General features: G+C 72.4%; 51 protein-coding genes, 1 tRNA gene, 1 other RNA gene, 1 pseudogene and 1 riboswitch (2 of these 55 running past the window's edge). Of the genes and pseudogenes, 28 read left to right on the top strand and 26 right to left on the bottom strand.

The genetic code is table 11. The annotated features are described in order from the left end of the window. Positions 1-878, top strand: the 3' portion of a protein-coding gene (gene tgt / locus AAG742_RS01625) for a tRNA guanosine(34) transglycosylase Tgt (RefSeq protein ID WP_248118041.1). The gene continues 487 nt to the left of window position 1, outside the view; only the last 878 of its 1,365 coding nucleotides appear in the window; the start codon falls outside the window, past its left edge; the stop codon is at positions 876-878. A gap of 249 nt (positions 879-1,127) precedes the next feature. Continuing rightward, on the top strand, positions 1,128-2,069 hold the full coding sequence (locus AAG742_RS01620; RefSeq protein WP_343282216.1) for a hypothetical protein: 942 nt from the start codon (positions 1,128-1,130) through the stop codon (positions 2,067-2,069). A gap of 98 nt (positions 2,070-2,167) precedes the next feature. Here AAG742_RS01620 and AAG742_RS01615 read toward each other — a convergent pair whose 3' ends face one another. After that, positions 2,168-3,382, bottom strand: coding sequence for an acyl-CoA dehydrogenase family protein (locus AAG742_RS01615; protein WP_298713620.1), 1,215 nt, complete (start codon positions 3,380-3,382; stop codon positions 2,168-2,170). 126 nt (positions 3,383-3,508) lie between these two features. On the opposite strand from AAG742_RS01615, the gene AAG742_RS01610 reads away from it, so the two are divergent. Next, a complete protein-coding gene (locus AAG742_RS01610) occupies positions 3,509-4,114 on the top strand; it encodes a helix-turn-helix domain-containing protein (RefSeq protein ID WP_343282215.1) in 606 nt (201 codons plus the stop codon). A 10-nt stretch (positions 4,115-4,124) separates the two neighbouring features. On the opposite strand, the gene AAG742_RS01605 is transcribed toward AAG742_RS01610, so the two are convergent. The 3 genes from AAG742_RS01605 to AAG742_RS01595 all read right to left on the bottom strand — a co-directional run bounded on the left by AAG742_RS01605 (position 4,125) and on the right by AAG742_RS01595 (position 5,805). Continuing rightward, on the bottom strand, positions 4,125-4,760 hold the full coding sequence (locus AAG742_RS01605) for an N-acetyltransferase (RefSeq protein ID WP_343282214.1): 636 nt from the start codon (positions 4,758-4,760) through the stop codon (positions 4,125-4,127). A 98-nt stretch (positions 4,761-4,858) separates the two neighbouring features. Beyond that, a complete protein-coding gene (locus AAG742_RS01600; protein WP_010079505.1) occupies positions 4,859-5,182 on the bottom strand; it encodes a putative quinol monooxygenase in 324 nt (107 codons plus the stop codon). Beyond that, positions 5,179-5,805, bottom strand: a complete 627-nt coding sequence (locus AAG742_RS01595) for a DUF4126 domain-containing protein (protein WP_298713629.1) — start codon at positions 5,803-5,805, stop codon at positions 5,179-5,181. Before AAG742_RS01595 ends, AAG742_RS01600 begins: the two co-directional genes overlap by 4 nt. 131 nt (positions 5,806-5,936) lie before the next feature. On the opposite strand from AAG742_RS01595, the gene AAG742_RS01590 reads away from it, so the two are divergent. The 4 genes from AAG742_RS01590 (at position 5,937) to AAG742_RS01575 (ending at position 9,491) form a co-directional block, all read left to right on the top strand. Further along, entirely contained in the window at positions 5,937-6,827 is an 891-nt protein-coding gene (locus AAG742_RS01590) for a hydroxymethylpyrimidine/phosphomethylpyrimidine kinase (RefSeq protein WP_248116604.1), read from the top strand. A gap of 234 nt (positions 6,828-7,061) precedes the next feature. Further along, on the top strand, positions 7,062-7,790 hold the full coding sequence (locus AAG742_RS01585; protein ID WP_343282213.1) for a peptidase dimerization domain-containing protein: 729 nt from the start codon (positions 7,062-7,064) through the stop codon (positions 7,788-7,790). A 90-nt stretch (positions 7,791-7,880) separates the two neighbouring features. Next, entirely contained in the window at positions 7,881-8,921 is a 1,041-nt protein-coding gene (locus AAG742_RS01580) for a hypothetical protein (RefSeq protein ID WP_343282212.1), read from the top strand. A gap of 78 nt (positions 8,922-8,999) precedes the next feature. Then, a complete protein-coding gene (locus AAG742_RS01575) occupies positions 9,000-9,491 on the top strand; it encodes a hypothetical protein (RefSeq protein WP_248116598.1) in 492 nt (163 codons plus the stop codon). Here the strand turns inward: AAG742_RS01575 and AAG742_RS01570 are convergent, their stop codons facing one another. The 3 genes from AAG742_RS01570 to gcvP form a co-directional block, all read right to left on the bottom strand. Continuing rightward, complete coding sequence (locus AAG742_RS01570; protein ID WP_248116596.1) at positions 9,492-10,337, bottom strand: nuclease; 846 nt, start codon at positions 10,335-10,337, stop codon at positions 9,492-9,494. Between the two features lie 160 nt (positions 10,338-10,497). Next, a complete protein-coding gene (gene gcvT, locus AAG742_RS01565; protein WP_298713637.1) occupies positions 10,498-11,664 on the bottom strand; it encodes a glycine cleavage system aminomethyltransferase GcvT in 1,167 nt (388 codons plus the stop codon). 14 nt (positions 11,665-11,678) lie between these two features. Next, positions 11,679-14,669, bottom strand: coding sequence for an aminomethyl-transferring glycine dehydrogenase (gene gcvP, locus AAG742_RS01560; protein WP_343282211.1), 2,991 nt, complete (start codon positions 14,667-14,669; stop codon positions 11,679-11,681). Between the two features lie 161 nt (positions 14,670-14,830). After that, a riboswitch (glycine riboswitch) is annotated at positions 14,831-14,951 on the bottom strand. 207 nt (positions 14,952-15,158) lie between these two features. Between gcvP and AAG742_RS01555 the strand changes: the two genes are divergently transcribed. The 3 genes from AAG742_RS01555 (at position 15,159) to AAG742_RS01545 (ending at position 19,185) form a co-directional block, all read left to right on the top strand. Next, the gene (locus AAG742_RS01555; RefSeq protein WP_343282210.1) at positions 15,159-17,099 is read left to right on the top strand and encodes a metallophosphoesterase; all 1,941 of its coding nucleotides are present in this window, start codon (positions 15,159-15,161) and stop codon (positions 17,097-17,099) included. 123 nt (positions 17,100-17,222) lie between these two features. Continuing rightward, complete coding sequence (locus tag AAG742_RS01550) at positions 17,223-18,311, top strand: putative sulfate exporter family transporter (RefSeq protein WP_343282209.1); 1,089 nt, start codon at positions 17,223-17,225, stop codon at positions 18,309-18,311. Between the two features lie 106 nt (positions 18,312-18,417). Beyond that, entirely contained in the window at positions 18,418-19,185 is a 768-nt protein-coding gene (locus AAG742_RS01545) for a YoaK family protein (RefSeq protein WP_343282208.1), read from the top strand. Here the strand turns inward: AAG742_RS01545 and AAG742_RS01540 are convergent. Beyond that, positions 19,133-20,314, bottom strand: coding sequence for an acyl-CoA dehydrogenase family protein (locus AAG742_RS01540; RefSeq protein ID WP_343282207.1), 1,182 nt, complete (start codon positions 20,312-20,314; stop codon positions 19,133-19,135). The two genes, AAG742_RS01545 and AAG742_RS01540, sit on opposite strands and share 53 nt — an antisense overlap. A 175-nt stretch (positions 20,315-20,489) precedes the next feature. On the opposite strand from AAG742_RS01540, the gene AAG742_RS01535 reads away from it, so the two are divergent. The 3 genes from AAG742_RS01535 to AAG742_RS01525 are packed head-to-tail and all read left to right on the top strand — an operon-like array spanning position 20,490 to position 23,283. Continuing rightward, a complete protein-coding gene (locus tag AAG742_RS01535; protein ID WP_343282206.1) occupies positions 20,490-22,286 on the top strand; it encodes an AMP-binding protein in 1,797 nt (598 codons plus the stop codon). A gap of 14 nt (positions 22,287-22,300) precedes the next feature. Continuing rightward, positions 22,301-22,852 (top strand): MarR family transcriptional regulator, encoded by a 552-nt coding sequence (locus AAG742_RS01530; RefSeq protein ID WP_343282205.1) that lies wholly within the window; start codon positions 22,301-22,303, stop codon positions 22,850-22,852. Next, positions 22,849-23,283 (top strand): GNAT family N-acetyltransferase, encoded by a 435-nt coding sequence (locus AAG742_RS01525; protein ID WP_343282204.1) that lies wholly within the window; start codon positions 22,849-22,851, stop codon positions 23,281-23,283. The genes AAG742_RS01530 and AAG742_RS01525 overlap by 4 nt, the downstream gene beginning before the upstream one ends. Positions 23,284-23,332: 49 nt before the next feature. On the opposite strand, the gene AAG742_RS01520 is transcribed toward AAG742_RS01525, so the two are convergent. Next, entirely contained in the window at positions 23,333-24,106 is a 774-nt protein-coding gene (locus AAG742_RS01520; RefSeq protein WP_343282203.1) for an SDR family NAD(P)-dependent oxidoreductase, read from the bottom strand. Positions 24,107-24,288: 182 nt separating this feature from the next. Between AAG742_RS01520 and AAG742_RS01515 the strand changes: the two genes are divergently transcribed. From AAG742_RS01515 to AAG742_RS01500, 4 genes are read left to right on the top strand one after another with little or no spacing between them, the layout of a single operon-like run. After that, positions 24,289-25,803: a CoA-acylating methylmalonate-semialdehyde dehydrogenase gene (locus tag AAG742_RS01515; protein ID WP_343282202.1), complete on the top strand. Its 1,515-nt coding sequence runs from the start codon at positions 24,289-24,291 to the stop codon at positions 25,801-25,803. 39 nt (positions 25,804-25,842) lie between these two features. Beyond that, positions 25,843-26,760: a 3-hydroxyisobutyrate dehydrogenase gene (gene mmsB, locus AAG742_RS01510; protein WP_298713673.1), complete on the top strand. Its 918-nt coding sequence runs from the start codon at positions 25,843-25,845 to the stop codon at positions 26,758-26,760. Continuing rightward, a complete protein-coding gene (locus AAG742_RS01505; RefSeq protein WP_298713676.1) occupies positions 26,757-27,554 on the top strand; it encodes an enoyl-CoA hydratase-related protein in 798 nt (265 codons plus the stop codon). The genes mmsB and AAG742_RS01505 overlap by 4 nt, the downstream gene beginning before the upstream one ends. After that, positions 27,551-28,738: an enoyl-CoA hydratase/isomerase family protein gene (locus AAG742_RS01500; protein WP_298713679.1), complete on the top strand. Its 1,188-nt coding sequence runs from the start codon at positions 27,551-27,553 to the stop codon at positions 28,736-28,738. The genes AAG742_RS01505 and AAG742_RS01500 overlap by 4 nt, the downstream gene beginning before the upstream one ends. 87 nt (positions 28,739-28,825) lie before the next feature. On the opposite strand, the pseudogene AAG742_RS01495 reads toward AAG742_RS01500, so the two are convergent. Then, positions 28,826-29,044 (bottom strand): annotated as a pseudogene (locus AAG742_RS01495) (acyl-CoA dehydrogenase family protein); the annotation flags it as partial. 80 nt (positions 29,045-29,124) lie between these two features. Here AAG742_RS01495 and AAG742_RS01490 point away from each other — a divergent pair. Continuing rightward, positions 29,125-30,072 carry an acyl-CoA thioesterase domain-containing protein gene (locus tag AAG742_RS01490; protein ID WP_298713684.1) on the top strand — a complete coding sequence of 316 codons (948 nt, stop codon included), beginning with the start codon at positions 29,125-29,127 and terminating at the stop codon, positions 30,070-30,072. Between the two features lie 61 nt (positions 30,073-30,133). Here AAG742_RS01490 and AAG742_RS01485 read toward each other — a convergent pair whose 3' ends face one another. Further along, positions 30,134-31,525, bottom strand: a complete 1,392-nt coding sequence (locus AAG742_RS01485) for an MFS transporter (RefSeq protein WP_298713687.1) — start codon at positions 31,523-31,525, stop codon at positions 30,134-30,136. A 62-nt stretch (positions 31,526-31,587) separates the two neighbouring features. On the opposite strand from AAG742_RS01485, the gene AAG742_RS01480 reads away from it, so the two are divergent. Next, positions 31,588-32,482 (top strand): IS5 family transposase gene (locus AAG742_RS01480; RefSeq protein ID WP_271437915.1). Its coding sequence is split into 2 segments (ribosomal slippage): positions 31,588-31,944 and positions 31,946-32,482, totalling 894 coding nucleotides; the frame shifts between segments, so codons are not numbered across the junction. Here AAG742_RS01480 and AAG742_RS01475 read toward each other — a convergent pair. The 7 genes from AAG742_RS01475 to AAG742_RS01445 all read right to left on the bottom strand — a co-directional run bounded on the left by AAG742_RS01475 (position 32,479) and on the right by AAG742_RS01445 (position 37,436). Beyond that, positions 32,479-33,381 (bottom strand): cytochrome c oxidase assembly protein, encoded by a 903-nt coding sequence (locus tag AAG742_RS01475; protein ID WP_036317477.1) that lies wholly within the window; start codon positions 33,379-33,381, stop codon positions 32,479-32,481. The genes AAG742_RS01480 and AAG742_RS01475 overlap by 4 nt on opposite strands. A 211-nt stretch (positions 33,382-33,592) precedes the next feature. Next, positions 33,593-33,823, bottom strand: a complete 231-nt coding sequence (locus AAG742_RS01470; RefSeq protein WP_127913478.1) for a hypothetical protein — start codon at positions 33,821-33,823, stop codon at positions 33,593-33,595. Between the two features lie 55 nt (positions 33,824-33,878). After that, positions 33,879-34,463 carry a vitamin K epoxide reductase family protein gene (locus AAG742_RS01465; protein WP_227449262.1) on the bottom strand — a complete coding sequence of 195 codons (585 nt, stop codon included), beginning with the start codon at positions 34,461-34,463 and terminating at the stop codon, positions 33,879-33,881. 107 nt (positions 34,464-34,570) lie between these two features. Next, complete coding sequence (locus AAG742_RS01460; RefSeq protein WP_298714775.1) at positions 34,571-35,323, bottom strand: thioredoxin domain-containing protein; 753 nt, start codon at positions 35,321-35,323, stop codon at positions 34,571-34,573. Between the two features lie 80 nt (positions 35,324-35,403). Beyond that, positions 35,404-36,321 (bottom strand): cation diffusion facilitator family transporter, encoded by a 918-nt coding sequence (locus AAG742_RS01455; protein WP_036317488.1) that lies wholly within the window; start codon positions 36,319-36,321, stop codon positions 35,404-35,406. Between the two features lie 39 nt (positions 36,322-36,360). Beyond that, positions 36,361-37,107, bottom strand: coding sequence for a cation transporter (locus AAG742_RS01450; RefSeq protein ID WP_069942017.1), 747 nt, complete (start codon positions 37,105-37,107; stop codon positions 36,361-36,363). Beyond that, positions 37,104-37,436, bottom strand: coding sequence for a metalloregulator ArsR/SmtB family transcription factor (locus tag AAG742_RS01445; protein WP_020628509.1), 333 nt, complete (start codon positions 37,434-37,436; stop codon positions 37,104-37,106). Before AAG742_RS01445 ends, AAG742_RS01450 begins: the two co-directional genes overlap by 4 nt. A 142-nt stretch (positions 37,437-37,578) precedes the next feature. Between AAG742_RS01445 and AAG742_RS01440 the strand changes: the two genes are divergently transcribed. Then, positions 37,579-38,473 (top strand): IS5 family transposase gene (locus AAG742_RS01440; protein WP_343282201.1). Its coding sequence is split into 2 segments (ribosomal slippage): positions 37,579-37,935 and positions 37,937-38,473, totalling 894 coding nucleotides; the frame shifts between segments, so codons are not numbered across the junction. A gap of 10 nt (positions 38,474-38,483) precedes the next feature. Here the strand turns inward: AAG742_RS01440 and AAG742_RS01435 are convergent. The 4 genes from AAG742_RS01435 to AAG742_RS01420 all read right to left on the bottom strand — a co-directional run bounded on the left by AAG742_RS01435 (position 38,484) and on the right by AAG742_RS01420 (position 43,295). Then, positions 38,484-39,458 (bottom strand): IS481 family transposase, encoded by a 975-nt coding sequence (locus tag AAG742_RS01435; protein WP_271438116.1) that lies wholly within the window; start codon positions 39,456-39,458, stop codon positions 38,484-38,486. Positions 39,459-39,683: 225 nt separating this feature from the next. Further along, positions 39,684-41,426 carry a cytochrome b/b6 domain-containing protein gene (locus AAG742_RS01430; protein WP_298710433.1) on the bottom strand — a complete coding sequence of 581 codons (1,743 nt, stop codon included), beginning with the start codon at positions 41,424-41,426 and terminating at the stop codon, positions 39,684-39,686. Between the two features lie 52 nt (positions 41,427-41,478). Beyond that, positions 41,479-42,489 (bottom strand): electron transfer flavoprotein subunit alpha/FixB family protein, encoded by a 1,011-nt coding sequence (locus AAG742_RS01425; RefSeq protein WP_298710435.1) that lies wholly within the window; start codon positions 42,487-42,489, stop codon positions 41,479-41,481. Between the two features lie 23 nt (positions 42,490-42,512). Then, entirely contained in the window at positions 42,513-43,295 is a 783-nt protein-coding gene (locus tag AAG742_RS01420; RefSeq protein WP_248116555.1) for an electron transfer flavoprotein subunit beta/FixA family protein, read from the bottom strand. A gap of 124 nt (positions 43,296-43,419) precedes the next feature. Here AAG742_RS01420 and AAG742_RS01415 point away from each other — a divergent pair, with 124 nt between their 5' ends. The 3 genes from AAG742_RS01415 (at position 43,420) to AAG742_RS01405 (ending at position 47,127) form a co-directional block, all read left to right on the top strand. Next, positions 43,420-44,343 (top strand): NUDIX hydrolase, encoded by a 924-nt coding sequence (locus AAG742_RS01415; RefSeq protein ID WP_298710437.1) that lies wholly within the window; start codon positions 43,420-43,422, stop codon positions 44,341-44,343. A 144-nt stretch (positions 44,344-44,487) separates the two neighbouring features. Beyond that, entirely contained in the window at positions 44,488-45,909 is a 1,422-nt protein-coding gene (locus tag AAG742_RS01410; protein ID WP_298710439.1) for an L-serine ammonia-lyase, read from the top strand. 81 nt (positions 45,910-45,990) lie between these two features. Further along, positions 45,991-47,127 (top strand): YihY/virulence factor BrkB family protein, encoded by a 1,137-nt coding sequence (locus AAG742_RS01405; protein WP_248116549.1) that lies wholly within the window; start codon positions 45,991-45,993, stop codon positions 47,125-47,127. 110 nt (positions 47,128-47,237) lie between these two features. Here the strand turns inward: AAG742_RS01405 and AAG742_RS01400 are convergent, their stop codons facing one another. Beyond that, on the bottom strand, positions 47,238-48,701 hold the full coding sequence (locus tag AAG742_RS01400) for a thermonuclease family protein (protein WP_298710441.1): 1,464 nt from the start codon (positions 48,699-48,701) through the stop codon (positions 47,238-47,240). Between the two features lie 135 nt (positions 48,702-48,836). Then, the gene (locus tag AAG742_RS01395; RefSeq protein WP_298710443.1) at positions 48,837-49,754 is read right to left on the bottom strand and encodes a tryptophan-rich sensory protein; all 918 of its coding nucleotides are present in this window, start codon (positions 49,752-49,754) and stop codon (positions 48,837-48,839) included. Between the two features lie 144 nt (positions 49,755-49,898). Between AAG742_RS01395 and AAG742_RS01390 the strand changes: the two genes are divergently transcribed. The 3 genes from AAG742_RS01390 (at position 49,899) to poxB (ending at position 53,822) form a co-directional block, all read left to right on the top strand. Next, a complete protein-coding gene (locus tag AAG742_RS01390; RefSeq protein WP_298710445.1) occupies positions 49,899-50,795 on the top strand; it encodes a haloacid dehalogenase in 897 nt (298 codons plus the stop codon). An 86-nt stretch (positions 50,796-50,881) separates the two neighbouring features. After that, positions 50,882-51,952: a 2-oxoglutarate and iron-dependent oxygenase domain-containing protein gene (locus tag AAG742_RS01385; protein ID WP_298710447.1), complete on the top strand. Its 1,071-nt coding sequence runs from the start codon at positions 50,882-50,884 to the stop codon at positions 51,950-51,952. A 154-nt stretch (positions 51,953-52,106) separates the two neighbouring features. After that, positions 52,107-53,822 (top strand): ubiquinone-dependent pyruvate dehydrogenase, encoded by a 1,716-nt coding sequence (poxB, locus tag AAG742_RS01380; protein WP_298710449.1) that lies wholly within the window; start codon positions 52,107-52,109, stop codon positions 53,820-53,822. A 178-nt stretch (positions 53,823-54,000) separates the two neighbouring features. Here the strand turns inward: poxB and AAG742_RS01375 are convergent, their stop codons facing one another. Next, entirely contained in the window at positions 54,001-55,608 is a 1,608-nt protein-coding gene (locus AAG742_RS01375) for an alanine/glycine:cation symporter family protein (RefSeq protein WP_298710451.1), read from the bottom strand. A 263-nt stretch (positions 55,609-55,871) separates the two neighbouring features. Beyond that, positions 55,872-55,956: transfer RNA gene (locus AAG742_RS01370), tRNA-Ser, on the bottom strand. Positions 55,957-56,073: 117 nt separating this feature from the next. On the opposite strand from AAG742_RS01370, the gene ffs reads away from it, so the two are divergent. Both ffs and gluQRS read left to right on the top strand, forming a co-directional pair. After that, an RNA gene (gene ffs / locus AAG742_RS01365) (signal recognition particle sRNA small type) lies at positions 56,074-56,170 on the top strand. A gap of 16 nt (positions 56,171-56,186) precedes the next feature. After that, positions 56,187-56,507, top strand: the 5' end (the start) of a protein-coding gene (gene gluQRS / locus AAG742_RS01360; RefSeq protein WP_298710453.1) for a tRNA glutamyl-Q(34) synthetase GluQRS. It continues 702 nt past the right edge of the window; only the first 321 of its 1,023 coding nucleotides appear in the window; it begins with the start codon at positions 56,187-56,189; its stop codon lies beyond the right edge, outside the window.

Raw genomic sequence — 56,507 nt, 5'->3', positions numbered from 1 at the left:
GCAAGGAGCGCCTGGCCAACGTGGACGACGACGGCGTGTGGTTCACGTCCCACCTCACCGGCGACAAGCACCGGTTCACGCCCGAGGTGTCACTGCAGATCCAGCACAACCTCGGGGCGGACATCATGTTCGCCTTCGACGAGTTGACCACCCTGCACAACTCCCGCGGTTACCAGGAGGAGGCCCTCGAGCGGACCCGCCGGTGGGCCCAGCGCTGCCTTGACGAGCACGCCCGCCTCACCGGGGTCCGTGCCGACCGGCCGTACCAGGCGCTGTTCGGCGTGATCCAGGGCGCGCAATACGAGGACCTGCGCCGCAAGGCCTGCCGGGACCTCTCCGCGATGCGCACGGAGTTCCCCGCGGCCGGGGAGCTGGACGCCGCGTCGAACGGCTTCGACGGCTACGGCGTGGGCGGGGCGCTCGAGAAGGAGAACCTCGGGACCATCGTCGGCTGGTGCGCGCAGGAGCTGCCCGAGGACAAGCCGCGACACCTGCTCGGGATCTCCGAGCCGGACGACCTCTTCACGGCCGTGGAGAACGGCGCGGACACGTTCGACTGCGTCTCCCCCACCCGCGTGGCCCGCACCGGCGCGTTCTACACGCGCGACGGCCGGTTCAACCTGCCGGGCGCGAAGTACAAGCGGGACTTCGGGCCGCTCGACGCCGAGTGCGACTGCTACGTGTGCGCGAACTACTCGCGGGCCTACATCCGCCACCTCATGAAGGCCAAGGAGATGGTGGCGCACACACTCGTCTCGATCCACAACGAGCGGTTCACGGTCTCCCTCGTGGACCGCATCCGCGCGGCCATGCAGGACGGGACGCTGCCCGATCTCAAGGCCGAGACCCTCGGCCGGTACTACGCCCCGAAGGGCTGAGGGGTGCCGGGTGCGCCGGCACGCTGCGACGGCGCGAGCCAGCACGCTGCGGCGGGCGCGAGCCAGACGTTTCTGCTGTTCTGAGGGGGCTGTCACGACCGATTCGTCTGGCTCGGCGACGCTCGGACGCGTGGGGGACGTGAGCCAGACGATTCAGCGGCTCCTGCACAGAGCCGCCGACCCGGCTCGCCCTCCACGGCCCTCGCCGTCGCGGCGCCGGGTCCGCCCATGGAAGGGGAGGCTGGCGGCATGGTCGCCCCTCCTCCACACGACGACGCCACCCTCAGCCCCGTCTTCCCGGTCGCCGCGGGGCTGCAGGCCGGTCTGACGGCCTCGCACCTGCGCGGCCCCCGGTTCGACGCCCCGCACCACGGGCTGCGGCACACCGCCGCGGGTCAGCCCTCACTGGCCGACGTCGTCCGCGCCCTCCAGCGGACGAACCCCGGCACCGCGGCCACCCACGCCACCGCCGCTCGCCTCTGGGGGATGTGGCTGCCGCGGCAGTGGGAGCGCGGCCCCATCCATCTGGCGCGCACGCGGGCCGAGGGCGGGGCGCCGCGCCGCAGCGGCGTCGTCGGGCATGAGCTGCACCCGCAGGACCCCGTGCTGGTGCGCTCGGGGGTGTGGATCACGACGCCGGCCGCCACCTGGGCGGCGCTGGCGCAGCTGGGCCTGCCGTTGGACGACGTCGTCGCCGCCGGGGACAGCCTGCTGCAACGGGCCGACGGCCCGGCGGGCCGGCGTCGTCCCGGCGAGCATCCACGGTGCACCGTGCGTGATCTGGAGGCGGAGGTGCTGCGGGTGCGCGGCAGGCGAGGGACGCGGACCCTGCGAGCGGCCCTGCCGCTGCTCAGGGACGGCGCGGATTCGAGGGCCGAGACGCTCCTGCGACTGGCGCTGACCGACGCGGGTGTGCCGGAGCCGGAGGTGAATCCGCTGCTGATGCTGAGCGACGGGTCCACCGTCCGGCCGGACCTGGTGTGGCGGGAGGCTCGCGTCTGCGTGCAGTACGAGGGCGATCATCACCGGACGGACCCGCAGCAGTGGCGCCGTGACATCGAGCGCGACCGCCGGATGCAGGCCGAGGGGTGGATCGTGCTGCGCGTGGCCGCCAGCGTCTTCACTCGGCGCGGCCTCGACGCCCTGCTGCGAGACCTCGCCGCCCACCTGCGGCTCCCTCTGCCTGCGTGAGCCAGACGAATCGGCCGCCGAGCCAGACGAATCAGCGGCAGGGGGACGTGCGTACCAGCAGGAATCTCTGGCTCACGCCGCCCCCCGCTCGCTTCATCTCACACGAACGCGCCGACCCCCGTGATCTCGCGGCCGATGATCAGCCCCTGCACGGTCTCGGTGCCCTCGTAGGTGTGGATCGCCTCGATGTCCGCGAAGTGGCGGGCCACCTCGTTCTGGATGAGGATGCCGTTGCCACCGAGCAGGTCGCGCGCGTTCGCGGCGATGGACCGCGCGGCGCGCGTCGCCGAGTACTTGGCCAGGGACGCCATCGGCCCGGTGAGCCGGCCCTCATCTTCGAGCCGGGTCGCGCGCAGCACGAGCAGCTGCACCTGGGTGAGCTGGGAGAGCATCTCGGCCAGGCGGGTCTGCACGCTCTGGGCGGCCGCCAGCGGCCGGCCGAACTGGACGCGCTGCCCCGCGTAGTGCACCGCCGCCTCGTAGCAGCCCACGGCCTTCCCGAGGGCGGACCACGCGACGCCCACGCGCGTGGCGAAGAGGACGCGGGAGGTGTCCTTGAAGGAGCGGGCCTCGGGCAGGACGTCGGCGTCGGGCACGAACACGCCGTCGAGGGTGATGTGGGCCTGGTCGATGGCCCGCAGCGCGACCTTGCCCTTGATGACCTCGGCCGTGTAGCCCTCGGACTCCTGGCGCACGATGAACCCGCGGACCTTCTCGTCCTCGGCGCTGCGCGCCCACACGACGGTCACGCCGCCGGCGGCCCCGTTGCCGATCCACTTCTTGTGCCCGTGCAGCCGCCAGCCGCCGTCGACGCGCTCGGCGCGGGTCTCCAGCGAGACGGAGTCGGAGCCGTGGGTCGGCTCCGTGAGCGCGAAGGCGCCGTAGAGCTCGCCGCGCGCCATGGCCGGCAGGTGCTCGGCACGCTGCTCCTCGCTGCCGCACAGCTGGATCGAGCGCATGGCCAGACCGCCCTGCACGCCCGTCATCGTGGCGATCGAGCCGTCCAGCCGCGAGAGCTCCATCATGGCCAGGCCCGCGGCCACGCGGGACACGTCGGGCAGCCCGGCGACGGGCACGCCGTCGCGCAGCAGGTCGGCCTGCCCCAGGCGGGCCACGAGGTCCAGCGGGTACTCGTGGCGGTCCCATGCATCCCGGATCCGGGGCAGCACGTCCGGCTCGAGCGCGAAGGCGCGGGCCCGACGCCACACGTCCTTCTCGGCGTCGGAGACGTCCGCGAGCGCCAGGTAGAAGTCGGTGTCCAGCGGCGTGGCGACGTCGTACTCGGGCTCGACGGTGGGCAGGGTCTCGGTCATGGTGGCCTCCCGGGCGGGGTCGGAGAGATGGGTGTGTCTGTCATCACCCTACACCGACTGACACGCCATCTCACAGAATCAGACGCAGTCTCACCCCGTCTCCTCGTCCGTGGCACCATGGCCCGCATGACGACGCCCGCCGAGGACACCCTCACCGCCCTGATCCACCTGCTGGACCGCGAGGGCTACGACGCCGTCACGGCCGACCAGCTCGCCCGCCAGGCCGGCATGAGCCGGGCCAGCTTCTTCCGCCACCTCGGCGGGAAGGAGGAGGTGGTCTTCGCCGACCACGCGGCGCTGCTCGCCCGCCTGGACGACTTCCTGCGCGGCACCTCCCTCGGCGTGCGGGAGGCCCTCGAGGAGGCGGTCCTCCAGGTCTTCCGGCACCACACCGACGATCCGGACCGCGCCCGGGCGCGCTCTCGCCTGCTCCGCGGCTCCCAGGCGCTGCGCACGCGCGAGCTGCTCACCTCGCACCGCTACACGGAGCTGTTCTCCGGCTGGCTCGCCTCGGCCCTGCCGGACACGCACGCGCGCGGCGGGGTCGCCGTCGGGCTGGCGGCGGCCGTGGTGGCCGTCCACAACCGCGCCCTGCGGGCGTGGCTCCACGCCCCGGCCGACGACGCCGAGGCCGGCCTGCGCACGGACCTCGCGGAGGTCATCGCGCGGCTCACGGCCGAGCCGGCCGAGGCCGAACGGACGCTCGCCGCCGTGCGCCGGCTCCTGGGCTGAGACCGGGCTCTCAGCGGCCGGCGACCTGCGCGTTCTCCGCCCCGAACGCGGGCGGGTAGCGGAACTCGCCGGCCGGCACCTCGGCCCCGTCCTGGAGCGTGAGGACCTGCAGCGCCTCGGGCTGCCGGGCGAAGGCCGCGCGCACGCCGTGCTCGGAGGCCCGGTGGAAGCCGAACTTCGCGTAGTACTCGGGCCAGCCGTAGACCACCACGACCTCCTCGCCGTCGGCCTGCGCCTTCTGCAGCAGGGCGTTGACGAGCGCGGTGCCGGCGCCCTCGCCCTGATGCTCGGGCAGGATGCCGTGCGGGGCGAGGGCGAGCACCTCGGCGTCGTCGATGTGGGCCCGGACCAGGGTGCCGTAGCCCATCGGGTCCGACTGCAGGTCCGTGCCGGGGATCGCGGCGGTCATGGCCACGAGGGAGTACTGGGGCAGCCAGCCCTCCGCGCCGCCGGCGAGCTCCTCGACGAGGTCGGCCTCGGCCGTGGACGCGAAGGCGAGCTCGGCGATCTGGCGGACGGCGCGGCGGTCCGCCGGATCGTCGTGATCGGCCTCACGGGTGGACCAGCGGTGGCCGAGATCCTGGCCGGCAGGGACGTGGGCGGCGCGGTGGCCGGGGGTCTGGGTGCTGTTCTGCTCGGCGCTCATGCGCTCACCGTAGCCAGGGTGTGACCCCGGATACAGAGACGGCGCCCTGCGTCACGCTCGTGACGCGGGCGCCATCGCCTCCTCCGGCCGGGGCGGGCTCAGTCGATCTGCAGCTCGCCCATCGGGCCGAAGCCCTCCGCACCGACCTGCTCGGAGATGATCTGGGGCGTGCTCGCCAGCAGCGGACGCATCGCGTCCAGGCCCTCCTGGAAGTGCGGGGACGCGACGTGGGCCTGCGCACCCTCGTCCGTGAACCCCTCGAGCAGGAAGTACTCGTTGGGGCCGCCCTCCACCGGGCGGTACCACTCGAAGAACAGGTTGCCGGGCTCGGAACGCACGTCCGCGGTGTACTTCGCGACGGCGTCCATCCACTCGTCGGCACGCTCGGGCTGGACGGTGAACTTCAGGTTGATGAGGATCATGCGGTCCATTCTGACCCGCCCGGGGCGGCAGCGGCACGGCCTCGCGTCCGCCGAGCGCGGAACCGCCGGGCCAGCAGCCACAGGCCCACGACGACGGCGACCACCAGCACGGCGACCAGCACCGGCAGGAACAGGGCCGTGAGGGTGAGGGCCGCCGCGGAGACGTCCTCCGCCGTCGAGAGGACGGGGGCCGCCGTGCCCACGGTGACCGTGTTGGCGCCCACGCGCGTGCCGGCCTTGGCCAGGTGCACCGCGAGCGCGATGCCCGCGCCGATGATCACCGGCACCCAGCCGGACCCGGCGAAGAGGGTGCCGGGGTCGTGGACCGCCGTCGTCTCGGCGCCGACGCCGGAGGCGAACACGATGCCGCCGGCCGCGGGACGCACGACCGTCTGGACGACGTCGTTGACCGCGTCCACCCCGGGGATCTTGTCCGCGACGAGCTCGAGCGCGAGCAGGACGCCGAGGATCCAGAGGGAGGCGTCGGCGGACAGCCACGTCCAGCCCGCGGGCAGGTCGACGAGCCCCGTGAACCGGTCCAGCAGACCCAGGGCGAACAGGGGGATGTAGGCGTTGAGCCCGGCCGAGGTGGCCAGGCCCGTGCCGGTGAGGAACTCGAGCACGTCCGTCCCCTTCCTTCGCGGGTCGCTCGGGGCGCCCGGGCGGACGCTCCGGGTCCGAGGACCCTCGCTCCCCCGTGAACACCGCCGGCCGTCGGGCGCTTCCCGTCCGGGGTCGGTCCTACCATGGGCGCATGCCCCAGACCGCGCACTCCCCCCAGCACTCCGCGTCCGCCCCCGCCCTCGCCCTGGCCATCGCCGGATCGGAGGCCACCGGCGGCGCCGGTGCGCAGGCCGACCTGAAGACGTTCCAGGAGCTCGGAGTCTTCGGCGTCGTCAGCCTGACGTGCATCGTCTCCTTCGACCCGCAGGACGAGTGGAGCCACCGCTTCTTCCCCGTGCCCACCGCGGTGCTCGCGGATCAGCTGGAGGCGGTGCAGGCGGACTACGCCGGCCGTCTGCGCACCGTGAAGCTCGGCATGATGGGCTCCCCGGAGACCGTCCGCACCACCGCCGAGGCGCTGAAGCGCCAGGAGTGGGACCACGTCCTGCTGGACCCGGTGCTGATCTGCAAGGGCCAGGAGCCGGGCCACGCGCTAGACACGGACCGGGCCCTGAGGGACGAGCTGCTCCCGCTGGCCACCTTCACCACCCCGAACCACTTCGAGACCGAGCAGCTCTCCGGCATGACCGTGCGCACCGTGGAGGACCTGACCGCCGCCGCCGAGCGAATCCACGAGATCTCCGGCGCGGCCGTGCTCGCCAAGGGCGGCATGCACATCGCGGGCCCGGACGCCGTGGACGTGTTCGTGGACGGGGACACCGTGGAGGTGCTCGTCCACCCGAAGATCGGGGAGGCCGGCGTCTCCGGCGCCGGCTGCTCGCTGGCCGCCGCCGTCACCGCCGAGCTCGCCAAGGGCGCCACCCCCCTCGAGGCCGCCCGTCGCGCGAAGGAGTTCGTGGCCGCGGGCATCGCCCAGGCCGTGGAGGGGGCCACCCCGTTCGCCGCGCTGTGGCAGGGCGGCCTGCGGAGGGCGCACGACCCCGTGCGCCCGACTGTGGCACCGGGCGGCGGGCGCGCGTGAGCGGGCGGTCGCACGCGTGAGCGTGGGCGCATCCCCCACCCCGCTCGCAGGTCTGGACCTGGCGGTCGCGACGGCCCTGCAGGTGGACCCCCGCGCCAGCTGGCGACGGATCGCCACGGTGCTCGGCGCCCCGGAGCGCACGGTGGCCCGCCACGGGGCGGCGCTGCTGGAGTCCGGAACGGTGCAGGTGGCCGGGACGCCGGCGCGCTGCTCGAGGACGGACTGTGGGACCGGGTGCCCCGCCCCGCCGCCGTGCTGGGCCAGCACGTCATGCCGGCGCGGGCGGGCACCGTCCGCTACGTCACCGGCGACGCGATGTCCCTCGCCGACTCCTTCCGCGTGACCTTCCGCCGCCGGGGGGCGCACGGGTCCATGCCGGAGCGCTCGATCGGCCCCATCCTCCTGGCCGCCCACGCGGTGACGCGGCTGCAGGGGGTCGTCTCCCGCGAGGTGGCCCCGTCCGATCGCGCGGTCGTCACGGTGGGGACCTTCCACGCCGGGCTCAAGGAGAACGTCATCCCGGACACCGCGGAGATCGCGCTGAACGTGCGCACGCCCACGCCCGAGGTCCGCGCGAAGGTCTCCGCGGCGATCCACCGGATCCTCACGGCCGAGGCGCTGGCCTCCGGCGCCCCCGAACCCGAGATCGTCCGGTACAACTCGTTCCCCCGCACCCACAACGACGTCGAGCTCACCCCGTCCGTGATGGACGCGCTGCGCGCGGAGCTGGGGGCCGAGGCCGTCACCGAGATGCCGCCGCTGATGGGCTCGGAGGACGTCGGGGCCCTCGCCGACGCGCTCGGCGTCCCGCTGGTCTACTGGTTCCTGGGCGGATTCGAGGGCGACGAGCTCGAGGACAACCCCGCCAACCACACCCCGCAGTTCGCCCCCGTGCTGGAGCCGACCCTGACCACGGGCGTCCACGCCGCCCTCGCCGGGATCCTACACGTGCTCGGCCGCTGAGCCGGGCGGGCGGGACCGGTGCCGCCGCGGGCGCGACGACGGAGCCGCCAACCCGGGACACCCCGCGGGGTCATGGCACAGACTGGGGTCATGGACACTCATCGCCCCGCCTCGTCCGGCGCCCCCGTCCCCCCGGCCGACGACCTCGGCCTGACCGCCCCTGCCGACGTCATGGCCACCCGCACCACCCCGGCCCCGCCGGTCGTGGTGGAGACCCGCGTCCCCGCCCAGGAACGCGTCGAGCGCACCGTGGACGTGCGCACCACCACGCCCGAGCCCCCGGTCGTGCGCACCGTGGTGACCGGCACCGACGCCCCGACCCGCCGCGTGGAAGAGTCCTCGGAGTCCTCTCGCCTCCCCTGGCTGCTCGGCGGCGGCGCCATCGCCACCGGCGCCCTCGCCACGGCGGTCACCGCGGCCATGCGTCACGCCCGCACCCCGGAGCCCACCCCCATGGAGCGCCTCCTGCGACCCGAGGCCTACGGCCCCGCCCTCGCGGCCCTCGCGGCCACGGTCGCCGCCGCCGTCGGGCTCACCCGCTCCGCGCGCTCCCGCCGCCGTGAGGACGAGGCCGAGGGCGTGTACTCCTACGCCCCCCTCGTGGCCACCGCGGAGACGGACCGTCGCACCGCCGTGGAGGACGCCTACGTGCCCCTCGCCACGGACGTCACGGACGAGGCCGACGACGCGGTGGAGACCGCGCCCGTGCCGGTGGAGGCGCGCGTTTTGGTGGAGACGCTGCTGGACCCCACGCTCTTCGAGGGCCGTGACCTGCCCGGCGCGGCCGCCCTGCGCGCCCAGCTGCCGCACATGCGCACCGTCGCCGACGCTGTCCGCATCCCCGCCGACGGCGACGCCGAGGGCATCGACTGGCTCCCCCTCGTGGTGGAGGCGGAGGAGGACGTGGAGCGCGCCGTGCCCCACGACTTCACCTGGCCCGTGCGCGGCCACTTCACCCATGAGGGCCAGCCGTTCGAGCTCACCCTCCTGGTGATCGACGGTGAGCTGGGCGCCCTGACCGTCTCCCCCGATGAGGAGTCCGGCCGCCTCGTGTGGGACGAGATCCCCACGGTGCAGACCTGGCCGGGCGTGCACCAGCTGTCCTTCGAGGTGGACGGCGAGCGCCGCTGACACCCTGGACGACCGGCGTCGGGCGGCTCCCCACTAGAGTGGGGAGCCGCCCGACGTCGTCCAACCACGGAGTGCCCCATGACCACCCCCGCCCCGGTCAAGTCCACCGCTCGCGCCCGCCGCGCGGCCCAGCGCGCCGCCGCGGGCCCGCGTCCGCGCCTGCGGATGGGCCTCAACGGGTTCCTCGTGGCCTGGCTCGCGCCGAACCTGGTGATGGCGGCGATCGTGGCGGCGCTCTCCCTCATCCCGGGGCTCCAGGAGTTCGGCAGCCTCACGCCGCTGCTGAGCGTGGTCGGGATCGCGGGCCTCGTGGTGGGCCTGCCGCTGTGCCTGCTCGTCAACGTGGCCTTCCGCCACGTCACCAACCAGTGGGTCCACGTGCTGGCCTACGCCCTCGTGGGCATGCTCTACGGGCTCGTGGTGCTCACGCAGGGCGCCGGGGGCGTGCTGCCGATGCTCATCCCGGTGATCGGGTTCCCGGCCGGCGTGCTCATGGGCCTGGGCCGCATGGCCGCCCGGCCGCTCGTGGACGTCGTGACGCCGGGCGCCGAGGATCCCGCCGCGGCGTGATCAGCCCTGCGCGACGAGCTCGTTGCGCTTCGCGTTGAGGTCCCGCAGCACCTGCAGGCCCTCGGAGACGACGGCGTCCGCCTTCTTCTGGAGGTCCTCCTTGGCCGGGGCCCACGCGAGGTCCGTGAAGGTGCCACGCGAAGCGTCGAGCTCGGCGATGTCCTGGCGCACGAGCCGCACCTCGTCCAGCGTGTCGGCGTACTCCACGGAGCGCTGGTCGATCGCGTCCACGGTGGCCTCGGCGCTCGTCGGCGCGTGCTCGAGGGCGTAGGAGGACTCGTAGAGCTCGTGGTTGAGCGTGCAGTTCTCCTCGACGTCGTAGAGCCCCGACCCCCGGCCGTTCGCGCTCTTCCGCGCCGTCTCGTTGGCCTGGGCGATCTCCTCCCGGAGACCACGGCCCACGCCCTCGCCGGTGGGGGCCGCCATGCCCGCCTCCGCCATGTCCACGTTCACGGTGGAGCCGGCGAGCGTGAACACCGCCGACTCGGTGCCCTCGGGCGCCCCGTGACGGCTCGTCTTGACGGTGGCCACGGCGCCCTGCGGCAGGCGGTCGCGCAGCCACGCGTACGACTCCTCGCCCAGGCAGAACTCGGTGCCGACGCGCAGGCCGTCCGGATTGCGCGGGGCCGCGGTCACACCGGCCATGACCAGGGTCTTCTGCTCCCCGCCCGCGTTCACCACCACGGTGTTGCCGTCCACCACGGAGACGATGTCCACGCGGGAGCGCTCGTCCACGATGCCCTTGAGCACGGAGAGCACCCCGAGGAGCAGGAGCAGGCCCGCCACCCCGAGGAAGATGAGCAAGCCCTTCTTGGGCACCCGGGCTTGAGCGGCGACGTGAGTCATGCGGACTTCCTGCAGGTGGGCGATGGAGGGTGGGGGACGACGACCGCCCCGCGGGCGGGGCCGTCGGGCCCGGAGGCCGAGTCTAGCGAAGCGCCCCGGACCTGCCGTGCGGCGGGTCCGGGGCGCTGCGGCGCCGGGTGCGCGCGAGGGCGCCCCGCGGTCAGCGCTCGCGTCGGTAGAACGGCAGCGGCACCACGGTGAAGGGCTCGCCCTTGCCGCGCAGGTCCACCTGGAGGGAGGTGCCCTCGGCGGCGTGCTCGCGGGCCACGCGGGCCATCGCGATCGGGAAGCCGAGCGTGGGGCTCGGGGCGCCCGAGGTGACCTCGCCGACCCGGTTGCCCTCGGCGTCGAGGACGGGATAGCCGTGGCGGGCGGCCCGGCGGCCCTCGCCGCGCAGGCCCACGAGGACCTCCTGGACGTCGTCGGCGCCCACGAGGGCGGCCTTGCCCACGAAGTCCGCCTCCTTGGCCGCCGGCACCGCGAAGCTCACACCGGAGGCGTGGGGCTGGTGCGCGGTGTCCAGCTCGTTGCCGTACAGCGGCATGCCGGCTTCGAGGCGCAACGAGTCGCGGGAGGCGAGGCCGCACGGGGTGAGCTCGACGTCGGCGGCCTCGGCCGCCTGCAGCATCGCGTTCCACACGGCGGAGCCGCGGTCGCCCGCCTCCTGGCGGGAGTCCGCGGGCACGAACAGCTCGAAGCCGTCCTCGCCCGTGTACCCCGTGCGGGCCACGAGCACGGTGACCTCGCCGGCGTCGGTGGGGAGGCTCAGCGTGAGGTGGCCGTAGTACTTCAGGCCCGCCAGCTGCTCGGCCTGCGCGGGCATGGCGTGGGCCAGGATCGCCTCGGCGCGCGGGCCCTGCACCGCCACGAGGGCCGTGGAGGCGGACTCGTCCTCGACCGTCGCGTCCCACCCGGAGGCGCGCTGGTTCAGGGCCGTGTGCACCGCGGCGATGTTGCCGGCGTTGGGGACCACGAGGAAGTCGGGCTCGGAGCCCTCGGCGCCGTCGTCCCTGCGGTAGACGATCAGGTCGTCCAGGATCGTGCCGGCGTCCGTGAGGCAGAGCGCGTACTTGGCGCGGCCCGGCTTCAGCACGGAGAGCGTGCTGGAGAGGGCGTGGTCCAGCATGGCGCCGGCCTCGCGGCCGCTCACGCGGACCTCGCCCATGTGGGAGAGGTCGAACAGGCCCGCCGAGCCGCGGACGGCCTTGTGCTCGGCCAGCTCGGACCCGTACTTCAGGGGCATGTTCCAGCCGCCGAAGTCGGTGAAGGAGGCCCCGGCGGCCTCGTGGACCGGATGGAGCGGGGAGTTGCGCAGGGAGTCGGTCATGTCAGGTTCCTCTCTCAGTGGCCCAGGGACGCGGTGGCGGTGGAGACGGGGGCGTCCGGGGTGCCGGTCGCGGCGGCCGAGTCGGCGGCGGCCTCCTCGAAGGCCTCCGGCGGCGGGCACGAGCAGATCAGGTTGCGGTCGCCGTACGCGCCGTCGATGCGGCCCACCGGCGGGAAGTACTTGTCCATGCGCAGGCTCGGCACGGGGAACGCGGCCTTCTCCGGGGAGTAGGCGCGGTCCCACGACGAGGTGATGAGCGTGGTGGCCGTGTGCGGGGCACGGCGCAGCACCGAGTCCTCGACCGTCTCCGGCGTGGTCTCGAGCATCTCGGCGTGGATGGCCGTCATGGCCTCGATGAAGCGCTCGATCTCGCCGAGGTCCTCCGACTCCGTGGGCTCCACCATCAGGGTGCCGGCCACCGGGAAGGCGAGGGTCGGCGCGTGGAAGCCGTAGTCGATGAGGCGCTTGCACACGTCCTCCGCGGTCACGCCGGTCTTGGCCGTGAGCTCGCGCAGGTCGAGGATGCACTCGTGCGCCACGAGCCCGTCGTTGCCCGTGTACAGCGTGGGGTAGAGGTCCGCCAGGCGGCGCGAGATGTAGTTCGCCCCCAGCAGCGCATGCTCGGTGGCGTCCTTCAGCCCCTCGGCCCCCATGAGGTGGATGTACGCCCAGGAGATGGGAAGCACGCCGGCGGAGCCGTGCGGCGCCGCCGTCATCAGCACGTCGCGGCTCGGGAGGTAGGGCTTGAGGTGCTCGCCCACCGCCACGGGCCCGACGCCGGGGCCGCCGCCGCCGTGCGGGATGCAGAAGGTCTTGTGCAGGTTCAGGTGGGAGACGTCGCCGCCGAACTCGCCCGGCTGGGCGAGGCCCACGAGCGCGTTGAGGTTGGCGCCGTCGATGTACACCTGGCCGCCGGCCGCGTGCACCGTCGCGCACACGTCCTTCACGTCCGCGTCGTACACGCCGTGCGTGGAGGGGTAGGTGATCATGATGGCGGCGATCCGGCCCTCGTTCGCCGCGATCTTGGCGTCGAGGTCGGCGGCGTCGATCGTGCCGTCCTGCGCGGTGGCCACCACGACCACCTTCAGTCCGGCGAGCACCGCGGAGGCCGCGTTGGTGCCGTGCGCCGAGGCGGGGATGAGGCAGACGTCGCGCTCGCCCTCGCCGTTGGCCAGGTGGAACTGGCGGATGGCCCACAGGCCCGCGAACTCGCCCTGCGAGCCGGCGTTCGGCGACACCGAGACGCCCGCGTAGCCGGTGATCTCGGCGAGCTTGTCCTCGAGGTCCTCGATGAGGAAGCGCCAGCCCTCGGTCTGGTGGTCCGGGGCGTACGGGTGGATCGAGCAGAACTCGGGCCAGGAGATGGCCTCCATCTCCGCGGTGGCGTTGAGCTTCATCGTGCACGAGCCCAGCGGGATCATGGTGCGGTCCAGCGCCAGGTCGTAGCCGGAGAGGCGGCGCAGGTAGCGCAGCATCTGCGTCTCGGAGTGGTGGCTGTTGAACACCGGGTGCGTCAGGAACGCGGAGGTGCGGCGCAGCTCCCGCGGGATGGCCGGGGTGGCCACGGCGCCGTCGTGCGCGCCGGCGGGCAGCGTCCCCGCGTCGAGGCCGAAGGCGGTGAGCACGGCGGCCAGGTCCGCGTCCACGGTGGTCTCGTCCGCGGCGATGCGCAGGGTGTCCGCGTCCACGAGGCGCAGGTTCACGCCGTTCTCCTCGGCGGCGCGCAGGATCTCCTCGGCGCGGCCGGGCACGTGCACCGTGAGGGTGTCGAAGAAGGCCTCGTGGGCGACCTCGACGCCGCCGGAGCGCAGCGCCTCCGCGAGGCGCACGGCCTGGCGGTGGGCGTGGCGGGCGATCGCGGCGATGCCCTGGGGGCCGTGGTAGACGGCGTACATGGAGGCGACGATGGCCAGCAGCGCCTGCGCGGTGCAGATGTTGGAGGTGGCCTTCTCGCGGCGGATGTGCTGCTCGCGGGTCTGCAGGGCCAGGCGGTAGGCGGGCTTGCCGGCGTCGTCGTGCGAGACGCCCACGAGGCGGCCCGGCATGGAGCGCTGCAGGCCGTCCTTGACCGCCATGTAGGCGGCGTGGGGGCCGCCGAAGAACAGCGGGACGCCGAAGCGCTGCGTGGAGCCGACCGCGATGTCCGCGCCCTGCTCGCCGGGAGGCGTGATGAGGGCGAGGGAGAGGATGTCCGCGGCCACGGTGACGAGGGCGCCGGCCTCCTTGGCCTGCGCGATCACGGCGGCGTGGTCGTGGAGGCGGCCGGAGTCGCCGGGCTGCTGCAGCACGACGCCGCACAGGCCCTTCTCCTCGACCTCGGCGCGGACGTCCTCGGGGATGCCGGCGGAGAGGTCCGCGACGCGCACGTCGATGCCCACGGCCTCGGCGCGCATCCGCACGACGGAGAGCGTCTGCGGGAAGAGGTCCGCGTCGAGGAGGGTGACGCCGTCGCCCTTCTTGCGGTTGGCGCGGTGCATCAGCAGCACGGCCTCAGCGGCCGCGGAGGCCTCGTCCAGCAGGGACGCGTTGGCGATCGGCAGGGCGGTGAGGTCCTGCACCATCGTCTGGTAGTTCAGGAGCGACTCGAGGCGGCCCTGGGAGATCTCCGGCTGGTACGGCGTGTAGGCCGTGTACCAGGCCGGGTTCTCGAGGACCTTGCGCAGGATCACGCCCGGGGTCACGGTGTCCGAGAAGCCCTGGCCGATCATCTGGGTCTTCATGACGTTGCGGCCGGCGATCTCGCGCAGGCGCTCCAGCACCGCCGCCTCGGTGAGGGGGGCGGGCAGGTCCAGCGGCCTGGGCTGGCGGATGCCGGCGGGCACGGCGGCGTCCACGAGGGCGTCCAGCGAGTCGTAGCCCAGCGTCTCGAGCATGTGGCGGGCGTCCTCGTCACGGGCGCCGATGTGCCGGGCGACGAACGGGGCGGACGCGCCGTCGCGCGGCTCGAGGCCGTCCGTGGCGGGCGTGTCCGCCGTCGTCTGGGCTGCGGTCTGGGGGCTGGTCACGAGCTACCTCCGGGGGATCCTGCCGGTCACGGCGTGGTCTGCTCCTCCCCGCTCTGTCATGGACCTGAGAGTTTCCGCCGGCCTGAGGGGCCGGCTTGCACCGTCGGTGGCCCCTGCACGGCCGCGGGTGCGGGCGCGACAAGGACGCTTTCCAGAGCGCCTGACCCCTCGCGGTACGGGTGCCTGAGAGATTCCCGGGGAGGACTTGCTCCTTCGGCGGCCGACCGGCGCCCCGGGCCCGGCAGGGCACGGGGCGCGTCGACGCTCTCCCGCGGGGGGCATGCGGCGTGGCTCGAGTATCCCACACGGTGTCGCGCGGGACACAGCGGCCGGGTGGACGGTCGCCCGGCCGGACGGGGGCAGGACGACGGCGGGCGACCCGAGTTCACCCGCCCGACGCCGGCCGTCCACCTGACGCTGAGCCGCCCGCCGACTCCGGGGCGCAGGATCGGAGCCGTACCCTCGCCACCCACCCTCCCGGAGGCCACCGTGAACGCCCTGAACCCGACCTTCTCCCGCCGCACCGGCCTGCGCACCCTGGCCGCCGCCGTCGTCGCGGGCACCGTGTCCACCGCCGCCCCCGCCGCCCTGGCGAAGACCGCCGCCGGCGCCTCGGCCGCCCCCGCCGGGGGCGACGGCTTCCGCGTCCTGCCCTACCTCATGGAGCCCACCGCCACCTCGATGGACCTCGTGTGGTTCTCCGAGCGCGGCGTGGCCGGCACCGTCGTCGTCTCCGGCCCGGGCCTGGGCAACAACCACGGCAAGGGCCGCACCCGCCCGGCGGGCACGCGTGTCTCCGCCCCCGAGCACCAGCCCCTGCTCGACTACACCGAGGCGGAGCTGGCCCAGAGCATCGAGGGCCTCGCCCAGGGCTCGTGGCTGCTGGGCGCGCAGAACTGGAAGCACCGCGTCTCCCTCACCGGCCTGGAGCCCGGCAAGGAGTACACCTACACCGTCACCCAGGGCGGGCAGCGCCACACCGCCACGTTCCGCACGGCCGACGCCGGCAACGGCTGGCACGACCTGCGCGTGATCGCCTTCTCGGACACCGAGACCGAGCCCTTCGGGCGCGTCGAGAACCGCGAGTGGGAGCTCAACCAGGTCACCCCCTACACCGAGAGCTCGCTGCCCCGCCCGGGCGAGGGCTCGCTGTGGCACCACACCTTCGGCTCCACGACGCGCTACGGCCAGTTCACGCTGAAATACCCCCTGACCCAGGACGTCGCGCTCACCGAGAACGTCCGCCACATCGAGGCCGCGGACCCGGACCTGCTGCTCGTGGCCGGCGACCTCGGCCAGGGCGGCGGCTACCAGCCGGGCTGGGACGAGTTCTTCCGCCACTTCGCGGGCGAGCTCTCGGACATCGCCTCGCACGTCCCGCTCATCACCTCGCTGGGCAACTGGGAGACCTTCGCCTCGATCAACGGCGGCTACGGCACCCCCGAGGACCGCTCCCCCGTGGTCCGCTCGCGCAACAAGTACCACGCCTACTTCGAGCGCACCGGCGCCGGCACGGACCAGGAGAACCCGCAGTACCGCGGCTCCTACTACCGCACCGACCACGGGCCGCTGACGATCATCACGCTGGACTCCACGAACGGCGTGCCGGACGAGTCCGTGGGCGCGGGCCTGCTCTCCGGCGAGACGTTCTCGGGCGACGACCGCAACCTCACGGGCGAGCGCATGCCGACCGACACGCAGGGCTCGTTCACCCAGGCCGCCTACGAGGAGGCCTTCACGGAGGTCTTCCCCGGCACCACCGCCGCGGACGCCGACCTCCCCGTGTTCAACCCCGGCCACGACCAGTGGGCCTGGGCGGAGCGCCAGCTCGCCGACGCGCGGGCGAAGGGGCAGATCATCATGGTCGAGTTCCACCACGCGCCCTACTCCGTGGGCGTGCACGGCACCCCGCCGAACCACGAGTTCCCGGACGACCAGTCCGGCGTCGCGATGCGCGTGTACACGCCGCTGCTGGAGAAGTACGGCGTCGCCGTCGTCATCTCCGGGCACGACGAGATGTTCCAGCGCTCGTGGGTGGACGCGGACGGCGACGGCCGCGGCTTCCACGCCTACGACGTGGGCGTGGCCGCGGACGGCCTGCGCGGCGAGCAGTACGCCAAGAACGCGGCGGGCGAGTACGTCCCGGTGCGCTTCAACACCCACATGGAGTGGACCGCCAACACGCACGAGCCCGAGACCTGGGCCGACGTGGACGGCGTGCGCCAGCTCGTGGGCGGCGGCATGCACTACGGCCACCTGCAGATCGACCTGAGGCGCCGCGGCCAGGAGGCCGAGATGACGCTGACGCCGATGTACGTGTTCCCGATCCTGGACGCCCAGTACCGGCTGGTGCGCACGGAGCGCCGCGCGTACGACGACGTCCAGGTGGTCCGCTTCGACCGCAGCGGCGTGCCGAAGCCGCGCCGCTGACGGACACCGGTCCCCTTCGCCGACCCTGAGGTCCGTGCCGCGACGTCGAGGGCGTTGCGGCACGGACCTCAGGGTGGGCGCACCGGCGCAGCCGTGTCGCGCGGCCTCCCCTAGGGTGGCCCCGTGCGCGCATCACCCTCCTCCACCACCAGGTCCGCCCCGCAGCCGACGGCCGGCCCCGCCCGCGCCGCCTGGCTGCCCGGCCTCGCGGTCTGCACGGTGCTCGGCGTCGTCTGTGTCCTGATCGCGACGACGGCGCGCCCCTGGATGCCCGCGCTCAGCCCGCTGCTGCTCGCCATCCTCGTGGGCCTGGCGTGGCGGAACCTCGCCCCCGTGCCGGCGACCCTCGCCCCGGGCATCGCGGTCGCGGCGAAGCCGGTGCTGCGCGCGGGCATCGTCCTGCTCGGGCTGCAGCTGGTGCTCGCCGACGTGCTCGCGCTGGGCCCGGGCGTGATCGCGCTGGTGGTGGCCGCCGTCGGCCTCACGTTCGCGGCGACCGTGGCGCTGGGGCGCGCTCTGGGGCTGCCGTGGGACCTGACGGCCCTCGTGGCCTCGGGGTTCTCGATCTGCGGCGCGGCGGCCGTCGCCGGCGCGGACTCCGTGGTGCGCGCGCGCCGCGAGATGGCGGCCACGGCGATCGGCCTCGTGGTGCTGTTCGGGACGCTCATGATCCCGCTGATGCCGCTGCTCACCGGTGCGCTCGGGCTCGACGAGCGGGCGGCCGGGCTGTGGATCGGCGCGTCCACGCACGAGGTCGCCCAGGTGGTGGCGGCCGGCGGGCTCGTCGGCCCGACGGCACTCTCCGTGGCGGTCACCGTGAAGCTCGCGCGCGTCGTCCTGCTCGCGCCGGTCATGACGGGCCTGGCCTGGTGGGAGCGGCGCCGTCCGGCCGGGTCGGCCACGGGCGAGGACGCCGCCGTCCCGGGCGCAGATCCGGCCGCGAGCGTCACCCGGCCACCGCTCGTGCCGTGGTTCGTGCTCGGGTTCCTGGCCGCCGTCGCAATCCGGGCGACCGGCGTGCTGCCCGCCGGAGTCCTGGACGCCGTCGCCGTGCTGCAGCAGGTGCTGCTGGCCGCCGCCATGGTGGCGCTGGGCCTGAACGTGCACCTGCGCTCGATCGCCGCCGTGGGCCCGAGGCCGCTCGTGCTCGGCGCGGGGAGCACCGCCGTCGCGGTCGCCGTGGGCGGAGCGGGCGCGGCCCTGCTGGCGTGACGGCGCCCGCTTCCGTGTGCGCAACGGGAGCTCGGGAGCAGGCCGCGTCGACGACCGGCGGCGCAACCCGCCCGCGTCCTCTGCGAGAGCGACCTAGGGTGACGACGTGCTCAACCTGTGCAGCACGGAGCGCACCGTGCGCCGCAACCTCCACCTCGCCTGCGTCCTCACGGTGGTGGCGGGGATCCTCAACTCCGTCGGGTTCGTCGCCGTGGCCCGGTACACCTCGCACATGACCGGCATCGTCGCCTCGATGGCGGACGCGATCGCCCTGGGCCTGCCGGACCTGGTGGCCGTGGGAGCACTCGCGCTGACGGCCTTCGTGCTGGGGGCGGTGGCCTGCGCGCTCGTCTTCAACTGGGGGCGGGTCCGGGGACTGCGCTCGCGCTACGCCAACATCCTGCTGCTCGAGGGCATGGGGATGCTGCTGTTCGGGCTGCTCGCCGAGCGCCTGCAGGACGCCCACCGGTCCGTGGTCGTGGTGGGTGTCCTCTGCTTCACCATGGGCCTCCAGAACGCGCTCATCACACGGATCGGCGAGTGGCCCGTGCGCACCACCCACATCACGGGCATGGTCACGGACATCGGCGTCGAGATCGGGAAGGCCCTCTACCGCAGTCCCGCGGACGCCGCGGACCCGGTCGTCGGGGAGCCGCGGCGCATCGCCGCCCTGGCCGGACTCGTGGCCCTGTTCTTCCTGGGAGGCATGGCGGGCGCCCTGGGGTACCTCTGGCTCGGCTTCGAGGTGGTGGTGCCCGTGGCCGCGGTGCTCCTGCTGATCGCCCACCGGCCCCTCGTCCGGGACCTGAGGGAGGCGTGGCTCAGACGAAGGCCGAGACGCCCGTCAGGGCGCGGCCCACGATCAGCGCGTTGATGCCGTAGGAGCCCTCGTAGCTGTAGATGGCCTCGATGTCGCCCATCATCCGGGAGACCTCGTACTCGCTGAGCAGGCCGTTGCCGCCGAAGGCGTCCCGGGCGAGGGCCGCGGAGGAGCGCGCCAGGCGCGTGGACGTGGCCTTGCCCATGGCCGCGTGCATCATGTCCATCGTCCCGGCCTCGTTGAGCCGGTGCACCTGCATCATCATCCCGGAGGCCGCCGCCAGGTTGCCGGCCACCTCGGCGATCTGGGACTGGATCATCTGGAACTTGGCGAGCGGGCGGCCGAACTGCCGGCGCTCCAGCGCATACGCCCGCAGCACGTCGAGCAGGCCCATCTGCACGCCCACCCCCTGCCAGCCCACCCACATGCGCGAGTCCCGCAGGAGGTCGCGCGTGGCGTCGAAGGTGGCCGCGCCGGGCAGCTGAGCGTCCAGCGGCAGGCGCACGTCCAGCGTGATGTCCGCGTTCTGCATGATGCGCAGGCCCATCTTCCCGGCGATCTTCGTGGCCTCGTAGCCGGGGGTGTCCGTGGGGACCACGAAGCCCTTGATCTCGCCGTCGGCCGTGTCACGCGCCCACACGAGCGCCACCTGCGCGATGGTCCCCGCGCCGATCCAGCGCTTGGCGCCGCGGATGACCCACTCGTCCCCCTCCCGCGTCGCGGTCGTCTCCAGCCCGCCCGCGATGTCCGAGCCGTGCTCCGGCTCGGTCAGGCAGAAGGCGCCGATCGCCTCGAACCGCTCGAGCGGCCCCTGCCAGCGGGCCTTCTGCTCGTCCGAGCCCAGCTGCACGATCATCCCGAGGTTCAGCTCGTTGTGGATGCCCACGAGGGCGGACAGGGAGAGGTCCACGCGCGCGATCTCCGCGTGCACGAGGTGCTGGAAGAGCGCCGACGAGCCGTCCGTGAGCAGCCGGCCGAGGCCGAGCTCCGCCAGCCCCGGGAGCAGGTCGAAGGGGAACTCCTCGGCATCCCAGTACGGGGCCAGGCGCGGGCGGACCTGCGTCTGCAGGTGCTCCTCGATCGCCTCCAGCCGCGCGCGCTCGGCCTCGTCGAGGCCGTCCCGCAGACGGAGCAGGTCCACGTGCGGCAGGGCGGAGGGCGAGGGGGTGGCGGGGCTGGTCAACGGTGTCTCCTTCGGGCGCGGCGGACGCACGAGCCGGCGGCCGCCGACGTCTTCGCGTCAGTCCGACTGTAGGACTTCCGACTATCCATGTCTGTGAGTAGTGTTGCAGATCACAACGGACATCGGCCACGGGCGGCCCGCGCCCCTGCCGCCCGCCCCGACGAGGAGGACTCCCTTGACCACCCCGGACACCACTCCCCAGGCCCCCGCAACCACAGACCAGAGCGAGGTCACCTCGGCGTTCCGCGCCGCCCGCGACCTCCTCGTCGAGTGCCAGACCGACTACGACCGGGCCCGCGCCGAGTTCGCGTGGCCCCGCTTCGAGCACTTCAACTTCGGATTCGACTGGTTCGACCAGCTGGCGAAGGACCCCGCCCGCGCGGACGTGCCCGCCCTGATCATCGCGGAGGACGACGGGCGCAGCACCGAGCGGACCTTCGCGGAGCTCTCCGCCGCCTCGAACCGCGTGGCCACCTGGCTCACCGAGCAGGGCCTGCGCCGTGGCGAGCGCCTGATCCTCATGCTGAACAACCAGGTGGAGCTGTGGGAGTTCATGCTCGCGTGCATCAAGCTGCGCGTCGTCATGATCCCCACCACCACGCAGATGACGTCGGCCGACCTCGAGGACCGCGTCGAGCGCGCCGAGGCCTCGTGGGCCGTGGCCGGCGCCGAGGACCTCGCCAAGTTCGCGGGGGTGGGCGAGGGCCTGCGCCTCGTGCACGTCCCCGGCGTCTTCGCCGAGGGTGCGGACCGCACGGCCCCTCGAGTCGCCGGCCACACGGTGCTCTCCTACGACGACGCCGCCGCCTCCTCCTCGGAGCTGACCCCGGACGAGCCGACACCGGCCGAGGAGACGCTGCTGTTCTACTTCACGTCCGGCACCACCTCGAAGCCCAAGCTCGTGGAGCACACCCACACCTCCTACCCCGTGGGCCACCTGACCACGGTGTACTGGATCGGCCTCGAGCCCGGCGACGTGCACCTGAACGTGGCCTCGCCGGGGTGGGCCAAGCACGCGTGGTCCAACTTCTTCGCCCCGTGGATCGCGGAGGCCACGATCTTCGTGCACAACGCCCGCAAGTTCGACCCCGCCTCCCTCATGGAGAACATGGCCCGCTACGGGGTCACGAGCTTCTGCGCCCCGCCCACCGTGTGGCGCATGCTGATCAAGGCGGACATGACCCAGCTGGCCACCCCGCCGACGAAGGCGATCTCCGCCGGCGAGCCCCTGAACGCCGAGGTCATCGACCAGGTCCAGAAGGCCTGGGGCGCCACGATCCGCGACGGGTTCGGGATGACCGAGACCACCCTCCAGGTGGCCAACACGCCGGGGCAGAAGGTCGTCATCGGTTCCATGGGCCGCCCCCTGCCCGGCATGGACGTGGTCCTCATCGACCCGCTGACCGGCGCGGAGGCCGCGGAGGGCGAGATCTGCCTCCGCCTGGACCCGCGCCCCGTGGGCCTGCTGAAGTCCTACTACGGCAACCAGGAGAAGACCGACGACGTCTTCCGCGACGGCGTCTTCCACACCGGCGACATCGCCTCCCGCGACGAGAACGGCGTGCTGACCTATGTGGGCCGCGCCGACGACGTGTTCAAGTCCTCCGACTACAAGGTCTCCCCGTTCGAGCTCGAGTCCGTGCTCGTGCAGCACGCGGCCGTCATGGAGGCGGCCATCGTGCCGACCCCGGACGAGGTGCGCCTGGCCGTGCCCAAGGCGTTCGTGACCCTCGCCCCCGGCCACGAGCCCACGGCGGAGACGGCCCGGGCGATCCTGCAGTACACGCTCACGCAGCTGCCCCCGTACAAGCGGATCCGCCGCATCGAGTTCCTCGAGCTGCCCAAGACCATCTCGGGCAAGATCCGCCGCGTGGAGCTGCGCAAGGCGGAGGTCTCCCGGTCCGAGACCGGCGAGGCCCCCGAGGGCTACGGCGCCGAGTACCGCGAGGAGGACCTGGACCTGCAGCGCTGACTAGGCTGGAATCCATGACTGTCAACAGCACGCCCCTGACCAAGGACCCCATCGCGGAGGCCGCCCTGAACTGGGAGCGCCACGGATGGGGCGAGGTCGCGGCCCCGATGGCGGCGGTCACCTCGATCATGCGCGCCCAGCAGATCCTCCTGGCGCGCACGCAGACGGTGCTCAAGCCGTTCGGCCTGACGTTCGCCCGCTACGAGCTGCTCGCCCTCCTGAACTTCTCCCGGGAGAAGCGGCTGCTCATGTCCAAGGCGAGCGCGCTCCTGCAGGTGCACCCCACGTCCGTGACCAACGCGGTGGACCGCCTCGAGGCCGCGGGCCTCGTGGAGCGCCGGCCGCACGAGTCCGACCGTCGGGCGCTCGTGCTGGTGCTCACGGACGAGGGCACGAGGGTGGCCGCGGAGGCCACGGAGGCGCTCAACGCGGAGGTGTTCGGGCAGACGGGCTTCGAGGACGGCGACGTCGCGCAGCTCAACGAGATCCTCGCCCGCTTCCGCGCACAGGCGGGGGACTTCGAGGCCGGGGACGGCGCGGAGAGCCCGGCCGGGCGGGACCGATGAGCGGGACGCCCGCGGACATCCGCTGCTCCGCCGGCAGGATCCCCGGCGCGAAGGACGTGCGGGCGCTCTACGACTCCGTCGGCTGGTCCGCCTACACCGACGACCTCGACTCCCTGATGCGCGGGCTCGCCGGCTCGGCGCACGTGGTGACGGCGTGGAGGGACGAGCGCCTCGTGGGCCTGGCCCGCGTGATCTCGGACGGCCACACCATCGCGTACCTGCAGGACGTGCTGGTCGATCCGGAGCACCAGCGCCGCGGGATCGCCTCCGAGCTGGTCGGCAGGGCGTTCGCGCCGTTCGCGTCCGTCCGTCAGCACATCCTCATGACGGACGCCGAGGAGAGGCAGCGCGCCTTCTACGAGTCCCTGGGGTTCCGGGAGATCCGAGACGTCCCGCACGGCGGCATGCGCGGCTTCGTCCGCTTCTCGTGAACGGGCCCGCCCCGTTGTCCGCCCGGGCAGCCAAGCCCCGCCGGACGGCTCAGCGGGGCTCGAGGCGCACGGCGCCGTCGAGGCGGATGACCTCGCCGTTGAGGAACGGGTTGGTCACGATCTGCTCCACGAGCAGGGCGTAGTCGTCCGGGCGGCCCAGGCGGGCGGGATGCGGGGTCTTCGTGGCGAGCGCCTCGCGCGCGGCCTCGGGCAGGCCGGCCATCATCGGAGTCTCCATCAGGCCCGGCGCGATCGTCACCACGCGGATCGCGCTCTGGGCGAGCTCGCGCGCGGCAGGGAGGGTCATCGAGACCACGGCGCCCTTCGACGCGGCGTAGGCGATCTGCCCGATCTGGCCGTCGTAGGCGGCCACGGAGGCGGTGTTGACGATCACGCCGCGGTCCTCGCCCCACAGCTCCTGCCCCTGCATCGCCTGCGCGGCACGGGCCATGAAGTTCACGGTGCCCACGGTGTTGATCGCGAGGACGCGCGCCAGCGTCTCGGCCGGCAGCGGGCCCTCGCGGCCCACGAGCTTGCCGGGGGTGGCCACGCCGGCGCAGTTGACCAGGACGCGCAGGGGCGCGAGCTCGGCGGCCGCGGCGACGGCGGCCTCCGCCGCCGCCTCCTGGGTGACGTCGCCGGGGACGAACCGCGCCCGCTCGCCCAGGGAGGCCACGGCGTCGGCGCGGAGGGTCTCCCCCTCACGGTCCGGCAGGTCCACCACCACGACGGCGGCGCCCGCCTTCGCGAGCCGGCGCGCCGTGGCGTGGCCGAGGCCGGAGGCGCCTCCCGTGACGATGGCGCTGGCGTTCTTCAGGTCCATGAGGGCTCCTCACCTCGGGCCGGGGATTACTCCCGGCGTTCGATAGTTGCATGTCCTACGTTCTCGCCATAGATTAGCGGCAACGTCATCCAGATCACACCGCACGGCCCCGCGGCAGCGCCAGCTCCGGGCTCCCGGGACCGACCTCCACCGCCTCGACCATCGCTTCAGGAGCCGCCACCATGTCCCTCGAGACCTCCACCCCCGTGATCCCCCACTTCGTGCACGGACGCCGCACCGACGGCGAGTCCGGCCGCTTCGGCGACGTGTACCACCCGGCCCTCGGGCAGGTGGCCGGACGCGTGCCGCTGGCCACGAAGGAGGAGGTGGAGGCCGCCGTCGCCTCCGCGGAGCAGGGGTTCCAGGCCTGGTCCCGCCTCAACCCGCAGCGCCGCGCCCGCATCCTGCTGCGCTGGGTGGACCTGATCAACGCGCACGCGGACGAGCTGGCCCAGACCCTGGCCCAGGAGCACGGCAAGACCGTCCCGGACGCCCGCGGCGACATCCAGCGCGGCGTCGAGGTGGTCGAGTTCGCCGCCGGCGCGCCGCACCTGCTCAAGGGCGAGTTCTCCTCCGAGGTCGGCCGCGGCGTGGACGTGCACTCCATCCGCCAGCCCCTCGGCGTGGTCGTGGGCATCACCCCCTTCAACTTCCCCGCGATGATCCCCCTGTGGAAGGCCGGCATCGCGCTGGCCGCGGGCAACGCGTTCATCCTCAAGCCCTCCGAGCGCGACCCCTCCGTGCCGGTGCGCCTGGCCGAGCTGGCCCTCGAGGCCGGCATGCCCGAGGGCACCCTCAACGTGGTGCACGGGGACAAGCTCGCGGTGGACACCCTCATCGAGGAGCCGCGCGTGAAGGCCGTGGGCTTCGTGGGCTCCACCCCGATCGCCCAGTCCATCTACGAGCACGCCGCCCGCATGGGCAAGCGCGCCCAGTGCTTCGGCGGGGCCAAGAACCATGCCGTGATCATGCCGGACGCGGACCTCGAGATGGCCGCGGACGCCCTGATCGGCGCCGCGTTCGGCTCCGCCGGCGAGCGCTGCATGGCCCTGTCCGTGGCCGTCCCCGTCGGGGAGGAGACCGCCGACCGCCTCGTGGCCCTGCTCCGCGAGCGCATGGAGGGCCTGAGGGTCGGTCCGTCGCTGGAGGAGTCCTCGGACTTCGGGCCCGTCGTCTCGAAGGACGCGCAGCGCCGCATCGAGGAGTGCATCGCCTCGGGTGTCGAGGAGGGCGCCGAGCTGGTCGAGGACGGCCGCGGCGTCGTCGTCGAGGGCCACGAGGACGGCTTCTACGTGGGCGCCACCCTGTTCGACCGCGTGAGCCCGGACATGCGGATCTACCGCGAGGAGATCTTCGGCCCCGTGCTCTGCGTGGTCCGCGCGAAGGACTACGAGGACGCCCTCGCCCTGCCGAACGAGCACGAGTACGGCAACGGCGTGGCCATCTTCACCCGCGACGGAGACACGGCCCGCGACTTCACCACCCGCGTGGAGGTCGGCATGGTCGGCGTGAACGTGCCGATCCCCGTGCCGATCGCGTACTACACGTTCGGCGGCTGGAAGGCGTCCGGCTTCGGCGACCTCAACCAGCACGGCACGGACGGGCTGAAGTTCTACACCAAGACCAAGACGATCACCACGCGCTGGCCCTCGGGCAACCGCGAGGGCGCCAGCTTCGTGATGCCCGCCGGGTCCTGACCCGCCCCTCACGCACCCACCCCGACCCGGAGGATCCCCATGACCACCGTCCTGTTCCTCGGCCTCGGCCACATGGGCGGCCCCATGGCCGCCAACCTCGCCGCCGCGGGCCACCGCGTGCTCGGCTTCGACCTCGTCCCCGCAGCGCTCGAGAAGGCCCGCGCGGCCGGCGTCGAGACCGTCTCGGACACCGCCGCGGCGGCCGCCGAGGCCGACGTCGTGCTCACCATGCTGCCCCACGGGCGCCTCGTGCTGGACGTGTACCGGGGCCGGGGCGACGCGCCGGGGCTGCTCGGCGCCGCCCGCCCGGGCACCGTGTTCCTGGACTGCTCCACGATCGACGTGGCGGAGGCCCGCGAGGCCGCCGAGGCGGCCGTGGCCGCGGGCATGCGGGCCGCCGACGCGCCCGTCTCGGGCGGCCAGGTGGGCGCCGAGGCCGGGACGCTCGCGTTCATGGTCGGCGCCGACGACGACGTGTACGCCGAGGTGCTGCCGCTGCTCGAGGTGATGGGCGGGCGGATCGTGCACTGCGGCGGGTCCGGGCTGGGCCAGGCGGCGAAGATCTGCAACAACATGGTCCTGGGCGTCACGCAGATCGCCGTGGCCGAGGCCTTCGTGCTCGGCGAGCGCCTCGGCCTGGACCACCAGGCCCTCTACGACGTGATGAGCCAGGCCTCCGGGCAGTGCTGGGCGCTCACCACCAACTGCCCCGTGCCCGGCCCGGTGCCGGGCTCCCCCGCGAACCGCGACTACCGGCCGGGCTTCGCCGGCGCCCTCATGTCCAAGGACCTCGGCCTCGCCCTGCAGGCCCTGGACCAGCAGGGCGTGGCGGCGGACATGGGCCGCCTCGCGCAGGCCAAGTACGCCGAGTACGCGGCCGGGGATGGAGCCGGGCGCGACTTCTCCGGCATCATCGAGGACATCCGGGCAGCACACACCGAGGAGAATCAGGCATGACCGAGCAGACCACCCCCGACGGCGCCGCGTCGCCGATCGTCGTCGAGCGCGAGGGCCGCGTGGCGCATGTGCGCCTCAACCGGCCGAAGGCGCTCAACGCGTTGGACGAGGCCACCATGAAGGCCGTCGTCGCGGCCGTGCAGGAGGCCGACGTCGACCCCGCGGTGGGCGCGATCGTCCTCTCCGGATCGCCCAAGGCCTTCGCGGCCGGCGCGGACATCAAGGAGATGGCCGCCAAGGACTTCTCGGAGATGTACGCGGCCGACTGGTTCGCCGGGTGGGAGGGCCTGACCCGGGCGCGCACGCCGATCGTCGCGGCCGTGACCGGCTACGCGCTCGGCGGCGGCTGCGAGCTCGCGATGATGGCGGACGTGCTGATCGCCGGCGAGGGCGCGAAGTTCGGCCAGCCGGAGATCAATCTCGGCGTCATCCCCGGCATGGGCGGCTCGCAGCGCCTGACCCGCGCCGTCGGGAAGGCCAAGGCGATGGACATGATCCTCACCGGCCGCATGGTCGGGGCGGAGGAGGCGGAACGGATCGGCCTCGTCAGCCGCGTGGTGGCCGACGACGCGGTCGTCGCCGAGGCCCTCGAGGTCGCCGCGACCATCGCGTCCAAGTCCAAGCCCACCGCGCAGATGGCCAAGGAGGCCGTCAACGCGGCCTTCGAGACCACGCTCGCCCAGGGCATCGCGTTCGAGCGTCGCGTGTTTCACGCCGGCTTCTCCACCGCGGACCAGAAGGAGGGCATGGACGCGTTCGTGTCCAAGCGCGAGGCGGGGTGGCAGCACCGATGAGCGACGCGCAGACCACCGCGACGACGGCCCCCGCGGCCGCACGGGAGGGCGCGGCGGGCGATGTGCTCCTCGAGGTCCGCGACGGCCTCGGCCGCATCACGCTGAACCGTCCGCGCGCCCTGAACGCGCTGACGCAGGACATGGTCCAGACGATCGACGCAGCCCTGACCGACTGGGCCGCGGACCCCGCCGTGCGCGGCGTGCTGATCCGCGGTGCCGGCGAGAAGGGGCTGTGCGCCGGCGGCGACGTCGTCTCCCTGCGCGCCTCCCTCCTGGCCGGGCGGTTCGCGGAGGCCGAGCAGTTCTTCCGCGACGAGTACGCGATGAACGAGCGCATCGCCACCTACCCCAAGCCGTACGTGGCCTTCATGGACGGCATCGTCCTGGGCGGCGGCATGGGCGTGTCCGTGCACGGCTCCCACCGCGTGGCCACCGAGCGCACCCGCGCCGGCATGCCCGAGACGGCGATCGGGTTCACCCCCGACGTCGGCGGCTCGTTCCACCTGGCCCGCTCCCCCTTCCAGGCCGGCCGGCACCTGGCCGCGACCTCGGCGCACGCCTCCGGGTCCGACGCGGTGGCCCTGGGCCTGGCGGACGTCTTCGTGGAGTCCGCCCGGCTGGACGAGCTCGAGCAGGCGCTCGCCGGGGCACTCGGTGCCCTCGCCCCGGCCGAGGGCGCGGGCACGCGCGATGAGGCCGCCTTCGCCGCCGCCGATGAGGTGCTCGCTCGCTTCGCCGTGGCCGAGGGCGAGCGGCCCGCCTCCGCCCTCGTGGCCGGCCGCGAGTGGATCGAGGACGCCTACGGCCGGGAGACGGCCGCCGAGGTCCTCGCCACCCTGGACGAGCGCGCCGCCGCGGGCGGGGAGCACGCCGAGGCCGCGGGGAAGGCCGCCGAGGCCATCCGCACCAAGTCGCCGACCGCCGTCGCCGTGGCCCATGAGGCCCAGCGCCGGTTGGCCGCGCGCGGGGCGGACCTGACCGTGGCCGACGCGCTGCGCCAGGAGTTCACGATCGGCACCCACCTGATGCGCGAGCCGGACATGGCCGAGGGCATCCGCGCGCTGCTCGTGGACAAGGACAAGGAACCGACGTGGAGTCCGGCCCGGCTCGAGGACGTCTCGGCCGAGGACGTGGCCAGGCACTTCGAGCCCGTGTCCGGGGTGGACCCGCTGCAGCTCGGCTGAGCCCGCCCCGACGGACGGCGCCCCGTGGTCACGTGTGGTGACCGCGGGGCGCCGTGCTGTGGGGGGCGACCGGGCGGGCCCCCGGTCTCAGCCGATCAGGCCGCGGCCCACGATCAGGCGCATGATCTCGTTCGAGCCCTCGAGGATCCGGTGCACACGCAGGTCCCGGACGAGCTTCTCCACGCCGTACTCGTGCAGGTAGCCGTAGCCGCCGTGCAGCTGCAGGGCGGTGTCGGCGGCCTCGTAGCCGGACTCGGTGGCCACGAGCTTGGCCATGGCGCACAGGCGCACGGTGTCCGGGTCATGGTGTGACTGTCGTCACCACGATAATAGGACATCCAATGATCTGCCGTGTCACCGCCGGGCCGTGGGCTAGCGTTCTGCCCGTGCAGACCACCACCAGCCCCACCGCGGACTCGCCCACCGGCCCCCGCTCCCACGCCTCCGGACGCGCGGAGCAGCTGTTCGGCATCCGTCGTCATGCCATGATGAGCGCGCGGGACGGCGCCCTCAACCCGGCAGCGTTCGAGGTCGGACCCTGGTGCCTCGACCTGGACGGGCGGCCCACTGGCGCGGCGGCCACCGTGATCATGGACAACGCCACCGCGGTGGCCGTGCACCACGCGGCCCGGGACATCGAGGCCGTGGTCACCACCGAGCTGCAGGTCAACGTGCTCGGCCCGCTGCCCGCCTTCGACGCCGCGGCCGTCACGGCCGGGGACGACGACGGCCCGCTGCTGGAGTGCTGGACCCGCCCGCTGAGCTGGGATGCGGGGGGTGGCGTGGCCCGGGCCTGGCTCGAGGACGCCGACGGACGGCGCGTGGTCGAGGCGACCGGCTGGTTCCAGTCGGTGCCCGCCGGAGCACCGGAGCGGATGGCCGAGTTCGTTGCGGCCGGACGGCTGCCCCGCGGAGCCGAGACCCGCGTGCCCTTGCCGGTGCTGCTGGCCGCCCGCCCGGCGTCGTTGGCTCCGGCCGAGCGGGACGTGCGCCCCGGGGTCGCCGCCGCGGCGACCCCGGGCGCCCGCTTCGCCCCCAAGCCCGAACTGGCCAACCCCTCCGGTGCGGTGCACGGCGGGGCCATGACCCTGCGGGCGGTCACGGCCGCGCAGGCGGCCATGCCGGACCGCGAGCGCTACGACGTCCAGGGCGTGCGCGTGGTGTTCGTCCGCCCGGGCCACGGCGAGATGGTCGCCCTCACGCGGGTGCGGCACGCCGGCCGGTCGTTGCGCCTCGTGGACGTGGACCTCGTGCCGGTCGGCGCCGACGGCGGCCCCGTGGCGGACAAGCCGATGGTCCAGGTGCAGGTCACCTTCCGCGCGGCCCGGGGCTGACGCCCCGCACGCCCGAGCGCTTTCGAACGTGAGATAGGGCCTATCTCACGTTCGAAAGCGCTCATTCCCCCGAAGTCACGTTCGAAAGTACCGGGCGCACGGGGGCGCCCACCGCGTCCAGCGAGCCGGTCACCGGTACGTCCTCGTGGCCGAGCAGGTCGGCCGGGCGCAGCATCGCCACGCCGAGCAGGGACACGGCCGCGGTGGCGAGGAAGAAGTACATCGGGGAGGCGACGTCTCCGGTCTGCTTGATCAGCCAGGTGGCGATGAACGGGGCCGAGCCGCCGAAGAGGGCCACCGGCACGTTGTATCCCAGGGCGACGCCGGTGGAGCGGACGTGGGCCGGCATGAGCTCGGTCATGGTGGCGTACGGGATGCCGCAGTACAGGCCGGTGGTGACGCCGAGGGCCAGCAGCGAGGGGACGAGGGGCAGGGAGCCCTCTGTGCCGGGCGCGGTGAGGAAGAACCAGACCACGGCGCCGGAGACCAGCAGGGCGCCGATCGCGAGCATGGGGCGGCGGTCGCCCATGCGGTCCGAGATCGCGCCGCCGACCGGCATGAACGCCGCGGCGGTGACGCCCGTCAGCAGGACCAGCCAGAAGATGGCGCCCGGCTCGACCTCCAGGATGGTCTTCATGTAGGTGGTCAGGTAGGTCAGCACGAGGTAGAACGTGGAACCCAGCAGTGTGATGACCGCGCCCATGAGGAAGAGCTGCCGCTGGTGACGCAGGGTCTCGCGCAGCGGGGCCTTCGAGGTGCGGCCCTCGGTGTGCAGGCGCTGGAACTCAGGGCTGTCCTCGAGCTTCATGCGGATGAACACCGCCACCGCGCCCAGCACGCCGGCCAGCAGGAACGGCAGGCGCCAGCCCCACGCGGCCATGGCCTCGGTGCCGATGATCGCGCCCAGGCCGTTGGCGACGACGCCGCCCAGCAGCAGGCCCACGGCGGCGGTGACCATGAGGAAGGAGGTCGCGAAGCCGCGCCGGCCCTTGACGGCGTACTCGGCCACGAACGCCGAGATGGTGGACACCTCGCCGCCGGCGGAGAAGCCCTGGACCAGGCGCATGAGCAGGGCCGGGGCCGCGACGCCGATGGTCGCGTAGGTGGGCAGCATGCCGATCACGGCCGTGGCGCTGCACATCAGCCCGAGCACGAGCATGAGGGTCTTGCGGCGGCCGATCCGGTCCGCGAGGGGCCCGAAGAACAGGCCGCCGAGCGGACGGACGAAGAAGCTGAGCGCGAAGACGGCGAAGGCGGCCAGGATGCCGACCGTTGGGTCCTCACTCTTGAAGAAGTTGGCGGCCACGTAGACGGCGAGGAAGCCGTAGACGCCGTAGTCGTACCACTCGATGAGGTGGCCAGCGATGGCGCCGACGAACGCTCGGCGGCGCTGGACGGGGGTGACGGGGGCTTCGGCGACGGGGGCCGCGGGCGGGGCGAGAGACTCGGCCATGGGGACGCTCCTAGGGCGTGTCTGAGAATGGATCCAGGGGGCCAGCTGACACCCTGGAAGGCATGTCCCGCTTCCAGATGCTCTCCGATGCCCAATGGGAGTTGATCGCCCCGATGCTCCCGACCCGGACCGGCCGCGCCGGCAGGCCGTTCGCCGACGCCCGCACCATGGTGGAGGCGATCATCTACCGATACAGGTGCGGAATCGCTTGGAGGGATCTGCCCGAGGTCTACGGGCCCTGGCAGACCGTGTGGACCTGGCATCGGCGCTTGGCTGAAGAAGGCACCTGGGACACGGTGCTGGCCACGCTGACCGCCGCCGCTGACGCCGAAGGCCTGATCGATTGGTCGGTCTCGGTGGACTCCACGATCGCCCGCGCGCATCAGCACGCGACGAACATCACCCGCCACACAGGGGGATGGATCGAACTACAAGAATCCGCGTGAGGAGCCGGCCGATCACGGCATCGGGCGCTCCCGTGGCGGGCTGAGCACGAAGATCCATCAGCTCGTCGATGGGACCGGGCTGCCGCTGGTCAGCCTGATCACCCCCGGCCAAGCCGGGGACTCCCCGATGCTGCTGCCGCTGCTGGGGCGGCTGCGCGTGGCACGGCCGGTAGGGCGGCCCCGGACCCGCCCCGAGGCGGTGCTGGGCGACAAGGCGTACTCCTCCCGGGCGATCCGCACCCACCTGCGTGCCCGCCGGATCAAAGCCGTGATCCCCGAGCCGGCGGATCAGCAGGGCCACCGCAGGCGCCGCGGCTCGGCCGGTGGCCGTCCCGTGGGCCTGGACTCGCAGGCTTACAAGGGCCGGAACGTGATCGAGCGCCAGTACGCGCACCTGAAGCAATGGCGGGGCCTGGCGACCCGGTACGACAAGTACGCGATCGTCTACCGGGCCGCCGTGGTGTTGAACGCTGTGCTCGCGTGGTCCAAACGATTGTCAGACATGCCCTAGCTCTCGTTCCGTCTTCGGGAGAGGCTGGCGAGGTACTCGTTGTAAGAGTCGAGTTCGGCGTCCTCGGCTTTCTGTCGCTGTCTCGAGGTGCGCACGTCGCGGGCTCGCCAGCGGGACAGGCAGACGATGAGCACTACGAACATCGGCAGCTCCGCGTAGGTCCATACCAGCGTGCCGGCGATCGCCTGGTCGATGACGGGGTCATGGCTGCCTGTGGGGGTGGCGTATGCGCTGAACAGCGGTGTGGCGGTACGGAGCAGGATCAGGCCGAAAATGGCGTGGATCTGGATCTCGACGGCGATATCGACGAATCGTGCGGCGAAGGAGGGTTGGCGCGGTAGCGGATCGGAGGACCATAGCGGTGTTGCCGAGACGATGCCGAGGACGAGGATGACGAAGAGCAAGGCGTCCTGGCCGAAGGGGATGCGCATGATGACGCTGATCGCGTCGGTCAGGTAGAGGACCGGGTACAGCAGTATCGCAATGACGATGGCGACCACAGGGTGCAGTGCGGCGCTCCAGAATCGTGAGCGCAGTCCCCCGTGCGCGGCACGGAGCACGAGACGCCCGAGGCCGGTGTGCGGTGTGCTGCGCAGGAGCAGCAGCCCGGGTGACCCTGCGATGAGGAGCGGCGGAACGACGGTCAGCAGGGTGATCTGCTGGAACACCAGCGCTGTGATGGATTCCGTCGCGAGACGGTTCACACCGAACATCGTGATAGCGAAGATCAGGGCGCACCCGATCAGGAACGATGCTGTGCGGGCGATCGCCCAACGGCGCCTGTTTCGCCACATCCAGATCGCTCCTCGCAGATACAGTGCCGCGAACAGCAGAGCGGCGATGCCGACGGGTGAGCCGGTGAGGGGTTCGAACGTGACCCACTGGTCGATCGGCGGCATAGCGAATTTCCCTTCATCGAGGCGATCAAACGTCGGCGACTTCGGCCGCGGTGGTGGTGCCGGAGCGGGGTCAGATGAGGCCGGAGTAGGAGTGGGGCCTTGGCCCTTGATCGTGGACACGGTGTCGGTTCGGTTATGCCGCTTCCGCAAGCGGCACCGGCTCCCAGGGCAACCAGGTACAAGGGAATCTGCCACCGCTCCAGCCAGCCGATCATGTACTTCCTTTCCGGGCGAGGACCTTGCCTCCATCCTCACGGAGCTGCCCGGTTGTCGCGACGTGGCGGTAGAGGGCCTGTTGGACAAGGAACCTACTGCCTGCCCTTCTCGGTTTCCCAACCTGTGTCCGGCTTTGCCGACAGCTCGGCTCCTCACGCCTCAGGTAGTGCCCGAGCGCCAGCCCTGCTTGGCGGGCGCCGATCACTAGCACGTCGGTCTCGGCCATGGTGTGGTTTCTCCTCGTTGCGGGCGCGTGGGCGGGCCGTAGTGCGGCTGGTGTGTCAGTAACCGGTGAGGGCCGGGAAGAAGGTCCAGAACACCGAGGCGGCCACGGCCACATAGGCGATGGCCACCAGGGTTCCGGCCCAGCCGGCGGAGAACCGCACCACCGCGGCGTGCGCGGGGATCACGCCGTGGGCGAGGTTGCGCACGGTGAGCAGGATGAACAGCGGGATCATCGCCGCCCACACGATCATGCAGTACAGGCACAGGATGTGGATCTCGAACAACGCCTGGGACCACAGCCAGATGGTGAACACCGTGCCGGCGGTGACCCCGGCCTGCAGGCCGGCCCAGTACCAGCGCCCGGGGCTCGCCCCGGAGAGGGTCACCATGGCGGTGGTGATGACCACGGCGAACGCCACGATGCCGATCAACGGGTTGGGGAAGCCGAACAGCTCGGACTGCCAGGTCCCCATCACCTTCCCGCAAGACACCCAGGGGTTGATGTCACAGCTGGTGATGTACCCGGCATCCTCGTACAGCTCCAGGCGTTCGAGCACCAGGATCGCCGAGGCCACCCAGCCGACCACCCCGGTGATCAACAGCACCAGGCCGAACGGACGGTGCCGGGCGACAGTCGGTATCCCCGCTACGTCGGAGGCCTGCCCGGTACCGGCAGGGCGGTCGGTGGTGGTCGTGGGGATCGTCACGGGTGAATTGGTGTCGGTGTCGGGGACACTCATGGGCCCGGTCAGTCCGTCGTGGCGGCGGCGTCGACCTCGGCGCGGAACTGCTCGAGGGTGTTCAGAGTGAGCATCTGTCCGTCCAGGAAGAAGGTCGGGGTGCCCTGCACGCCCAGCGCGGTCCCGTCGGCCACGTCGGCCTCGATGCGGTCGCGGGTGGCCGGGTCAGCCACCGCGGCATCGTAGGCGGCCATGTCCAGGCCGAGATCCTCGGCGTAACCGCGGAACACCGGGCTCCGGTCCTCAGTGGTATGGCTCCACTGCTCCTGGGTGTCGAACATCTGCTGATACATCGCCTCGTACTGTCCCTGCTGGCCGGCGGCTTCCACGGCTACGGCGGCGGTCATCGAGTTGGGATGTCCGGGCAGCGGGAAGTAGCGGTGCACAAAGGTCACCGTGTCGGCGTACTCGGCGCGCAGTTCTTCCACGACCGGGTAGGCGGCCTTGCAGCCCTCGCACTCGAAGTCCAGGAACTCCACCAGCACGGCCTGCTCGTTCGGGGCCTTGGACAGTACCCGGCTGTCTGGGCGCATCACCGGCGTGGCCTCCGAGGGGGCGCTCTGCCCGGTCTCGGAGGAGGCAGTTTGCCCGGAGCCCTGGGGGGCGGCGTCGCGGGGGCCGCTGGCGGCCACCACTCCGACGATCAGCCCGGCCAGCACCACAGCGGCCAGTACGACCCAGACGATGGTCTTGGCCTTGCGGGATGTGGTGCCCGGTGTTGACGGATCAGAGGGGGTCGGATTGCGGGTCGGTGTGCTCACGAAGGGATCCGTTTCGGTCGGTGGCGACGGCACCGTGCCGTCGGGGTGGGAATGAGCTGGGGCTGGGATGCAGGGGTGGGTCAGGGGTGGAGGGTCTCAGTGTGGGGGTGGGTGGCCGGTTCGATTTGGAAGGTGGAGTGTTCGATGGGTACTTGGAAATCCTGGGCCACGCACCGTTGCAGGTCGGTCAGCACAGTGCCCAGGTGCGCGGCGGTCAGGCAGCCGTTGTGCACGGTGACGTGCGCGGAGAGCACGGGGGTGTCGGAGTCGATGCGTGAAGCGTGCAGGTCATGGACCTCCAGCACGTGCGGCAGCTCCGATAGCCGGATGCGGACCGCCTCCAGGTCCAAGCCCTTGGGGGTGGTCTCCATGAGTACGTCGATGGTGTCGCGAAGCAGGATCAGGGCTCTGGGCACGATCAGTGCGGCGATCAACAGGGACACCACCGCATCGGCGCGATTCCAGCCGGTGGTGGCGATCACGATCGCCGAAACGATCACTGCGACCGATCCCAGGGCGTCGTTGAGTACCTCCAGGAACGCGGCCTTCATGTTCAGGTTCTCACCTCGGGAAGAGGCCAGGATCGCCAGACCGATGAGGTTGCCAGCCAAACCGATCACCCCGAACCAGAGCATCGCGGTGGATTCGACCTCGGGGGGTTCGATGAGCCGGCGTACGCCCTCCACGGCTACGAAGCCGCCCACGGCCAGCAGCACCGCGGCCTGCGCGGCCGCGGCGATGATCTCGGCGCGCTTGTACCCCCAGGTGCGCTTGTCCGTGGCCGGGCGCAGCGCCAGGGTCGTGGCGGTCAGGGCGATCAGCAACCCGGCTGAGTCAGTAAACATGTGCCCGGCGTCGGCCAGCAGGGCCAGACTGCCCGAAGCCAGCGCGCCGATGACCTCGGCGACCATGATCGTCGCGGTGATGGAGAAGACCACGGCCAGCCGGCCCCGCCGGCCCGCCGCCGGAAGAGCATGGGAATGATCGTGTCCGCTCATACCAGGGTCTCTTCCACTCGATGAATCATCAGCTGAACGTCACCATCCTGTCCGGCGATACTGAAGGCACGCTGAATGCGCACAGCAGGCGCAATCCGCCCCGCAGCCATCGCCGTCCTTCTCGTTCTGGTCCCCGGCGATCAGCGCGGAGGCGGGGGTGCAGCAGGCATCCCCGCGCCAGGCCTCCACCCCTTCCTTGAGGGCGACGGCGGCGATCACCAGGGCCGCGACTGGGTCGGCCCAGGTCCAGCCCAGGGTGCTGTTGAGGACCAGGCCCACCAGCAGGACCGCCGAGAGGTAGGTGCAGATCAGGGTCTGTTTGGAGTCGGCCACCGCGGAGGCGGACCCGAGTTCGCGGCCAGTGCGCCGCTCGAACCAGGACACGAACGGCATGATGGCCAAGCTCACGGCGGCCAGCACGATCCCCACCGTGGAATGCTCCGGTTGCCCGGCCCCGAACAGGGTGCGCACGGCGTCGACGGTGATGAAGGCGGCCAAGCCGAAGAAGGAGAAGGCGATCAGGCGCAGCGCCACCTTCTCCCGGCGGTGCGGGTCCGGGGTGGCGAACTGCCAGGCCACCGCGGCGGCGGAGAGGACCTCCACGATGGAGTCCAAGCCGAAGCCGATCAACGCGGAGGACGAGGCCACGGTGCCGGCGGCCAGGGCGATGGCCGCCTCGATCACGTTGTAGGTGATGGTTCCGGCCACGATCCAGCGGATCCGGCGGTGCAGGACCGCACGGCGGTCGTCCGTGAGGGGCTTGGAGCTCAGCGTGAGGGTGCTCATGCGCAGGTGCATCCCGCAGCGGAGCAGCAATCCGGGTCGATGGTCAGCGTCAACTCCAGCAGCTCCCCAAGGGTCTGGCCCAGCCGGGGGTCGGCCAGGGCGTACCAGACGTTGCGGCCCTCGGCGGTAGTGGTCACCAGCCCGCAGCCGCGCAGGCAGGCCAACTGGTTGGACATCACCTGCTTGGACACCCCCAGCTCCCCGGCCAGCGCCGACGGGCGGGCCGGCCCATCACGCAGGGCCAGCAGGATCCGGGTCCGGGTGTCATCAGAGAGGGCATGGCCCAGTCGGGACAACGCCGAGACATGAGTGAGGGTCGTGGTGCTCATGCCTAGAACGGTACAGCATAACGTGTACCCTTGTCGGGGTGCCGCCCGGCAAGCGGCCGGCACCATGGCCCGATCCCAGGAGGTCCGCGCAACTAGGGCGTGTCTGAGAATAGATGCACGAGTCAGCTGAGACCCTGGGGACATGTCCCGGTTCCAGATGCTCTCTGACACCCAATGGGAGTTGATCGCCCCGATGCTCCCGACCCGGACCGGCCGCGCCGGCAGGCCGTTCGCCGACGCCCGCACCATGGTGGAGGCGATCATCTACCGGTACCGGTGCGGAATCGCTTGGAGGGATCTGCCCGAGGTCTACGGGCCCTGGCAGACCGTGTGGACCTGGCATCGGCGCTTGGCCGAAAAAGGCACCTGGGACACGGTGCTGGCCACGCTGACCGCCGCCGCTGACGCCGAAGGCCTGATCGATTGGTCGGTCTCGGTGGACTCCACGATCGCCCGCGCCCACCAGCACGCGACGAACATCACCCGCCACACAGGGGGATGGATCGAACTACAAGAATCCGCGTGAGGAGCCGGCCGATCACGGCATCGGGCGCTCCCGTGGCGGGCTGAGCACGAAGATCCATCAGCTCGTCGATGGGACCGGGCTGCCGCTGGTCAGCCTGATCACCCCCGGCCAGGCAGGGGACTCCCCGATGCTGCTTCCTCTTTTGGAGCAGCTGCGCGTGACCCGGCCAGTAGGGCGGCCCCGGACCCGCCCCGAGGCCGTGCTGGGCGACAAGGCGTACTCCTCCCGGGCGATCCGCACCCACCTACGCGCCCGTGGGATCAAAGCGGTCATCCCCGAACCAGCCGACCAGCAGGGCCACCGCAGACGGCGCGGTGCCCGCGGCGGGCGCCCCGTCGGCCTCGACGCGGACGCCTACAAGGGCCGCAACGTCATCGAGCGTCAGTACGCTCACCTGAAGCAGTGGCGGGGTCTGGCGACCCGGTATGACAAGTACGCGATCATCTACAGGGCCGCTGTGGTCCTGAATGCTGTGCTCGCGTGGTCGAAGGCATTGTCAGACACGCCCTAGGTGTACCCGGTCATGAGGTTGGTGGCACCCGGTTCATGGGCGGGTGTCCTCCGAGCGCGGCGTGACCCCGCTCAGTGTTGTAGTACTCCAACCACGGGGCAAGCGCGTCCTGTCGGTGAGCACTGGAGGTGAACACCTGCCGGTAGGCCCACTCGATCGCCAGCGTCCGGTTGAACCGCTCGACCTTGCCGTTCTGCCACGGGCAGTGCGGGCGGATGAACTTCTGCCTGGCCCCGAGCCCGGCCACCGCGGCCCGGAACGCTGCACTATGGCGATACGCGAACGCGTTGTCCGTGATGACACGCTCGATCCTCGTGATCCCCCGAGAGGCGAAGTACGCCGCGGCCCGCTGCAGGAATCCCGCGCACGTCTGCCCGGTCTCGTCGGCCAGGACCTCGGCGTAGGCCAGGCGGGAATGGTCATCGACCATCGCGTGCACGTAGTCGTATCCGATCTTGGGGCGCCGGCCTTTCTCAGCCTCGGTCGCCGCGCGTCCTCGTGCTCTCCAGCCCCCGCCCTCGGGGATCTTGCCCAGCTTCTTCACGTCCACGTGGACCAGTTCCCCGGGCCGGTCTCGTTCGTACCGGCGCGTGGTCGTCTTCGAAGAACGGATCACCTCCCCGGTGATCGGGTCGCATGCGGCCAGGCGGGGCACGTGATGACGACGCAGGATCCTGCCGATCGTGCGTGCTGGAACCCCGGTGAGCGGGGCAAGACGGTCCTGCCCGTACCGGTGCTCGGCGCGAGCGGCGAGCACCGCCTGCTCCGTGGCTGCAGAAGATCTCGTGGGGCTGGTGTGGGGGCGGGAGGAACGCGTGGCCAGGCCTGCATCGCCCTCGCACGCGTACCGGTCGATCCAGGTCTTCACGCATTTTCGTGAGACCCCCATCGCGGCGGCGATGTGGGCTTGAGCCCATCCGGCTTGGTGGCGTTGGACGATGAGTCGACGGCCGTGAACGGTCAGGCGGGCGCTACCGTGGGACATGAGAACCTCTGGGTTTGTGATGTGGGCCTTAGACAAGCCACATCCCACCCGGAGGTTCTCCTTTGTTCAAGCTCCCTCGTGCCACCAACGTCCTGACCGGGTACACCTAGGGTGCGGGGGCACCGCGACGGGCGACGTCGCTGTGTTCCGGATCACACTAAGGGGCAATAGTCGGACGTGCAACTATTTTCTTCGCCACGACCATCTGGTGGACCACACGACGACTCAGCGGCCCACGGTGCCGAACCGGGAGGCCACGGGGGCCGTGAAGGCGGGCTTCAGGAAGAACCACGCGGCGGCGGTGACCGCCACGCTCACGAGGAAGACCACGAGGCCCCACGCGTCGGTCGCCCCGCCGCGCGAGGTGTACATGTGGTTCAGGTTCGTCAGCAGGCCCGTGAAGGCCACGAGGAACACGTGCACCAGGATGAACGCCACGAAGAAGACCATCACCGGGAAGTGCACCTTGCGGGCCGCCTCCATGGGGAACGCCTTGTTCAGCCCCTTGGCCTCCGTGGGGAACCACGAGGACATGCGCCAGCCCGTGAGGGCGGCGAGCGGGGCAGCCACGAACACCACCAGCGCGTAGGAGAGCATCTGCAGCGCGTTGTAGTGCACCCAGCCGTTCTCCGTGGGCCAGTCCAGGGACAGGTACTGAATGCCGGCGGACAGGGCGTGCTGGAACACGTGCGGGTCCGTGGGCACGATCCGCGCCCAGTGGCCGGTGACGATCAGCAGCACCACGAAGATCGCGCCGTTGAGCAGCCACAGCGCGTCGAGTGCCTGGTGCATCCAGATGGTGAGCGAGAACTTCTTCGGGGTGTTGCCCCGTGCGGAGAACAGGCCGTCCTTCGTCGGCGTGAAGTTGGCCGGAGGCCGCGTCTCGTGGCGGATCTGCAGGCCCGTCCGGATGATCAGCACCATCAGGAACATGTTCAGGAAGTGCTGCCAGCCCATCCACCAGGGCATCCCCTCGGGGGTGCCCTCGGGCAGCACGGGGTGCCCGTCGTAGGCGGCGATGAAGTCCGCCACCGGGTCCAGGCTCCGCAGCCAGCGCCCGGCCAGGACCGCGAGCAGCGCCAGCACCACGACGCCGGCCACCGCCGGCAGCGCCTTGCGCAGACGGGACGGGGCGGCAGCGTCAGCGGCGCGGGCGGGCGTGCCGGGGGCGGCACCGGGGGCGGCCCGGGGCGGCTGCGCGGCGGAGGCCGGCGGGGCCGAACGGGTGTCCGGCGCGGTGGGGGTTGGCTCCGCGGCCGGCGCCGCGGCCACGGGGGCGGCGAGGGCCGGTTCCGCATCGGCCGGCTCGGCGACGACCGGCCGGGCCGGCGCCGCGGCGGCGGGCTCGGCGGTGGCCGGCTCCGGTGGGACGACCTCCTGCGCCACCGTCTCCGGCGCGGTGGGGGCGCCCACGGCGGCCAGCTCGGTGAACCACTCCCCCTCCCGGGCGAACGGCACGTACCCGGCCATGCGCCGCCGCTCTGCGAGTGGCACGAGGTCGGACTCCACGGGCGTGCCAGCCCCGGCGGCGGCCGACGCACCGGACGAGGAGGCGGCGACGGCGGCCGCCACGTCCGGCACGACGGGCTCGGTCACCACGGGTGCGGGGGCCTGCGTCGGAGACGCCGAGGCGGCGATCGGCTCGGGGGCGGCAGGCCGCGCCGAAGCCGCGGCCGGGGTCGAGCCGGCGGCCGGGGCGGGGGCCCCGCCGAGCCACTCGGCCTCGCGGGCGAACGGGACGTATCCGGCCATGCGGCGTCGCGTGGACAGGGGGGTCAGAGCCGACGCCGGTGCGGTCGGCGCCACCGGGGCGGCGGCCGCGGCCACCGGTGCGGTCGGCGCCACCGGTGCGGCGGGCGCCACCACCGGGGCCGGGGCCGCCGTCGTGGTGTCCTGCGCCAGGGCGGGGGCGGGCTCGGTCGGGGCGCCCTTCAGGGGGACGTATCCGGCCATTCGCTGCTTGGGCATGCTTCTCCTCGTCCGAGGGGCGCGGTCCGAGGCGGACCGCGCCCGCACCGGTTCAGCCGCGGCGGGTGCGCAGCTGCTCGATGACCTGCGGGACCACCTGGAAGATGTCCCCGACCACACCGAAGTCGGCGTGCTCGAAGATCTCGGCGTCCTCGTTCTTGTCGATCGCCACGATGGTCTTGGCGGTCTTCATGCCGGCCAGGTGCTGGATGGCTCCGGAGATGCCCAGGGCGATGTACAGGTTCGGGGACACGATCACGCCGGTCTGACCCACCTGGCGGTCGGCCGCGGTGTAGCCGGAGTCCACGGCGGCGCGTGAGGCGCCCACGGCGGCGCCGAGCTCGTCGGCGAGCTGCTCGATGATCGCGAAGCCCTCCTCGGATCCCACACCGCGGCCGCCGGCAACGACGGTCTTCGCACCGCGCAGGGGCGGGCGGGCGGAGTTCTGCGTCCGGGCGCTCACCTCGAGCACCCGGGCGCCGGCGGTCACCGGGCCCAGCTCGGCGGCGGCCAGCTCCACGACCTCGGGCGCCTCGACGGCCGGGGCCCGGTCCGCGACGGCGCCGGGGCGCATGGTGATGATCCGGGGGCCGCCCTCGCCGGTGGACTCGCTGAGGTAGTCGCCGCCGAACACGGAGTGGCGGGCGATGACCTCATCGTCGGCCCACCGCAGCCCCACGGCGTCCGCGCACACGGGGCCGCGGGCCCGAACGGACAGACGGCCGGCCACCGCGCGGGACTCCGGGCTGCCGGAGAGCAGCACGGCCACGGGCGCGGTGCGGGCGGTCACGGCCGTCAGGGCCTGCACGGCCGCGTCACCCAGGGTGGTGGCGGCGTCGTCGGCCACAAGGACGTGGACGCGTGTGGCGCCGTACTCCCCCAGACGGGCGACGGCGGCGTCCCTGCCCTCCGCGCCGGTCACGAGGACGGCCTCGGGCACGCCCACGGTGGCGGCGGCGCCGAGCAGCTCGGCCACGACCGGGCGGAGCGCGCCGTCCGCGCCGATCTCGGCGTGCACCAGCACGGTCTGACCGCTGTTCGCGGCATCGGTCTGCGTCGTCATCTCGGTCTCCTCCACGTTCGCGCTCACACGAGCCCCCGACCCGCGAGGAACTCCACCAGCCGCTCGGCGGCGGTGCCGTCGTCGGTGATCTTCTCGCCCGCGGCACGCTCGGGGCGCGTGTCCGCCGAGACCATCACGGAGCGGTAGGCGGCCTGGGCCGGGCCCGCGGCGATGCCGAGGTCGGCCAGGGACAGCACGGTGAGCGGCTTCTTCTTGGCCGCCATGATGTTCTTGAAGTTCGGGAACCGTGGCTCCGCGGTCTTCTCCGTCAGGCTCGCCACGGCGGGCAGGGCGACGGCGGCGCGCACGTCCGCGTCCGAGGTCGCCACGGTGCCGGTCAGCTCGCCGTCGACCAACTCGGGGGCCTCAGCATGCGGCAGGTAGGGCCGGTCCAGGAGCTCGGCGACCATGGCCGGCACCACGCCGGTGCCGCCGTCCGTGGACAGCGTGCCGGCGAGCACGAGGTCGGCGCCTTCCTTCTCGACGGCCGCGGCGATCACGCGGGCCGTCTCCACGGCGTCCGAGCCGACGAGGGCGTCGTCGGTGATCTGCACGGCGGAGTCCGCCCCCATGGCCAGCATCTTGCGCAGCGTCTTCGAGGAGTCCTCGGGGCCCACCGTCAAGGCCACGATCTCGACGTCAGCTCCGGCGTCCCGCCAGCCCAGGGCGACCTCCATGACGCGCTCGCTGATCTCGTCCGGCACGGGCTCGGCCGCGCCGTCGCGCACCACCCAACCAGTCTCCAGGCTCAGCTCACGCTCCTGCCACGTGTCCGGCACCTGCTTGACCAGCACCACGATCTTCACGGGTGACTCCTCCTCGAATCTCCGCTCGGGGCCGCGTGACGCCGAGCGGGATGAGGCCCTGCTCGTGGCGCGCACGGCATGCAGGGCTCACGCTACACAACCCCGGTTGACTAGTGTGACGGTGGTGACAGCCTCCCACCCGCCCCGCACCCCCCACGAGGGCACTCCGCCCCTCGATGCGCCCGCCCGCCCGGCGTCCTCCCTCCTCCTGGTGCGCCCGGGCGAGGAGGGCGGCCTCGAGGTGTTCGCCCTCCAGCGCGCCGCCACCATGGCCTTCAGCGCGCACGCCACGGCCTTCCCCGGCGGACGGGTGGACCCGGCCGACGAGCTGCCGCCCGCCCTGTGGGACGGGGTCGACCTCGCGGGGTGGGCGGACAGGCTCGGCCTGCCCGGGGAGCCGGAGGGCGCGCGGAGCACCCTCTGGGACCTCGCCCCGGAGCGCGCCGCCGGGCGCCTGCTGGCCGCCGTCGTGCGGGAGACCTTCGAGGAGGTGGGCGTGCTCCTGGCCCGGGACGCGGCCACCGGCGTCCCGGTGGACGCGCAGCGCGTGGCCGCGCTCCCTGCTGAGCTGCGCGCGCAGGTGGAGCGCCACGAGGTGGACTTCGGCGCGTTCCTGGCGCACGAGGGCCTCGCCCCCGACGTCGGGGCGCTCGTCCCGTGGTCGCGCTGGATCACGCCGCCCGGCGGCGCGCGGCGCTACGACACCTTCTTCTTCGTGGTCCGCCTGCCCGCGGGCCAGTCCCCCGAGCGGGTCTCGACCGAGGCCGCCCATCACTGCTGGGCCACCCCCGCGGCGCTGCTCGAGCGCTTCCGGGCGGGAGCGGTGAACCTCATGGCCCCGACGTGGTGGCAGCTGCGCGCCCTCGCCGACGCCGAGGGGTGCGAGGACGTGGTGCCCCTGAGCCGGAGCCTCGAGCCGCTGCGGGCCGTCATGCTGAGGGCGAACGCCCCCCGCCCCGACTTCACGGGCGCCGCCGACTACCTGCGCGACCTGGCCGCCTTCCGGGCCGCCGCCACCGTGGAGGAGAGCCCCGACAACGTGCTCTGAGGCCCGGTCTGCCCCTACGCTGGACGGCACAGGAGGGTCGACCACGGCGCCCGTCCTCCGGTGAGCCCGGACCGACGCGCCGGACGCCTCCCGCGGAGCGCCCCACATCCCGGGCCCCGTCCCGGCAACCAAGGAGTCCCCGGCATGTCGCTGAGCGTCCTCGACCTGTTCTCGATCGGCATCGGCCCGTCGTCGTCCCACACCGTGGGTCCCATGCGCGCCGCGCGCCGCTTCACCTCCAGCCTGCAGCAGAACAACGTGCTCGACTCCACCCACCGCATGAAGGCGGAGCTGTACGGCTCCCTCGCCGCCACGGGCATCGGCCACGGCTCCGACACCGCCGTCCTCCTGGGCCTCGCGGGCCAGGACCCGGAGACCATCGACCCCGACGCCTGCGTGGGGCTCGTCAAGGACATCGTGGACAGCAGCCGCATGCCGCTCGACGGCCGCCGGGAGATCCACTTCGACCGCAGGAAGGACATGGTCCTGCACATGCGGCAGAACCTGCCCGGCCACCCCAACGGCATGCGCCTGACCGCCTTCGACGAGGCCGGCGAGGAGCTGCACACGCGCGACTACTACTCCGTGGGCGGCGGATTCGTGGTCACCTCGGACGAGCTCGAGGCCGAGCTGGACGAGGCCCGGGACGTGAACCGCAAGGACGAGGCCACCGAGGGCGCTGAGCCCTACCCGTTCTCCTCGGGCGCCGAGCTGGTGGCCCACTGCCGCGCCAACGGCATCTCGATCGCCGAGCTGATGCTGGCCAACGAGGCGGTCAAGCACGACCTCGGGGAGCTGCGCGGCAAGCTCCTGGCCATCTGGGCCGTCATGGAGGAGTGCGTCGAGAACGGCACCACCCGCACCGAGCCGATCCTGCCCGGCGGGCTGAAGGTCCGCCGTCGCGCCCCCGCCCTGCGCGCGCACCTCGAGGCCCAGACCGGGGAGAAGGACCCGATGTGGGCCATGGAGTGGGTGAACCTCTTCGCCCTGGCGGTGAACGAGGAGAACGCCTCCGGCGGACGCATCGTCACGGCCCCCACCAACGGCGCCGCCGGCATCATCCCCGCGGTGATGCACTACTTCAAGCGGTTCGAGATGCCGGAGGACGCCACGGACGCCGAGCGCGAGGACAAGGTGGTGGACTTCCTCCTCACCGCCGCGGCCATCGGCATCCTGTACAAGCGCAACGCGTCCATCTCCGGCGCCGAGGTCGGCTGTCAGGGCGAGGTCGGCTCGGCCTGCTCCATGGCGGCCGGCGCGCTGTGCGCGGTGCTCGGCGGCACCCCCGAGCAGGTGGAGAACGCGGCGGAGATCGGAATCGAGCACAACCTCGGCCTGACCTGCGACCCCGTGGGCGGCCTCGTCCAGGTGCCCTGCATCGAGCGCAACGCCATCGCGTCCGTGAAGGCCATCAACGCCGCCCGCCTCGCCCTCCTCGGCGACGGCACGCACCGCGTGAGCCTGGACCAGGCGATCAAGACGATGCGTGACACCGGTGCGGACATGAAGTCCAAGTACAAGGAGACCTCGCGCGGCGGGCTCGCCGTCAACGTCCCCGAGTGCTGACGGGTCCCCGGCCCGGGCTCTGACGGCCCGGGTCGGCTACTGTGGGCGCGACCCCTGACCTGTCATGCGGAAGGACCCACCGTGGCCATTCACCCCGTCGACGCGACCCTCGAGGGCGCGAGGATCGACCCGGAGGAGCGCACGGAGCGCCTGAAGGACGTCAAGCTGGACGGCAAGGGCTGGAAGTACGCCCTCACCCGTGCCCTCAAGGAGTTCGGCAACGACGGCGGCACAGACCTCGCCGCGAAGCTCACCTACTTCATGGTGCTCTCGCTGGCCCCGTCCCTGCTCGCGATCTTCTCCATCCTCAGCCTCGTCCTCTCCAACAACCGCCAGTCCGTGGACGACCTGATCAACCAGATCGCCGGCGCGGTGCCCGTCGAGTACGAGCCCATGGTGACGGACATGATCACCACCATGAGCAACCAGGCGACCGGCGGCATCATCGCCCTGGTGATCGGCATCCTGACCGCCCTGTGGTCCGCCTCCGCGTACGTGAAGGCGTTCAACCGCAGCATGAACCAGGTCTACAACTACGAGGAGGGGCGCGGCTTCGTCAAGCTGACCCTCACCAACCTCCTCACCACGCTCATCCTGATCGTGGGCATCGTGCTCGTGCTGATCTCCCTGGCCCTCAACAAGTCGCTCGTCGAGGGCTTCCTCGCCCCGATCGCCCAGCCGCTCGGCCTGGGCGGCGTGGTGGACTTCCTGCTCGACACCTTCCTGCCGATCTGGGCCTGGGTGAAGTGGCCCGTGGTCATCGTGCTGCTGCTCCTGCTCATCGCGACCCTGTACTACACCACCCCGAACGTGAAGAAGCCGAGCTTCCACATGTTCGGCCCGGGCAACGTCTTCGCGCTCGTCGGCTTGGCCCTCGCCGCCGTCGCGCTGTCCGTGTACCTCACGCAGTTCGCCGGCTACAGCGCCTACGGCGCGATCGGCGGCATCATGGCCCTGCTCTTCGCGCTGTGGATCTTCAACATCGTGCTGCTGCTCGGCGCGGAGATCGACACCGAGGTGGAGCGCGCCAAGCAGCTGACCGCCGGCATGCCCGCCGAGAAGGCCGTGCGCCTGCCCCCCAAGGACACCGACGCCCTGGTGAAGAAGGTGGAGAAGCAGGAGGAGCTGGAGGAGAAGGGCTACGAGCTGCGGGCCGCCCACGAGGACGCCCCGGACACCTCTGACGGCGGCTCCGGCCCCCGCCACGCCACGTCCTGAGCCTCACGTCCCCGGCACGACGAACGGGCGCCCACCTCATCGAGGTGGGCGCCCGTTCGTCTCCTCGCGGCCGAGGCCGGGGGGCCTCCTCTGCGAGGAGGCTCACGGCCTCAGCGCTGGGAGGCGATGAAGCCGGCCGCCGCTGCGGCCGAGGTCGACACGTAGCAGTTCTTCGCGCTCGTCTGGTCGTAGTGCTCTCCGCCGGGCACGTGGTACTTGCCCGAGCTGCTCACCTTGACCGGGTAGCCGTCCGGGCAGACGCCGCCGCTGCCGGCCACCGGACCGCCGGCGCCCGCTGCGGAGCCCGACGACCCCGACCCCGACCCCGATCCCGAGCCGCCTGAACCGCCTGAACCGCCTGAACCCGAGGACCCCTCCTCGTCGCAGTAGACGAAGGTCTCGCCGCCCGGGGCGTAGCAGCGGTTCGGCGCTTTGCTGGACGTCCCGCCGGAGGGCCGGCCGGAGGACGAGGACCCCGAGCTGGATCCGCCGGACGTGCCCGCGACGTTCCGGGGCGCGGTCTCGGCCGCCTTCTCCTCTGCGGCGCGACGCGCGGCAGCGGCCCTCTCCTCGGCCTCGGCCTCAGCAGCCCGGGCCGACGCTGCGGCCGCCTCGCGCTTCCGGGCAGCCTCCCGCTGCTCGGCCTCGCGCTGCTGTGCCGCCCGCTGCTCGGCTGCCCGCTCCTCCTCGGCCCGCTGCTCGGCGGCACGGCCCTCCGCGGCACGCTGACCCTCGGCCCGCTGCTCCGGAGCCGCGCTCGCCGTCGGCGCCTCGTCCCGGCCGGCGCCCTCCCCAGCGCTCGACGTGCCGGTGGAGACGAGGTGCTTCACACGGGAGAGCACGTCCGGGTAGAGGGCGCTCATCCAGGCCTGCTCACCGGACGCGGCGCCCACGTACGCCAGTGCGAGCTCCTCGAGCACGCCCTCCGCGGGCTCCGCTCCCGCCGGTGCCTGCTCGGCCATGACCGGCAGGGAGCAGTCCAGGCCCGGCTGGTTCAGCCCGGCGCCGTCCTCCTCCGCCTCGTTCCAGGCGGCGAGCACCTCGTCGTAGAAGCGACGGTTCGGCTCGAACACCACGGGCACGCCCAGGCCGGCTCGCGCGATCTCCGCGTTCACGAGCGTGGCGCCCTCGAACACGCCGGCCAGCGTGCGGTGGAACCTGTCGTAGCGCTCCTCGTCGTACTGGAGGGTGACGTGGTCCCCCTCCTCCAGGAGGGACTCGAGGAGCGCGGCGGCCTCCGGGCCCCTGCACTGCACCGCCTTGCTCGGGTGCTTCGTCTCGGGGGTGTCGATGTTCAGGAGGCGGACCCGGGTGACGGCGGCCTCGCCGTCCTTGCGCACGTCGACGGTGTCGCCGTCGACCACCCGGACGACCACCGCCGCGTCGCCCTCCACGGCATCGGAGGGCGCGGTGGAGGGCGACACCTCCGCCGCGGGATGGACGGCGGCGCCGCTGGTGCCCGCGGCGGACGGCGGACCGCTCGCGGGCGACGGATCGGAGGCGGTGCAGCCGACGAGGGCGAGGGCTGCGGAGGCGGCGGCGAGTCCGGTGCGCAGAGGACGGAGAGGGGTCACGGGGGCTCCTGACGGTGGTGGGGACGGGCGAGGGCCCCGCCGTGCGGCGGGGCCCTCCGTCGGAGTCATCCTCCCACGGTCATTGCACCGGATTCTCGTGTGGCACGCCCCTGCCGTCTCCGGTCGGGTCCAGAGTCAGCGGCGGCCATCGATCGGGTCGTCGCCGCCGTCGATGGCGTCGAGGACGAGGTCGCGCGCCTCACCCGTCGCGGACACGTGGGACAGCAGGAGGGAGGCGACCCACCCGAGCAGGACGATCACGGCCGCGCCCCACGCCGTCACCGCCACCGCGCCGGAGAACAGGCCGGCGCCGTCCGAGCGGCCCACGCCCACCCACAGGAGCCCCCAGGCGAGGGCGAGCGCCGGGGTCAGCCGGCCGCCGTCGTACACGGCGGTGAAGAGGCCCACGATCGCGGCGACCACGATCAGGGTCTGCGCCCACGTGGTGGGCATGAGCCCCGCGGCCCAGCCGGCGGAGGTGAGCCACGCCGCGAGGCTCGCGACGAGGAGGAACGTGGCCCAGCCGAGGTGCAGCCCCTGCACGCCGTCCACGAGGACGCGCTCGGCCACGGTGCGGGGATGGCCCGACTCCAGGAGCGTGAGGACCCGGAACAGCACGGCCACGAGGAGCAGCGCGACGACGACGCTCACCAGGAGCCAGGCGGCGTGGATCGTCCAGATCCACGCGGCGCCGAGCACGGCGCTCGCCATGATCCACGGGCGCAGGCGGTCGTGGCGCACGGTCTGCGCGGCGGGCAGGAACTGCCACAGCGCAGAGGCGAGCAGCCCCAGTCCCACCAGGGCCCACAGCCACAGGGCGGGGCGGGACGGGGAGAGCCAGGAGCCGTCGTCGGTGAACCAGCCGCCGGTCGCGTCGCGGAGGAACGCCCCGGAGCCGAGGAAGGCGGCCACGAGGGAGGCGAGGACGACCAGCAGCATGACCGCCTGACGGCCGCGGGAGGTCCGGCCCAGGTCGACGCTCCGGTCGGCGCGGGCGGTGGCCGCGTGGGCGGAGTGCGGGGCGGGGGGCTGGCCGGGGGCGGCGGTGCTCATGGTCTCTCCCAGGTCGGGGTCGGATGGCGCCCGCGCATGCGGATGCCGTTCGTGGTCAGCGTAGCCAACCCGGAGCGGCCTCCGTCAGGTGCCTCTCCCACGCCGTCTGGCCTCCCACCCCCGCGCCCCGCCTAGGCTGGGGGCATGAGCGCCCCCTCCCCCCTCGGACTCCTGCTGGACGTGGACGGTCCCCTGGCCTCCACCGAGACCCGCACCGTGCCGGAGGGGATCATCACCACCCTCGCACGGCTCGCCCAGCGGCGCGTGCCGATCGGCTTCAACACGGGCCGCTCCGCCGACTTCCTCCTGCACAGCGTGATCGCCCCGCTGCGGGCGGCGGGGCTTCCCGACGACGCGCCGTTCTACGCCGTCTGCGAGAAGGGCGCCGTGTGGTTCCCCTTCTCCGCCGTCCCCGAGCGCGAGCTGCCCGAGGTGAGCGTCGACGCCCCCGTCCCGAACTGGGTCCGCACCGATCCGGACATGGCGATCGACCCCGAGCTGCGCGAGGCGATGTGGGCCGTGAACGAGGAGCGGGACGAGGACGTCATGTTCGCCGACCGGACGAAGCTGGTCATGGTCTCCCTCGAGGAGGAGGTGGGCGCGGACGACGCCGAGTTCACCCGGGTGCGCGACGAGGTCGTCGAGGCGATCGAGGACCTGCTGGAGAGGCGGGGCCTCGCCGAGGAGTTCGAGGTGGACCCCACCATCATCTCGATCGACGTGGAGCACGCCTCCTCCGGCAAGGACCTCGGCGTCGAGCGGTGCCTGGGCTTGATGGCCGACGACGGCGTCGCCGTCCCCGAGCGCTGGATCACCGCGGGCGACTCCCGCTCCGACTACGCCATGGCGGACGCCCTGCACGCCATGGGCGCGCGCGTGGAGCACATGGACGTCCGCCCGGAGGACGGGATCCCGGAGAAGGCGTACGGCGTCCTCACCGCCGCCGACCTCGCGGAGCGCGGCGTCGGCCAGGCGGAGGACGTGCACGAGCGCGCCGGCGAGTCCCTCCTGCGGTGGGCGGAGCGGGACCTCCTCGGCTGAGCGGGTCCGCGTCACGGGGCGTCACCGGCGTCAACACGGCGACACCGGAAGTGGCGGCCGGCCGGCGTCGAGAGTGCACTGGGCCCATGACCGCGCACGCAACCGACACCCCCTCCCCCGCCGATGCGCGGGGCACCGCCCCGCTCGAGGTTCCCGTCCTCGACCTGTCGACCATGCGTCGGCCCGACGGCTCCTTCGACCCCGCGTTCCTGGAGCGCCTGCGCTTCGCGGCGCACAACGTGGGCTTCTTCCAGATCGTGGGCTACGGCGCGGAGCCCGGCCAGGTGGACGCGCTGTTCCGCGTGACCGCCGAGTTCTTCGCCCGCCCCGAGGCGGAGAAGCTGGCGCAGCACAACCAGGAGTCCCCGCACTACCGGGGCTACTCGGCGATCGCCGCCGAGCGGACGCAGGGCCGCCCCGACTCCCGCGAGCAGCTGGACTTCTCCGCGGACCGCGAGCCGGTCCCGGCCGAGCGGATCGGTGAGGGGGAGGAGTTCTGGCACCTGCAGGGCCGCAACCAGTGGCCCGCCGGCATGCCCGAGCTCGAGCGCACCGCCATGGCGTGGACGGCGCTGATGGACCGCGTGGGCGAGGACCTCCTCAAGGCGCTCTGCGTGGCCATCGGCCTGGACGAGGACCACTTCTCCGCGGCGTTCGACGGCGACCGCGCGTGGATGGCCAAGCTGGCGCACTACGTCGGCGGCGTGGCCGAGGCCGGGACGCAGGGGGTGGGGCTGCACGCCGACTACGGGTTCATCACCCTCCTGCTGCAGGACGAGGTCGGCGGCCTCGAGGTGCGCCCCTACGGCCAGGACGCGTGGCTGCCGGTGGAGCCGATCCCGGGCGCGCTCGTGGTGAACCTCGGCGAGATGCTCGAGGTGGCCACGGACGGCTACCTCATGGCCACGATCCACCGCGTGCAGTCCCCGCCGCCGGGCGTGGACCGCTACTCCGTGCCGTTCTTCTACTCCCCCCGCCTGGACGCGGTGATCGAGAAGGTGGAGCTCCCGGCCGAGCTGGCCGCGGACGCCCGCGGGGTCTCCGACGACCCGACCAACCCGATGCTCGCCTCCTTCGGCTCCAACATGCTCAAGGGCTTCGCGCGCGCCCATCCGCGGGTGACCGAGCGGTTCCACCCGGGGCTGCTGAACCGCTGAGCCACCCCGCGGGAGCGGAGGTGTGAGCAGGAGGACATGGCCCGAGTGGACCCCGGGCCCTGTCCTTCCGCACGGCTCCGTCCTAGCGTGGACCGGGAAGCGGCGCATCCCCTCCCGAGCGGGGCGCCTCCCCCGACCCAGAGAGGTGCGCACCATGGCCACCGTCGCCCGCAACATCGTCGAGAGCCTCCACGCATCCGGGGTCCGCCGGATGTACGGCGTCTCCGGAGACTCCCTCAACGGCCTCACGGACGCGCTGCGCGACCACGGCGGCGTGGAGTGGGTGCCGGTCCGACACGAGGAGTCGGCGGCGTTCGCGGCCTCGGCCGAGTCCCAGCTGACCGGCGAGCTCGCGGTGTGCGCCGGCTCGTGCGGCCCGGGCAACCTGCACCTCGTCAACGGCCTGTTCGACGCGCAGCGCACCCGCACGCCCGTCCTGGCGATCGCCGCGCACATCCCCTCCGAGGAGATCGGCTCCGGCTACTTCCAGGAGACCCACCCGCAGGAGCTCTTCCGCGAGTGCTCCGTGTACGTGGAGCACGTCTCCTCCGCGGACCAGATGCCCCGCCTGCTGCGCACGGCGATGCGCGCCGCCGTCGAGCAGCGCGGTGTGGCCGTGCTGGTGATCTCCGGCGACGTGGCGCTGACGGAGCTCGACGCCCCCGCCGAGGCCGTCCGGCACACGCCCTCCACCGTGGTCCCCGCGGACACGCTGCTCGCGGAGGCGGCCCAGGCGCTCAACGCCGCCCAGCGGATCACGATCCTCGCCGGCGCCGGCGCGGCGGGCGCCCACCGCGAGGTGGTGGCCCTCGCCGAGCGGCTCCAGGCGCCCATCGTCCACGCGATGCGCGGCAAGGAGCACCTGGAGTACGACAACCCGTACGACGTCGGCCTCACCGGGCTGCTCGGCTTCTCCTCCGGCTACAAGGCGCTCAAGGGAGCGGAGACGCTGCTCATCCTCGGCTCCTCGCTCCCCTACCGCCAGTTCTACCCCGAGGACGCGACGGTCATCCAGGTGGACATCCGGGGCGAGCAGATCGGCCGGCGCATCGCGGTGGACGTGCCCCTCGTGGGCGGGGTGAAGGAGACCGCGGAGGCCCTGCTGCTGCGGCTGCGCGGCAACGCGTCGTCGGCGTTCCTCGAGGAGATCCTGAAGGAGTACCGCACGACGCGGAAGGACCTGGACGAGCTGGCCACGCCGTCCCGCTCCACGATCCATCCGCAGTACCTGGCCCGCCTGATCGACGAGCGCGCCGCCGACGACGCCGTCTTCATCCCGGACGTGGGCTCGCCCGTGATCTGGGCAGCGCGCTACCTCACCATGAACGGGCGCCGCCGGCTCATCGGGTCCATGAACCATGGCTCCATGGCCAACGCCATCATGCAGTCGATCGGCGCACAGGCCGCGTACCCCGGGCGGCAGGTGATCGCGCTCGCCGGCGACGGCGGCCTCTCCATGATGCTCGGCGAGCTGCTCACCCTCGTGCAGAACGGCCTGCCCGTCAAGGTGGTGGTGTTCAACAACTCCTCGCTGAACTTCGTGGAGCTCGAGATGAAGGCGGCGGGCTTCGTCACGTTCGCCACGGACCTGAAGAGCCCGGACTTCTCCGTGGTGGGCGAGGCGGTGGGCCTGCGCGGCTTCCACGCGGAGACGTCGAAGGAGCTGCCGGACGCCGTGGACGCCTTCCTGGCCCACGAGGGCCCCGCGATCCTCGACGTCACGACCGAGCGCCAGGAGCTGACGATCCCGCCGAGCGTGGAGGCCGAGCAGGCCAAGGGCTTCGCCCTCTACGCGATCCGCACCGTGCTGGACGGCAAGGGCACCGAGCTCATCGACCTCGCCAAGGCGAACATCCGCCAGCTGTTCTGAGCGGACCCTGGCGGCCGACGGCGGCGGCCCGTCATCACCGGAGCCGGACAGCCCGCCCCCCCGGTCGGACCGTCCCTCCGGTCGGACCTGCGAAAAGGGACAGGATCTGCGTCGAGGACGCAGATCCTGCCCCTTTCTGCCGACCGGGCCGGCGCCCGTCGTGTCGGCGGACGACGCGTCAGGCGCGGTGCGAGCCGGCCTCGTCCACGCCGCCGTCGCGCACGGACGTGGCACCCGGGGTGCCGGCCGCGTGGCGCTCGAGCTCCTCGCCGGTCATGCCCTCGCGGACGAGCCCGTCCGAGCGCAGCTCCCAGAAGTCGGCGTTGCGGATGCCGAGCGGGCGCGGGTCGAACTGCGGGTCCAGGCCCTGCTTCTTCTGGGCGTGGTAGTCCTTGAGGGCCTTCAGGGCGGGGCCCTGCAGGAACAGGATGCCGATGATGTTCATCCACGCCATGGAACCCACGCCGATGTCGCCGAGGCCCCAGGCCGCACCGGTGGTGGTGACGGCGCCGTAGGCCACGGACACGAGGATCAGGCCCTGCAGCAGGCGGATGACCACGCGGCGGACGGTCGAGTTCTTGGCGCCGCGGAACAGGTACGCGACGTTGACCTCCGCCATGTAGTAGTACGCCACGATCGTGGTGAACGCGAAGAACGCGAGGGCCACCGCCACGAAGGAGGGGCCGAAGCCGGTGAAGACGGTGTCGAAGCCGTTCTGCACGAAGGCGGGGCCCACCTTGGAGTCGGCGGGGAGGTTCCCCTCGAAGAGGACCGGGGTGGTCACGGCCTCGCCCTGGTACACGCGGTACATGCCGGTGGACAGGATGATGAACGCCGTGGCCGTGCAGACGAACAGGGTGTCGATGTAGACGGCGAAGGCCTGCGCATAGCCCTGCTTGGCCGGGTGGGAGACCTCCGCAGCGGCGGCCGCGTGGGGGCCGGTGCCCTGACCGGCCTCGTTCGAGTAGACGCCGCGCTTGACGCCCCACTGCACGGCGAGGCCGAGGATGGAGCCGAAGATCGCGTGCGTGCCGAAGGCGCTGGAGAAGATCGCTCCGAACACGGCGGGGATCTGAGAGAAGTTCAGGAAGAAGACGATCAGCGCCAGGATGATGTACAGGACCGCCATCACCGGGACGACGTACACGGCGAACGTCGCGATGCGCTTCACGCCGCCCACCACGATGAACGCGAGGATGATGACGATGCCGATGGCCACGGCCCACGCGGGCGCACCCCAGGCCTCGTTGATGGACGACGCCATGCCGTTGGCCTGCACGCCCGGGAGGAAGAAGCTGGTGGCGAAGACCGTCACGATCGCGAAGATCACGGCGTAGACCTTCAGGACCGGGCCGAACGCCGTGTGCTTGTAGGCCTTGTCGAAGTAGTACGCCGGACCGCCGCGGTACTCGCCGGTGTCCTTGTCCTTCTCCTTGTAGATCTGGCCGAGCGTGCACTCGATGAAGGAGGTGGCGGCGCCCAGGAAGGCGACCATCCACATCCAGAAGACAGCGCCCGGACCGCCGAAGGCGATGGCCGTGGCCACGCCGCCGATGTTGCCCATGCCGACACGGCCGGCGAGGGACATCATGAGGGACTGGAAGGACGAGGTGCCGTCCGCGGACTTCTCGCCGTTCTTGAGCTGGGCGAGCATGTCGGGGATGCCCCGGACCTGGAGGAAGGCCGTGCGGAGAGAGAAGTAGACGCCTGCGAGGAGGCAGAGTCCGATCAGGGGCAACGACCAGATGTAGCCGTTGGCCTCATCGATGAATTCGGCGAAGGTCATGGTGAGTCTCCGAAGTCGGGGTGCGAGCACCGAGACGGAGCGGGATCAGGGAAGGCGCCCCGCGGCAGGAAGGGAATCTGCTGAGGGGAACAGTACGCCACTCTGTGATGCCCGTCTCATCATTGGTCGACGCGTGACTCCCTGAGCCCGTGCGCCCGCCGCCGCACCCACACCCGCGCTCGTCCAGATCCTCCGGACGGGTCGCCCAGATCCTCCAGTCATGCGAAAAGCCCCGTCACCACGGGGGTGACGGGGCTTACCCGCGGAGGATGGGGGATTTGAACCCCCGAGGGCGTTAACCCAACACGCGTTCCAGGCGTGCGCCATAGGCCGCTAGGCGAATCCTCCTTGGCTGCCCCGATGCGGAAGACCGCACAAGGGCAGGCTCCATCATAACCAGGTGGCGCGCCGGGACGCCAATCGCCCGCCCGACTGGCCCTGCGTCCGAGCGCTGGTAGACTCGTGGACGGCCCCTCACGTGGTGTCATCTCGCTGAACTCCCCCAGGACCGGAAGGTAGCAAGGGTAGGTGGGCTCTGGCAGGTGCGTGAGGGGTCTTTCACGTCGTCAGGAGGTCCCATGTCCGCTGGCCGCTATGCACCCTCGCCCACGGGGACCCTGCACCTGGGCAACCTGCGCACCGCACTGGTCTCGTGGCTGGCGGCCCGCGCGTCGGGCCGGCCCTTCCTGCTGCGCGTCGAGGACCTGGACCGCGTCCGCTCCGGGGCCGAGGCCGAACAGCTCGCCGACCTCGCCGCCGTCGGGATCACGTGGGACGCCCCGCCCGTGCGCCAGTCCGAGCGCACTCCCCGCTACGACGCGTCCGTCGCCGCCTTGCGCGCCGCCCACGGCGCGGACGTGGCGTACGAGTGCTTCTGCTCCCGCAAGGACATCGCGGAG

The organism is Micrococcus sp. 2A, assembly GCF_039519235.1.
In the GTDB taxonomy this organism is placed as follows: Bacteria; Actinomycetota; Actinomycetes; order Actinomycetales; family Micrococcaceae; genus Micrococcus.
This window is presented reverse-complemented; position numbering and strand designations above follow the sequence as displayed.

Bases quoted from the DNA above. Each gene is read 5' to 3' on its own strand.
- AAG742_RS01620 (WP_343282216.1), top strand. From the start codon at position 1,128: ATGGTCGCCCCTCCTCCACACGACGACGCCACCCTCAGCCCCGTCTTC.
- AAG742_RS01615 (WP_298713620.1), bottom strand. From the start codon at position 3,382: ATGACCGAGACCCTGCCCACCGTCGAGCCCGAGTACGACGTCGCCACG.
- AAG742_RS01610 (WP_343282215.1), top strand. From the start codon at position 3,509: ATGACGACGCCCGCCGAGGACACCCTCACCGCCCTGATCCACCTGCTG.
- AAG742_RS01605 (WP_343282214.1), bottom strand. From the start codon at position 4,760: ATGAGCGCCGAGCAGAACAGCACCCAGACCCCCGGCCACCGCGCCGCC.
- AAG742_RS01600 (WP_010079505.1), bottom strand. From the start codon at position 5,182: ATGATCCTCATCAACCTGAAGTTCACCGTCCAGCCCGAGCGTGCCGAC.
- AAG742_RS01590 (WP_248116604.1), top strand. From the start codon at position 5,937: ATGCCCCAGACCGCGCACTCCCCCCAGCACTCCGCGTCCGCCCCCGCC.
- AAG742_RS01580 (WP_343282212.1), top strand. From the start codon at position 7,881: ATGGACACTCATCGCCCCGCCTCGTCCGGCGCCCCCGTCCCCCCGGCC.
- AAG742_RS01575 (WP_248116598.1), top strand. From the start codon at position 9,000: ATGACCACCCCCGCCCCGGTCAAGTCCACCGCTCGCGCCCGCCGCGCG.
- AAG742_RS01570 (WP_248116596.1), bottom strand. From the start codon at position 10,337: ATGACTCACGTCGCCGCTCAAGCCCGGGTGCCCAAGAAGGGCTTGCTC.
- gcvT (WP_298713637.1), bottom strand. From the start codon at position 11,664: ATGACCGACTCCCTGCGCAACTCCCCGCTCCATCCGGTCCACGAGGCC.
- AAG742_RS01530 (WP_343282205.1), top strand. From the start codon at position 22,301: ATGACTGTCAACAGCACGCCCCTGACCAAGGACCCCATCGCGGAGGCC.
- AAG742_RS01525 (WP_343282204.1), top strand. From the start codon at position 22,849: ATGAGCGGGACGCCCGCGGACATCCGCTGCTCCGCCGGCAGGATCCCC.
- AAG742_RS01520 (WP_343282203.1), bottom strand. From the start codon at position 24,106: ATGGACCTGAAGAACGCCAGCGCCATCGTCACGGGAGGCGCCTCCGGC.
- AAG742_RS01515 (WP_343282202.1), top strand. From the start codon at position 24,289: ATGTCCCTCGAGACCTCCACCCCCGTGATCCCCCACTTCGTGCACGGA.
- mmsB (WP_298713673.1), top strand. From the start codon at position 25,843: ATGACCACCGTCCTGTTCCTCGGCCTCGGCCACATGGGCGGCCCCATG.
- AAG742_RS01505 (WP_298713676.1), top strand. From the start codon at position 26,757: ATGACCGAGCAGACCACCCCCGACGGCGCCGCGTCGCCGATCGTCGTC.
- AAG742_RS01500 (WP_298713679.1), top strand. From the start codon at position 27,551: ATGAGCGACGCGCAGACCACCGCGACGACGGCCCCCGCGGCCGCACGG.
- AAG742_RS01485 (WP_298713687.1), bottom strand. From the start codon at position 31,525: ATGGCCGAGTCTCTCGCCCCGCCCGCGGCCCCCGTCGCCGAAGCCCCC.
- AAG742_RS01475 (WP_036317477.1), bottom strand. From the start codon at position 33,381: ATGCCGCCGATCGACCAGTGGGTCACGTTCGAACCCCTCACCGGCTCA.
- AAG742_RS01470 (WP_127913478.1), bottom strand. From the start codon at position 33,823: ATGGCCGAGACCGACGTGCTAGTGATCGGCGCCCGCCAAGCAGGGCTG.
- AAG742_RS01455 (WP_036317488.1), bottom strand. From the start codon at position 36,321: ATGAGCGGACACGATCATTCCCATGCTCTTCCGGCGGCGGGCCGGCGG.
- AAG742_RS01450 (WP_069942017.1), bottom strand. From the start codon at position 37,107: ATGAGCACCCTCACGCTGAGCTCCAAGCCCCTCACGGACGACCGCCGT.
- AAG742_RS01445 (WP_020628509.1), bottom strand. From the start codon at position 37,436: ATGAGCACCACGACCCTCACTCATGTCTCGGCGTTGTCCCGACTGGGC.
- AAG742_RS01435 (WP_271438116.1), bottom strand. From the start codon at position 39,458: ATGTCCCACGGTAGCGCCCGCCTGACCGTTCACGGCCGTCGACTCATC.
- AAG742_RS01430 (WP_298710433.1), bottom strand. From the start codon at position 41,426: ATGCCCAAGCAGCGAATGGCCGGATACGTCCCCCTGAAGGGCGCCCCG.
- AAG742_RS01425 (WP_298710435.1), bottom strand. From the start codon at position 42,489: ATGACGACGCAGACCGATGCCGCGAACAGCGGTCAGACCGTGCTGGTG.
- AAG742_RS01410 (WP_298710439.1), top strand. From the start codon at position 44,488: ATGTCGCTGAGCGTCCTCGACCTGTTCTCGATCGGCATCGGCCCGTCG.
- AAG742_RS01395 (WP_298710443.1), bottom strand. From the start codon at position 49,754: ATGAGCACCGCCGCCCCCGGCCAGCCCCCCGCCCCGCACTCCGCCCAC.
- AAG742_RS01390 (WP_298710445.1), top strand. From the start codon at position 49,899: ATGAGCGCCCCCTCCCCCCTCGGACTCCTGCTGGACGTGGACGGTCCC.
- AAG742_RS01385 (WP_298710447.1), top strand. From the start codon at position 50,882: ATGACCGCGCACGCAACCGACACCCCCTCCCCCGCCGATGCGCGGGGC.
- poxB (WP_298710449.1), top strand. From the start codon at position 52,107: ATGGCCACCGTCGCCCGCAACATCGTCGAGAGCCTCCACGCATCCGGG.
- AAG742_RS01375 (WP_298710451.1), bottom strand. From the start codon at position 55,608: ATGACCTTCGCCGAATTCATCGATGAGGCCAACGGCTACATCTGGTCG.